Origin of the sequence: Lactobacillus equicursoris DSM 19284 = JCM 14600 = CIP 110162, from assembly GCF_001434815.1 — a bacterium.
Classification (GTDB): domain Bacteria; phylum Bacillota; class Bacilli; order Lactobacillales; family Lactobacillaceae; genus Lactobacillus; species Lactobacillus equicursoris.
In genome coordinates this window covers 57,672-115,342 of sequence record NZ_AZDU01000002.1, presented here as the reverse complement: position 1 = coordinate 115,342, position 57,671 = coordinate 57,672, and the positions used below count along the sequence as shown (strand labels likewise).

At 48.4% G+C, this 57,671-nt stretch carries 50 protein-coding genes (2 of these 50 cut by a window edge); 45 read left to right on the top strand and 5 right to left on the bottom strand.

Annotation, left to right across the window (positions count from 1 at the left end):
- The 8 genes from priA to FC20_RS01085 all read left to right on the top strand — a co-directional run.
- A protein-coding gene (gene priA, locus FC20_RS01120; RefSeq protein WP_008459809.1) for a primosomal protein N' crosses the window boundary here: on the top strand, window positions 1–1,294 show its 3' portion. Its footprint begins 1,091 nt before the window's first position; only the last 1,294 of its 2,385 coding nucleotides appear in the window; its start codon lies off the left edge, out of view; its stop codon occupies window positions 1,292–1,294.
- 24 nt (window positions 1,295–1,318) lie between these two features.
- Window positions 1,319–2,266, top strand: coding sequence for a methionyl-tRNA formyltransferase (fmt, locus tag FC20_RS01115; protein WP_008459810.1), 948 nt, complete (start codon window positions 1,319–1,321; stop codon window positions 2,264–2,266).
- Window positions 2,256–3,572 carry a 16S rRNA (cytosine(967)-C(5))-methyltransferase RsmB gene (gene rsmB, locus FC20_RS01110; RefSeq protein ID WP_008459811.1) on the top strand — a complete coding sequence of 439 codons (1,317 nt, stop codon included), beginning with the start codon at window positions 2,256–2,258 and terminating at the stop codon, window positions 3,570–3,572. Before fmt ends, rsmB begins: the two co-directional genes overlap by 11 nt.
- A gap of 5 nt (window positions 3,573–3,577) precedes the next feature.
- Complete coding sequence (locus FC20_RS01105) at window positions 3,578–4,333, top strand: Stp1/IreP family PP2C-type Ser/Thr phosphatase (RefSeq protein WP_008459812.1); 756 nt, start codon at window positions 3,578–3,580, stop codon at window positions 4,331–4,333.
- On the top strand, window positions 4,323–6,350 hold the full coding sequence (gene pknB / locus FC20_RS01100; protein WP_201779595.1) for a Stk1 family PASTA domain-containing Ser/Thr kinase: 2,028 nt from the start codon (window positions 4,323–4,325) through the stop codon (window positions 6,348–6,350). The genes FC20_RS01105 and pknB overlap by 11 nt, the downstream gene beginning before the upstream one ends.
- A complete protein-coding gene (rsgA, locus tag FC20_RS01095) occupies window positions 6,351–7,244 on the top strand; it encodes a ribosome small subunit-dependent GTPase A (protein WP_008459814.1) in 894 nt (297 codons plus the stop codon).
- Window positions 7,245–7,273: 29 nt separating this feature from the next.
- A complete protein-coding gene (locus FC20_RS01090; protein WP_008459815.1) occupies window positions 7,274–7,963 on the top strand; it encodes a thiamine diphosphokinase in 690 nt (229 codons plus the stop codon).
- A gap of 200 nt (window positions 7,964–8,163) precedes the next feature.
- On the top strand, window positions 8,164–11,403 hold the full coding sequence (locus FC20_RS01085) for an SEC10/PgrA surface exclusion domain-containing protein (protein ID WP_056945279.1): 3,240 nt from the start codon (window positions 8,164–8,166) through the stop codon (window positions 11,401–11,403).
- A gap of 145 nt (window positions 11,404–11,548) precedes the next feature.
- On the opposite strand, the gene rpmB is transcribed toward FC20_RS01085, so the two are convergent.
- Window positions 11,549–11,734: a 50S ribosomal protein L28 gene (gene rpmB, locus FC20_RS09925; protein ID WP_008459817.1), complete on the bottom strand. Its 186-nt coding sequence runs from the start codon at window positions 11,732–11,734 to the stop codon at window positions 11,549–11,551.
- A gap of 174 nt (window positions 11,735–11,908) precedes the next feature.
- Here rpmB and FC20_RS01080 point away from each other — a divergent pair, with 174 nt between their 5' ends.
- From FC20_RS01080 to FC20_RS00980, 21 genes are all read left to right on the top strand, one after another.
- The gene (locus FC20_RS01080) at window positions 11,909–12,271 is read left to right on the top strand and encodes an Asp23/Gls24 family envelope stress response protein (RefSeq protein WP_008459818.1); all 363 of its coding nucleotides are present in this window, start codon (window positions 11,909–11,911) and stop codon (window positions 12,269–12,271) included.
- A gap of 19 nt (window positions 12,272–12,290) precedes the next feature.
- On the top strand, window positions 12,291–13,955 hold the full coding sequence (locus FC20_RS01075) for a DAK2 domain-containing protein (RefSeq protein ID WP_008459819.1): 1,665 nt from the start codon (window positions 12,291–12,293) through the stop codon (window positions 13,953–13,955).
- Complete coding sequence (gene recG, locus FC20_RS01070; protein WP_008459820.1) at window positions 13,955–15,994, top strand: ATP-dependent DNA helicase RecG; 2,040 nt, start codon at window positions 13,955–13,957, stop codon at window positions 15,992–15,994. Before FC20_RS01075 ends, recG begins: the two co-directional genes overlap by 1 nt.
- Window positions 15,995–16,018: 24 nt before the next feature.
- On the top strand, window positions 16,019–17,011 hold the full coding sequence (gene plsX / locus FC20_RS01065) for a phosphate acyltransferase PlsX (protein ID WP_008459822.1): 993 nt from the start codon (window positions 16,019–16,021) through the stop codon (window positions 17,009–17,011).
- A 51-nt stretch (window positions 17,012–17,062) separates the two neighbouring features.
- Window positions 17,063–17,305, top strand: a complete 243-nt coding sequence (gene acpP, locus FC20_RS01060) for an acyl carrier protein (RefSeq protein ID WP_008459824.1) — start codon at window positions 17,063–17,065, stop codon at window positions 17,303–17,305.
- A gap of 139 nt (window positions 17,306–17,444) precedes the next feature.
- A complete protein-coding gene (locus FC20_RS01055; protein ID WP_008459826.1) occupies window positions 17,445–19,220 on the top strand; it encodes an oligopeptide ABC transporter substrate-binding protein in 1,776 nt (591 codons plus the stop codon).
- A 128-nt stretch (window positions 19,221–19,348) separates the two neighbouring features.
- Window positions 19,349–20,047: a ribonuclease III gene (gene rnc, locus FC20_RS01050; RefSeq protein WP_008459828.1), complete on the top strand. Its 699-nt coding sequence runs from the start codon at window positions 19,349–19,351 to the stop codon at window positions 20,045–20,047.
- Window positions 20,047–23,607: a chromosome segregation protein SMC gene (gene smc / locus FC20_RS01045; protein ID WP_008459830.1), complete on the top strand. Its 3,561-nt coding sequence runs from the start codon at window positions 20,047–20,049 to the stop codon at window positions 23,605–23,607. Before rnc ends, smc begins: the two co-directional genes overlap by 1 nt.
- Window positions 23,608–23,609: 2 nt before the next feature.
- Window positions 23,610–24,905, top strand: coding sequence for a signal recognition particle-docking protein FtsY (ftsY, locus tag FC20_RS01040; RefSeq protein ID WP_008459831.1), 1,296 nt, complete (start codon window positions 23,610–23,612; stop codon window positions 24,903–24,905).
- A 66-nt stretch (window positions 24,906–24,971) separates the two neighbouring features.
- Window positions 24,972–26,396, top strand: a complete 1,425-nt coding sequence (locus FC20_RS01035; RefSeq protein ID WP_008459833.1) for a C69 family dipeptidase — start codon at window positions 24,972–24,974, stop codon at window positions 26,394–26,396.
- A gap of 84 nt (window positions 26,397–26,480) precedes the next feature.
- Window positions 26,481–26,822 (top strand): YlxM family DNA-binding protein, encoded by a 342-nt coding sequence (ylxM, locus tag FC20_RS01030; protein ID WP_008459834.1) that lies wholly within the window; start codon window positions 26,481–26,483, stop codon window positions 26,820–26,822.
- Between the two features lie 5 nt (window positions 26,823–26,827).
- Window positions 26,828–28,258, top strand: a complete 1,431-nt coding sequence (ffh, locus tag FC20_RS01025; RefSeq protein WP_008459835.1) for a signal recognition particle protein — start codon at window positions 26,828–26,830, stop codon at window positions 28,256–28,258.
- An 85-nt stretch (window positions 28,259–28,343) separates the two neighbouring features.
- The gene (gene rpsP / locus FC20_RS01020) at window positions 28,344–28,616 is read left to right on the top strand and encodes a 30S ribosomal protein S16 (RefSeq protein ID WP_002879737.1); all 273 of its coding nucleotides are present in this window, start codon (window positions 28,344–28,346) and stop codon (window positions 28,614–28,616) included.
- Window positions 28,617–28,676: 60 nt separating this feature from the next.
- Window positions 28,677–29,180, top strand: a complete 504-nt coding sequence (gene rimM / locus FC20_RS01015) for a ribosome maturation factor RimM (protein WP_039943107.1) — start codon at window positions 28,677–28,679, stop codon at window positions 29,178–29,180.
- Window positions 29,180–29,911, top strand: coding sequence for a tRNA (guanosine(37)-N1)-methyltransferase TrmD (trmD, locus tag FC20_RS01010; protein WP_008459841.1), 732 nt, complete (start codon window positions 29,180–29,182; stop codon window positions 29,909–29,911). The genes rimM and trmD overlap by 1 nt, the downstream gene beginning before the upstream one ends.
- Window positions 29,912–30,033: 122 nt before the next feature.
- The gene (gene rplS, locus FC20_RS01005) at window positions 30,034–30,381 is read left to right on the top strand and encodes a 50S ribosomal protein L19 (protein ID WP_008459843.1); all 348 of its coding nucleotides are present in this window, start codon (window positions 30,034–30,036) and stop codon (window positions 30,379–30,381) included.
- A 191-nt stretch (window positions 30,382–30,572) separates the two neighbouring features.
- Window positions 30,573–32,486: a TerB N-terminal domain-containing protein gene (locus tag FC20_RS01000; protein WP_056945278.1), complete on the top strand. Its 1,914-nt coding sequence runs from the start codon at window positions 30,573–30,575 to the stop codon at window positions 32,484–32,486.
- Window positions 32,486–33,805, top strand: coding sequence for an ATP-binding protein (locus FC20_RS00995; protein WP_008459846.1), 1,320 nt, complete (start codon window positions 32,486–32,488; stop codon window positions 33,803–33,805). The genes FC20_RS01000 and FC20_RS00995 overlap by 1 nt, the downstream gene beginning before the upstream one ends.
- Before the next feature lie 11 nt (window positions 33,806–33,816).
- Window positions 33,817–36,042 (top strand): DEAD/DEAH box helicase, encoded by a 2,226-nt coding sequence (locus FC20_RS00990; protein WP_056945277.1) that lies wholly within the window; start codon window positions 33,817–33,819, stop codon window positions 36,040–36,042.
- A gap of 132 nt (window positions 36,043–36,174) precedes the next feature.
- Complete coding sequence (locus tag FC20_RS00985) at window positions 36,175–36,714, top strand: hypothetical protein (RefSeq protein ID WP_008459854.1); 540 nt, start codon at window positions 36,175–36,177, stop codon at window positions 36,712–36,714.
- 233 nt (window positions 36,715–36,947) lie between these two features.
- On the top strand, window positions 36,948–37,772 hold the full coding sequence (locus tag FC20_RS00980) for a transporter substrate-binding domain-containing protein (protein ID WP_420323797.1): 825 nt from the start codon (window positions 36,948–36,950) through the stop codon (window positions 37,770–37,772).
- Between the two features lie 86 nt (window positions 37,773–37,858).
- Here FC20_RS00980 and FC20_RS00975 read toward each other — a convergent pair whose 3' ends face one another.
- Entirely contained in the window at window positions 37,859–38,707 is an 849-nt protein-coding gene (locus FC20_RS00975) for a GRP family sugar transporter (RefSeq protein WP_008459858.1), read from the bottom strand.
- A 169-nt stretch (window positions 38,708–38,876) separates the two neighbouring features.
- The gene (gene lexA / locus FC20_RS00970; RefSeq protein ID WP_201779594.1) at window positions 38,877–39,500 is read right to left on the bottom strand and encodes a transcriptional repressor LexA; all 624 of its coding nucleotides are present in this window, start codon (window positions 39,498–39,500) and stop codon (window positions 38,877–38,879) included.
- Between the two features lie 155 nt (window positions 39,501–39,655).
- Between lexA and FC20_RS00965 the strand changes: the two genes are divergently transcribed.
- From FC20_RS00965 to FC20_RS00950, 4 genes are all read left to right on the top strand, one after another.
- Window positions 39,656–39,892: a DUF896 domain-containing protein gene (locus FC20_RS00965; protein WP_008459862.1), complete on the top strand. Its 237-nt coding sequence runs from the start codon at window positions 39,656–39,658 to the stop codon at window positions 39,890–39,892.
- Window positions 39,893–40,005: 113 nt separating this feature from the next.
- Window positions 40,006–40,230: a YneF family protein gene (locus tag FC20_RS00960; RefSeq protein WP_008459863.1), complete on the top strand. Its 225-nt coding sequence runs from the start codon at window positions 40,006–40,008 to the stop codon at window positions 40,228–40,230.
- A gap of 135 nt (window positions 40,231–40,365) precedes the next feature.
- Window positions 40,366–42,126, top strand: a complete 1,761-nt coding sequence (locus tag FC20_RS00955; RefSeq protein WP_008459864.1) for an ABC transporter ATP-binding protein — start codon at window positions 40,366–40,368, stop codon at window positions 42,124–42,126.
- Window positions 42,119–43,918, top strand: coding sequence for an ABC transporter ATP-binding protein (locus FC20_RS00950; RefSeq protein ID WP_039943118.1), 1,800 nt, complete (start codon window positions 42,119–42,121; stop codon window positions 43,916–43,918). Before FC20_RS00955 ends, FC20_RS00950 begins: the two co-directional genes overlap by 8 nt.
- Before the next feature lie 95 nt (window positions 43,919–44,013).
- Here the strand turns inward: FC20_RS00950 and FC20_RS00945 are convergent, their stop codons facing one another.
- Complete coding sequence (locus FC20_RS00945; protein ID WP_039943119.1) at window positions 44,014–44,448, bottom strand: ACT domain-containing protein; 435 nt, start codon at window positions 44,446–44,448, stop codon at window positions 44,014–44,016.
- Window positions 44,449–44,585: 137 nt separating this feature from the next.
- Here FC20_RS00945 and FC20_RS00940 point away from each other — a divergent pair, with 137 nt between their 5' ends.
- Genes FC20_RS00940 through FC20_RS00930 form a run of 3 tightly spaced genes read left to right on the top strand, consistent with a single transcriptional unit; the run spans window position 44,586 to window position 48,063 of the window.
- Window positions 44,586–45,731, top strand: a complete 1,146-nt coding sequence (locus tag FC20_RS00940) for a homoserine dehydrogenase (protein ID WP_008459867.1) — start codon at window positions 44,586–44,588, stop codon at window positions 45,729–45,731.
- The gene (locus FC20_RS00935) at window positions 45,724–47,064 is read left to right on the top strand and encodes an aspartate kinase (protein WP_008459868.1); all 1,341 of its coding nucleotides are present in this window, start codon (window positions 45,724–45,726) and stop codon (window positions 47,062–47,064) included. The genes FC20_RS00940 and FC20_RS00935 overlap by 8 nt, the downstream gene beginning before the upstream one ends.
- A gap of 9 nt (window positions 47,065–47,073) precedes the next feature.
- On the top strand, window positions 47,074–48,063 hold the full coding sequence (locus FC20_RS00930) for an aspartate-semialdehyde dehydrogenase (protein ID WP_008459869.1): 990 nt from the start codon (window positions 47,074–47,076) through the stop codon (window positions 48,061–48,063).
- Window positions 48,064–48,116: 53 nt separating this feature from the next.
- Here FC20_RS00930 and FC20_RS00925 read toward each other — a convergent pair whose 3' ends face one another.
- Window positions 48,117–48,731: a lysophospholipid acyltransferase family protein gene (locus tag FC20_RS00925; protein WP_008459870.1), complete on the bottom strand. Its 615-nt coding sequence runs from the start codon at window positions 48,729–48,731 to the stop codon at window positions 48,117–48,119.
- A gap of 101 nt (window positions 48,732–48,832) precedes the next feature.
- Between FC20_RS00925 and FC20_RS00920 the strand changes: the two genes are divergently transcribed.
- From FC20_RS00920 to FC20_RS00880, 9 genes are all read left to right on the top strand, one after another.
- Complete coding sequence (locus FC20_RS00920) at window positions 48,833–49,849, top strand: GIY-YIG nuclease family protein (protein WP_008459872.1); 1,017 nt, start codon at window positions 48,833–48,835, stop codon at window positions 49,847–49,849.
- Between the two features lie 168 nt (window positions 49,850–50,017).
- On the top strand, window positions 50,018–50,779 hold the full coding sequence (gene rpsB, locus FC20_RS00915; RefSeq protein WP_008459873.1) for a 30S ribosomal protein S2: 762 nt from the start codon (window positions 50,018–50,020) through the stop codon (window positions 50,777–50,779).
- A 62-nt stretch (window positions 50,780–50,841) separates the two neighbouring features.
- Entirely contained in the window at window positions 50,842–51,870 is a 1,029-nt protein-coding gene (tsf, locus tag FC20_RS00910) for a translation elongation factor Ts (RefSeq protein WP_008459875.1), read from the top strand.
- A gap of 161 nt (window positions 51,871–52,031) precedes the next feature.
- Complete coding sequence (pyrH, locus tag FC20_RS00905; protein ID WP_008459877.1) at window positions 52,032–52,757, top strand: UMP kinase; 726 nt, start codon at window positions 52,032–52,034, stop codon at window positions 52,755–52,757.
- Window positions 52,757–53,314, top strand: a complete 558-nt coding sequence (frr, locus tag FC20_RS00900; protein WP_008459878.1) for a ribosome recycling factor — start codon at window positions 52,757–52,759, stop codon at window positions 53,312–53,314. Before pyrH ends, frr begins: the two co-directional genes overlap by 1 nt.
- 3 nt (window positions 53,315–53,317) lie before the next feature.
- Entirely contained in the window at window positions 53,318–54,049 is a 732-nt protein-coding gene (locus tag FC20_RS00895) for an isoprenyl transferase (RefSeq protein ID WP_008459880.1), read from the top strand.
- A gap of 5 nt (window positions 54,050–54,054) precedes the next feature.
- Window positions 54,055–54,849 (top strand): phosphatidate cytidylyltransferase, encoded by a 795-nt coding sequence (locus FC20_RS00890; RefSeq protein ID WP_008459881.1) that lies wholly within the window; start codon window positions 54,055–54,057, stop codon window positions 54,847–54,849.
- Window positions 54,850–54,858: 9 nt separating this feature from the next.
- Window positions 54,859–56,106 carry an RIP metalloprotease RseP gene (gene rseP / locus FC20_RS00885; RefSeq protein WP_056945276.1) on the top strand — a complete coding sequence of 416 codons (1,248 nt, stop codon included), beginning with the start codon at window positions 54,859–54,861 and terminating at the stop codon, window positions 56,104–56,106.
- 44 nt (window positions 56,107–56,150) lie between these two features.
- A protein-coding gene (locus tag FC20_RS00880) for a proline--tRNA ligase (RefSeq protein ID WP_008459889.1) crosses the window boundary here: on the top strand, window positions 56,151–57,671 show its 5' portion. It continues 177 nt past the right edge of the window; the window shows 1,521 of its 1,698 coding nt (coding positions 1–1,521); the start codon lies at window positions 56,151–56,153; the stop codon falls past the right edge of the window.

The window sequence follows — 57,671 nt, the reverse complement described above, 5'->3', positions numbered from 1 at the left end:
TCGCAGTGCCGTTTTTGCCCCTTTAGACAACATTGGCCTAATCATTATCGATGAAGAGCATGAAGGTACATATAAGCAGGATAAAAATCCCCGCTACCATGCAAGAGACGTAGCTATTTGGCGAAGCCGCTACCATCACTGTCCCCTGATTTTGGGCAGCGCAACGCCGTCATTAGGCAGCCGGGCTCGGGCGCAAAAGGGACTGTTTAAGCTGATCACCTTGAAAAAGCGGGCCAAGAGTCAGGCCCTGCCGCGAGTTGACCTGATTGACTTAAAGCACGTCCAGTTTGCTGGCGGGCAGTTTGACATCTCTGTCAATCTGGCTGAGGCCATTCAAAAGCGGCTGGACCGCCGCGAACAGGTGATTTTGCTCTTGAACCGGCGGGGCTTTGCTAACTTCATGCTTTGCCGCAATTGCGGCTATGTCTTAAAGTGCCCTAACTGCGACTTGTCACTCACCATGCACAAGGATACGGGCGTCATGCAGTGCCACTACTGCGGCCACCAAGAAGCTATCCCTACTTTTTGCCCAAACTGCCATGATCGACAGATTCGCTTTTTAGGAACGGGCACCCAGAAGGTGGAAGAAGAATTAGGTGAGCTTTTCCCAGCTGCCAAGGTCCTGCGGATGGACGTGGACACGACCAGACGCAAGGGCAGCTATGAAAAAATCTTGACTGCCTTTGGCCAGGGCGAAGCCGATATTCTCCTAGGCACCCAGATGATTGCCAAGGGCTTGGACTTTCCAAACGTGACTTTGGTTGGCGTCATCAACGCTGATACCGGCTTGTGGTTGCCTGACTACAATGCTTCAGAGAAAACGTTTGAGCTCTTGACCCAGGTTGCAGGTCGGGCTGGCCGGGCCGACAAGGAGGGGCAGGTCATGATCCAGACTTATAATCCGGACCACTATGCCATTGCCCTTTCCCAAAAACAGGACTACGAGCTGTTTTACGCTAAAGAAATGCAGGTCCGGCGGGCCGGCAACTATCCGCCATACTTTTACACGGTCTTGGTGACGATTGCTTCTAAAAATGAGCAAAATGCCGCAAGAGAGGCTTTTAACATTAAAAGAGTCCTCATGGCCCAGCTTCACCAGCCGACCATTATTTTGGGGCCGGCGCCTGCCACAGTTTCTCGGCTAAAAAATCAGTATCTTTACCAAATCCTGGTAAAATATAAAAAAGAAGACAAGTTAAATGCCCTACTTCACCAGCTGCAAGACCAAGCACAGGAAATCAAGAAGTATGGCTTAACGGTTGAAATCGACACTGAACCAGAAAGAATCATGTAAATCAAGCAAAGGAAAAAGCACAAGATGAATTCAGTAATTTTTTTAGGGACGCCAGCCTTTGGCGCGACTGTTTTAGAAGGCTTGATCAAGGCCGGCTACGACATTAAAGCCGTAGTTACCCAGCCAGACAAAAAGGTGGGCCGCAAGCAAAAGATCGTTTATTCACCAGTCAAGGAACTGGCATTAAAATACGCTTTGCCGCTTTATCAGCCAGTCCGCTTGTCTAAGTCAGATGACCTGAACGCCTTGATGGCCATTCAGCCAGACTTTTTGATCACTGCCGCCTTTGGTCAATTTTTGCCAACACGCTTTTTGAAGACAGCTAAGATCGCAGCCGTCAACGTCCACGGATCCCTTTTGCCTAAGTACCGGGGCGGGGCACCAATCCAGTATGCGGTGAGAAACGGGGATGCCGAAACTGGCGTAACCATCATGGAAATGGTCAAGGAAATGGACGCCGGCGACATGTACGCCCAAGCTAAATTGCCAATCGGGCCAGATGAAACCAGCGGTGAAGTTTTTGAAAAGCTGGCACCTTTAGGCCGGGACCTACTCTTAGAAACCCTGCCAAAGATTGCTAGTGGCGAAATCGTCAAAAAGCCGCAAGACCCAAGTCAAGTGGTCTTTTCTCCAACCATTGAAAAGAGCGAAGAAAGAATTCCGCTGACCTTGACGGCACAAGAAGCCAAAAACTTGATCCGGGCCCTGAACCCTGATCCTGGTGCTTACTTAGTGGTCCAAGGCAAGCGGCTCAAGGTTTGGGCTGCTGAGGTTGCTGAAGACAATACTAGTTTGCTAGCCGGCTGCCTGGTTTCAAACCAAGGCCGTTTTGCCATCAGCTTTGCTGATTCCACCGTCTTAAACCTGACTGAAGTTCAGCCAGTTGGCAAAAAGGCCATGAAGGTGAAGGACTTTTTGAATGGCCAAGGTAAGAAGTTTAACGCAGGAGACCAAATCGTTGATGAAGACTAATGCCCGCAGCATCGCCCTTGAAACCTTGATCAAGGTCTTGGCTCAAGGCTCATACTCTAATATCAGTTTAAATCACGCACTAAAAGGGGCTAAGCTGCCTGCTGAAGAGTCGCGCCTGGCAACCAACCTGGTTTACGGGACCCTGCAAAACAAGCTGTATTTGGACTACCAGTTAAAGGGCCTGGTCAAGGCCAAGCTGAAAGAAGCTTACATTGAGCCGCTCTTATTAATGTCTATTTACCAGTTGCTCTTTTTAGACAAGGTGCCAGCTAGAGCGGTTTTGGATGAGGCCAATAAATTGGCCAAGGCTTTTGGCAAGCCCAAGTCCAGTGGCTATCGCCTGGTGAACGGTATTCTGCGCTCTTTTCAAAGACGTGGTACTATTTTGCCTAAAGAAGACGATCCCGATTATTTAAGCGTCAAGTATAGCGAGCCAAAATGGCTGGCCGACTACTTGGTAGCCAACTGGGGACCAAAGCGGGCCGAGAAGATCATGGCCAGCTTTAACACCCATGCCAAAAATGAGATCAGAATTTCTAACCTGGTCAAAGAAGGACAGGTTGTTTATGACCTGAAAAAGGCCCATTTTAACCCGGTCGAATCCGCTTTAGCTGACCGAAGCTACTCCTTGAGCCGCGGCGGGATTATCTTGACTGACTTTTTCAAAGAGGGGCAAGTTACCGTTCAAGACGAAGCAGCCAGTTTGGTGGCTGAAGCCTTTGACTTTACTGGCAATGAACGTGTGCTTGATTCCTGTGCGGCGCCCGGCGGCAAGACCATTCAGCTGGCAGAAAAAGTGTCAGAAGGTCAAGTCACTGCTTTAGACATCCATGAGAAAAAACTCCGCTTAGTTAGAGAAAATGCCCAAAGAATGCAGGTAGCAGACCGCGTTAAAACCAAAGCCTTAGATGCCCGCAAGGCGGGAGGGTATTTTTCAAAGGGAGAATTTGATAAAATACTAATAGATGCACCTTGTTCTGGATTAGGACTTTTGCGCCGCAAGCCGGAAATCCGCTATAGCAAGCAGCCAGCGGACATTACCAACTTAGCGCAAATTCAGCTCGACATCTTAAACGAAGTCGCGGGCCTATTAAAGTCAGGCGGGGAATTAGTTTACTCCACCTGCTCGATTTCGGTAGAAGAAAATGAGGAAAATGTCCAAAAGTTTCTCAAGGCCCACCCAGACTTTGTCCTGAAGCCGTTTAAAACGGCCAAGGTCAAAGCCGAGCAAGGGATGCTGAAGATCCTGCCAGACAGTTATAACAGTGATGGATTTTTCATTGCTAAATTTACGACAAGAGGTTAGTACCTGTGATTAAGACAGCATTTGCTTCAAGCATTGGTAGAGTAAGAAAGAGCAACCAAGATTTTGTCCAGGTTTTTAAGAATCAAGCAGGCGTAACCATGGCCATCGTTTGCGACGGCATGGGCGGCCACCAAGGCGGCGACGTTGCCTCCACTATGGCTGTGAGCCACTTAGGACACAATTTTATGACGACAGACTTGACCGACAAGCGCCTGGCCAAGAAGTGGCTGGACGTGCAGCTGCGGGCGGAAAACGAAACGATTTTGAAGGCCGCAGACCGCTTCCCAGACTTAAACGGGATGGGGACGACCATCGTCTTGGCAATCTTTTTTGAAAAAGATGTTTTGCTGGCTCACCTGGGCGACTCCCGGGCTTATGTTTACTCTGAAGGCAACTTTATCCAGCTGACTGAAGACCATTCCTTGGTCAATGAGCTGGTTAAGATGGGGCAAATCACCAAGGAACAGGCTAAGAACCACCCTCAGAAAAACATCATCACCCAAGCTTTAGGTGTATCGAGTACGATTGATCCAGAATATAATGAACTTGAAATGAAGAATCATGACGTATTCTTGCTTTGCACCGATGGCTTGACCAACTCCCTGTCTGACCCTCTAATTCAGCAGGTTTTAGCAACCAAAGGCTTGTCTTTGCAAGAATGCTGCAATAAATTGGTCAATGAGGCCAACCGTTTAGGCGGCGGAGACAACATCACCGTTTGCCTGGCGGTAAATGAGGAGGATGGCGCGAGTGATCAATAAAGGTTATTTGCTTGGAGATCGTTACCGGATTGTCGACACCTTGGGTGAAGGCGGCATGGCTAACGTGTACTTAGCTGATGACATCATTTTGAAGAGACAAGTCGCCGTTAAAATTATTCGTCTTGATTTGCAAAAGGATTCCAAGGTTTTAGCACGCTTCCAGCGAGAAGCCCTAGCCACCAGTGAATTAAGCCACCCAAACATCGTTTCTGTTTTTGACGTGGGGACCGATCACGGTTTGCCATACATGGTCATGGAATACGTTAAAGGGCCTGACTTAAAGGACTATATCCGCGAAAATTCGCCGATTCCCTTGCCCAAAGTCATCACCATCATGGACCAGATCCTGTCGGCCATGGCTTTAGCCCATGAGCACGGCGTAATTCACCGGGACTTAAAGCCGCAGAATATTTTGATGGATGAAAAGGGCAATATCAAAATCGCTGACTTTGGGATTGCCGTTGCCTTGAATCAAAGTGCCATCACCCAAACCAATTCAGTTTTGGGCTCGGTTCACTACATGTCGCCGGAGCAAACGCGCGGCGGGATGGTTACCAAGCAATCAGATATTTATTCTTTGGGGATTATTCTCTATGAGCTGCTAACAGGCGAAGTGCCTTTTAGCGGCGAAACGCCAGTGGTGATCGCCTTAAAGCATGCCGAAGACCAAATTCCGTCTTTACGCAAGCAAAATAAGGAAATTCCGCAAGCCTTGGAAAACGTGGTCTTAAAAGCGACCGCCAAGGATCCGCGGGACCGCTATGCTTCGGTAGAAGAAATGCAGGCTGACTTAGACAGCAGCTTGGATCCTAGCCGGGCTAGCGAGCCAGTTTTTCAGCCAAGCCACTCTCGCGACGATGAAACCAAGATCTTGCCGGCTTTAAACGGCAAGGTCATGAAGATGGAGAAAGAGGCTGAAGAGGCTCAAGAGAAGGAAAAGCCGAAGCGGTCGATTTGGAAGAATATTAAAAAGTACAAGTGGTGGTGGATTGGGTCCATTTTTCCAATCTTAGCCATCTTGGTCTTTATGGCCCTGGCCGTAGGACACAACAATGTCCGCGTGCCGAATGTGGTCAACATGTCAGAAAAGGCTGCTCGGGTGTCCTTAAAAGAATCTGGCTTAGCCATTGGCCAGGTTACGAGAGAATATTCCAGCAAGACCAAAAAAGGCAAGGTGGTCTCAACCACACCCGCAGCCGACAGCCCGGTTGCCAAGGGCCACAAGGTCAATTTAGTGGTCTCTAAAGGCCCGAACCTGACTAAGGTGCCGGATGTGGAAGGTACTAATGTCTCGGCAGCGAAAAAGAAGCTGACCAAGCTGGGCTTTAAGGTTAAGGTCAAATATGCGCCTTCTAACGAATACGTGCCTAACTTGGTTATCTCCCAGAATATTAAGGCTGGCCGCAAGGTCGACGCTGCAAGTACGACGATTGCCCTGACGGTGTCTGAGCCGCTAGATGACGAACCACGCGCAGCCAGCTCCAGCAGCAAGAATACTTTTGCCTTGGCAGACTTAAAGGGCAAGAACTTGGCAGCTGCACAGTCTTATGCCAAGAGCAAGAAGCTAACCCTGAAGGTGACCAAAGAGGCTTCTGACAGCGTGGATGAGGGGAAGATTATCTCCACTAGTCCAGCTGCTGGCAGCCAGGTCTCAGCCGGGGATACTTTAGAAGTGGTCGTTTCAACCGGTGCTGAAACCGAAGAAGTGAAGAAGACGTATACGGTGGAATACCAGGCTAGCGATGACGGCTCATCAGCAAGTTCTAGCGACGACTCTTCATCATCTTCTTCGTCTTCAGCTTCCTCTAGTTCTAAAGATAAGGGCAACCATGTCCAGATCTACATTCAAGATGACGACCACAGCATCGGCAATATTTACCGAGACCAATACATTACCAAGGATACTGACTTTACGATTACTTTTTCCATTAAGGACAACCCTGGCAAGATCAAGATTGTCAGAGATGGGGAAACGGTCGTGAATGAGACCGTGTCAAAAGACGAAAGCGGGGACTAAATGCCGGAATTAGTTGAAGGCGTCGTGGTATCGCTGATTGCAGGCTACTATGACGTAGAAACGCCAGCAGGGCTGGTGCGGACCCGGGCCAAGGGGGCCTTTCGCAAGACCAAGGAAAAGCCCCAGGTTGGCGACCGGGTGAAGGTGAAGCTAGACGAACAGGGACTGGCTTATTTGGTGAGCATCTTGCCAAGAAAAAATCGCATTGGCCGGCCAGCTGTCGCTAACGTCAGCCACGTTCTTTTGGTAATTTCGGCGGTTGAGCCAGACTTTTCCGTGCAGCTCTTAGACCGTTTTTTAACCTTCTTCTCTTGGCAGGGGGTGCAGGTGACAATTTACCTGTCAAAAAGCGACCTTTTAGGCGAAGAGAAGCTCAAAGAAGTTAAAGACCAGTTAGCCTATTACCAGCAAATCGGCTATCCGGTTTATTTGGACCGGGCGAAATTGGCTGAAGAGTTGCCGGGCAAGATTGGCCCAGAAGACATTTGGACCCTGGCAGGCCAATCTGGTGCCGGCAAGTCGACTTTGCTCAATTTTATCAAAGAGGACGCCCAGCAAGAAACTGGGGCGATTTCGACTAGTTTAAACCGAGGCAAGCACACGACCAGAAAGGTGACCCTGTTTAAGTTAGGCGAGGGTTTCTTGGCCGATACGCCAGGCTTTTCATCAATTGACCTGACACCGATCAAATTGACCGATTTAGCGAGTTATTTCAGAGAATTCAAGGCACTCAGCTCTGGCTGCAAGTTTCGGGGCTGCCAGCACCTGCACGAGCCTAAGTGCGCGGTCAAGGATGCCTTAAAAAAAGGCAAGATCGCCCAGTTCCGATATGATGACTATTTGGCCATGCGGACGGAAATTGAAGAAGGGCGAATTCCGGAATATTTGAAATAATGTGGTAAGGGATGCAGGAAAAAAGAAAAATGGATGCATATGTATTGTTAGGTGGACCAAAGGAAGATTGGCCCCAGGACATTAAAGAGCGGTTTGTTTCTGCGCAAAAAGCTGGCGACTTAATTATCGGGGTAGACCGGGGCGCCCTCTTTTTGCTAGAGCTGGGGATTAGACCCGATGTGGCGATCGGCGATTTTGACTCCCTCAAGGCCGAGGAACTTGGCTGGGTGGAAAACACGGTTGGGGATGTCCGCTATTCCGTTCCTAAAAAAGACTGGACAGACTCTGAGCTGATGCTGGCCATTGCCTTTAAAGACTACTTGGTAGATAAATTATTTGTTTATGGGGCTACAGGCGGGCGACTGGACCATGCCATGATCAACTTCTTTGGCATTCTCAATCCTGACCTTCGCCAATATGCCAACCAGCTTTACTTGGTGGACAAGCAGAACCTGCTTTTTTACCGGTCAGCTGGTCAATACCAGATTCAAAAGCAGGACTATGACTATTTTGGCGTGACCTGCCTGACTCCGGTCAAAAATTTAGCAATCACAGGGGCATTATATGAACTTGCGCCTTACAGCGGCGACTACATTCGCTCCTTTACCTCCAACGAATTTTTACCAGACCAGGATACTTTTACCTTGAAATTAGAGAGCGGAATCGTGGCGATTTTATACTCGAAAGACCTGGTAAGATTCGACAATGTGAATGATTAAGATTAAGCGTACCGTTTGGTGCGCTTTTTTCTTTGGTATGGGGTATAAGTAAGGCTATACATATTGTTTACAAAAGGAATTCTATATATAAAATACTGATTACTTATTGCGCCTAAACAATTAATTGATCAATTCAGTCTTTAAGAATACAATAAACTTAAAGGATAAATAACTGCTGTGTTTAAAAATAGGAGGAAATTATGGATCGTTGGAAAAAACTCAAGGATCTAGCAATTGTCGCCACTGCCGGGGTGGCAGCCGTTAGCTTTAGCCAGCAAAAGCCGGAAAAGGTGCAAGCAGCCACGACCACCAAGGCTAAGAAGCCAGCCAGTCAACTGACGACGGCGCAAAATAAGCAAAAAGCAGCGCAAAAGCAAGTAGCCAAGGCGGACAAAGCCAATAAAGCGGCCAATAAGGCTGTGAAGACGGCGCAAAATGCTGTCAACACCGCTGGCCAAAAGGTCGCAGATGCCCAAACTGCAGCAGATGCCAATCCAGTTGACGCTGCTCAAAACAAGGTCAATACCGCTAATAGCCAAGTAACGGCAGCACAAGATGCCGAAAACAGTGCACAAACGACTGCTGATCAAGCGGCTAAGGCAGCTAGCGACCAGCAAGGGCAAGTAACGACAGCTCAAACTAAGCAAAAGAGTGCGCAAGCAGAAGTCGACAAGACTGGCTTGACAGCTGCTGAGAGCAAGGCTAAAGCAGCTAGCGACAAGGCCAGCCAGGCAGCAAAGACTGCCAGCGATGCTAAGGCTAAGCAAGAGGCATCTCAAAAGGCAGCTAATAGTGCTAGCCAACAGGTTTCTGACACCAATGACCAATTAACGGCTAAAAACAAGGAAAAAGATAGTGCCCAAAGCGCCGTAAACAGTGCACAAGCGGCAAGCAATAATGCTAATAGCAAGAAGAGCGATCAGGAAAAGACGGTAGCTGATGCCAAGAATGCGCAAAGTGCCGCACAAAAGGCTTTGAATGACGTTAACCTATCTGGTGCGCAAAATGACAAGAACAATGCGGAAAAAGCGGCTAATAACGCTAATAACGCCGAAAAGGACGCAGAAAATGCCTTAAACCGGGCAACCGCTAAGGCAAGTCAAACCGCAGCTGCTCTTACTTCTGCCCAAAACGCCAAGAACGCGGCTGATAGTGAAGTCAATAGCGACCAGCAGAAGGCAAATTCTGCTCAAACTGCCTACAACTCAGCAAAGTCTGCTTATGACCAAGCCCAAAGCAAGCTGAACAATAGCCAAGCAGCTCAAAAGGCGGCTCAACAAGCCTATGATACTTACCCAACGATTAACGCTAATGCGGAAATCAAGGCGGCAACGCAAAAGTATGCTGAAGCTGAGAGAGCATACTACAAGAGCAGCACAAGTGCCAATTTGGAGGCGATGAATCAAGCAAAAACTGCGTGGGCAAAAGCTATTGCCAATGGTGCTAACTTGAGCCAATACCTTGGCAAGGATGCTGATCAGCAAGTAAAGGTTGATTTAAACAATTTGACTGCTGAACAACAAACTGAACTCAGTCAGTATGCAGCAGCCTTGATCAATTCCGCTCGAGAAAGCTTTGGCATGGTTCAATATGCGGGCAAGGCTTCCGTGTCAAAGGGTGCGATGGCAGCAGCTGGTGAAATTGCTAAGAAGTACGCCAATGATAAGTGGAATTCTTTTGAAAACGGTCATGATAATGATGCCGTAAACAGTGTAGCCAAGGATTATGGTCTAATAGTACCAGATTCGGGTCAAGGCATTGAAAATCTTTTTACTAGTGCTCCTGCGAAAAATGTAAGTAGTTTATATGCTGTTAAGGCAGATATTTTTAAAGCAGTAAACAGTATGCTTTATCAGGATGCGGACTCAGATTATGGTCATGCAGTTAGTTTGTTAGGTTTGGATGCACAAAGATATTCAAATGCAGGTTCAAACATGACGACATACTTTGGTTTAGGCACAAATACTGCAGAATTAGACGGCTACTTTGGTAATACAGAACAATTCCACTTAATAGTGGTTCCAAATGGGCAAGAAACCGAAGTCGGCCCTGATGCAGACGGCTATTACACCATTTACCCAAGTCCAGTAACCAATGCCTCCACTTGGCAAAGCAAGCAAGGTACGCAAAGTTTGGCAAGTACCTACAACTTGACAACTCTAAAAGCAAATCTGGATAATGCTAATACTGCCTTAGCCTCAGCTCAAGCAGACTACAACACTAAGGTAAATGCCTACAGTTCAGCTAAGAGCGTCTTGGACGCTGCTAATACTGCTTTAGCTAATGCTAAAAATAACCAATCCGCTAAGGCAACTGCTTTGACCAAGGCGCAAAGTGCAGCTTCAGCAGCGACCACTGCCAAGACTAATGCCGCTACTGCTTTGACTGCTGCTAAAAATAAGCAAGCTTCTGCTGCATCTGCCCTCAAATCAGCTGAAGCTAAATTGGCTGCGGCAACCGCTCAATACGCTGAAAAATCTAAGGCACTGAACAGTGCCAACGCCAACTTGTCAGCTCAAGAAAAGACTTTGGAGGCTCTGACCAAGGACGCAAGCAACTCTCAAGCAGCCTTGAAGTCAGCTCAGGACCATTTGAGCAAGGTGACGAGTGAAGCTAACGCCTTGTCTGCTAAGTTGACTGAACTTAAGAACCGAGCTGCTTCAGCTCAAGCCGAATTGTCTAAGGCAAATTCCGCTTTAAGCAGTGCCGAACAAGCGCAAAAGACTGCTGACAGTGAAAAGGCTTCTGCCGATTCTGCTTTGGCTGCTGTAGAAAAGACTGCCGCTCCTAAGAAAGCAGCGCTAGCTGCCGTTAACAAGGAATTGTCCGCCGCTCAAGCCAAGTTGGCTGAACTCCAAAAGACGGCCGATAGTGCTAAGGCTGACTTAGCTTCTAAGCAAGAAACTTTGGCAAATGCCCAAGCTGACCAAAAGACGGCAAACGCCAACCTGACTGCTGCTCAAGCAGCTCAAGCCGCTTTGACTAGTGCTCAAACTGCTTTGGCCAAGGCAGAAGCTACTCTTAAGTCTGCTAAGTCTAAGGCTGCTAAGACTGCGAAGGCCTTGAAAACGGCGAAAGCAGCTAAGGCCAAGGCTGACAAGGCCGTTGCTACCGCTAAGAAGCGGGCCAAGGTTGCTGGCATCGTCAACAAGACTGCCAAGCAAATCAAGACCAAGTCAGCCAAGTCCAAGAAGACTACTAAGACTAAGTCTAAAAAGAAAACGACTAAGAAAAAGTCGACTAAAAAGACCAGCAAAAAGAAGGTCACTAAGAAGCCAGTAAAGAAAGTTGCTAAGAAGTCGACTAAAAAGACTAGCAAAAAGAAGGTCACTAAAAAGCCAGTAAAGAAAGTTGCCAAGAAGTCGACTAAAAAGACCAAGAAAGCAGTTAAGAAGAGTACGAAAAAGACAGTTAAAAAGTCTAAAAGTAAAAAGAAATAGTTTGTAGCAAAAAAAGTCCTCGTTCCATTCTGGAACAAGGACTTTTATATCTTGATGCACAAACTGATGCACAAAATCGTTTTACTTAAATTTTTTCCAAAAAGAAAACTCGCCAGATCAAAGATCTAACGAGCTTTTTTAGTCACTAGACACGGGTAACTTTACCAGACTTCAAAGTCTTAGTTGAAACCCAAACGCGCTTAGGCTTGCCGTTTACAAGAATGCGAACTTTTTGAAGGTTTGGCTTCCAAGAACGACGTGATGAGTTCAATGAGTGTGAACGCGTGTTACCAAAAGTGGTCTTCTTACCGGTTACGAAATCTTTTGCCATGCTGCTAAACCCCCTTTACATGTTTTGTCATACTATTAGACTTTACCATAAACTCGAGTACTTTTCAATCTAAAATTTCAAAACTATTTTACGAAAATAAATCTGAAAGTGTTAGCTTTCAAGTTCGTTATGTTAAAATAAAGATGTATATTGGAAATAAGACGGAGGATGAACATGGCTGTTAAAATCAAAACAAAGTATGGTTTGATTGATATTTCAAACGGTGTAATTGCAACTGTTGTTGGTGGTGCAGCTACGTCTAACTATGGCGTTGTCGGTATGGCATCCAAGAATGCCCTTAGAGACGGTGTAGACAGCATTTTAAGCCGGGCAAACTACAAGCGTGGCGTTGTAGTTAAATCCGAAGACAATCAAGTGACTGTTGATGTCTATATTATTGTGGGTTATGGCTTGAAAATTTCTGAAGTTAGTCGTAATGTACAAGACAGTGTCAAATATAACTTAAGAAGTCAATTGGGCATTGATACCAAGGCGGTTAACGTAATCGTTCAAGGCGTCAAGGTGCTCGACGACTAATCAAGCGGAGGATTCAATATTGGTTTTAAGTGAAATTAGCAGTAAAGAATTTAGAGACATGGTGCGAATTGCTTCTCACAGAATGAGCAAGAATGTGCAATTCGTTAATGATCTAAATGTTTTCCCAGTTCCTGACGGTGACACTGGTACGAATATGAATCTGACCATGGAAAGCGGCGCTAAGGCTGTTTCCGAAAATCTCAGCAGCAGTGTCGGCGACTTGACTGAGAGCTTGGCTAAGGGGATGCTGATGGGCGCGCGCGGCAACAGCGGCGTGATTACCTCTCAGCTCTTCCGCGGCTTTTACAAGGCTACTCAAGGCAAGACTACCCTTAACGCTCAAGAACTGGCTAACGCCTTTAGCAATGGTGTAGCTACTGCCTACAAGGCTGTGATGAAGCCGGTCGAAGGGACTATTTTGACTGTAGCCCGCGTCGGGGCCCAAGCAGGTGCTAACAAGGCTAACGAAACTAGTGACGTAGAAGAAGTAATGCAAGCCATCGTTGAAGGGGCTAAGGAAGCCTTGAAGACGACCCCAGACCTGCTTCCTGTTTTGAAGCAAGTCGGCGTTGTTGACTCTGGTGGTCAAGGCTTGGTCTTCATTTATGAAGGCTTCTTGGAAGGTCTGTTGGGTGAAAACTTTGACGACAAGTACGTTCCTGACTCAGATGACATGAACGCCTTGATCAATGCCACCCATCACCAAGCAGTGCAAGGGCAACTCGCAACCAGCGATATCGCCAACGGTTACTGCACGGAAATCATGGTGGACTTAAAGGCTGACGTTCCTGGCAAGAAGCCATTTGACCTGGAAGAATTCAGAAATTACTTGTCAGAACTTGGAGACTCCCTGTTGGCCGTTTCTGATGGGGAAATTGCAAAGGTGCACGTTCACACCGAATTCCCTGGCAAGGTCTTCTTATACGGCTCCCAATTTGGTCAAATCGGCAAGATCAAGATTGACAACATGCGGATTCAACACGAAACGATCGTTGAAAACGAGCAAGAACAACAAGAAAGCGTTGATTTTGCCGTAATCGCTGTTGCGTCTGGTAACGGTGTCCGCAAGCTCTTTGAAAGCGAAGGGGTCAACCGGATCATCTCTGGTGGGCAAACCATGAACCCATCAACCCAAGACATCATGGATGCCATCAGCAAGTCTGGTGCAAAGCAAGCCATCATCTTGCCAAACAACGGCAACATTATCATGTCTGCTAAGCAAGCAGCTGAAGTTGCTGAAATTCCAGTCGGGATCGTGCCATCCAAGACCATTCAACAAGGTCTGACAGCAATGTTGGCCTTCAACCCAGACGCTAGCGTCGACGAAAACGTGGAAGCTATGACTGATGAATTGGATTCAGTTAAGTCTGGTGAAGTAACCCGCGCAACCCGTGACACGGAAATCAATGGCATCGAAATCCATAAGGGTCACTTTATTGGGATCGTGGACGGGACTATCGTCGTTGATAACGCAGACCCAATCGCTGCTACTGTCCAAATGACCGAAAAGATGGTTGACGAAGACTCTGAAATCATCACGGTGATGTACGGCAGCGACGCTACTAAGGATGAAGCTCAAGCCGTTGTTGACCAATTAGAAGGCAGCCATGAAGATGACGACTTCGAATTTGAAATCCACGATGGTGGTCAACCAGTTTACAACTTCTTGGTATCGGTAGAATAATGACTTTAGATGACGCGGTTTTGATGCCTGTGACTTCCCTGAAAGGCGTCGGTGCCAAGACAGGCGAAGCCCTGCAAAGTTTAGGAATCTATAGCATTTATGATCTGCTGTTTTACTTTCCCTACCGGTATGACGAGCTGGAGACTTTGCCTTTAGATCAACTCAATGATGGTCAGAAGGTGATGCTGAAAGGCATCGTGGCTACCACTCCATACCAGAACTACTTTGGCTACCGCAAAAGCCGGGTCAGCTTTAAGCTGCGAATTGACCATGATATTATCATGGTCAATTTTTTTAACCAGCCATGGCTGTCTAAGCAGCTGGAAGTAGGGCAGGAGGTGGCCATCTATGGCAAGTATGACCTGCGCAAGCAAAGCCTGTCAGCCTATAAGCTAGTGGCGGCTAAAAATGCCGATAACGGCATGGCCCCGATTTATTCGGTCAACCGCCACATTAAGCAAAAAAAGCTGCAAGGCTTGATTGACCAAGCTATTGCCGAATGTCTGCCAGGCGTTGGCAATGCGGTGCCAGATGAGATCCGGCAAAAGTACCGCCTGCTTACTGATTGCGATCTAGTCATGGCCATGCACCATCCCAAAAATCCGGATGAAGCCAGAGCCGGCAGACGCAGCGCGGTTTTCCGGGAATTTTTCCTCTTTCAAATGCAGATGGCGCAATTGTCCTCTAGCAACAAAAAGCAAATTGGTCATGCTAAAAAGTATGATTTAGGCGAAGTTGCTGCTTTGACCAAGTCCCTGCCTTTTGAGCTGTCAGCTGACCAGAAAAAGGTGATCAATGAGATCTTTGCGGACATGTTCATCGACAAGCAGATGCAGAGATTGCTGCAAGGGGACGTTGGGTCTGGGAAAACCGTGGTAGCGGTCTTTGCCATCTACGGCGCAATTACGGCCGGCTATCAGGCGGCTTTGATGGTGCCAACGGAAATCCTGGCCAACCAGCACTTTCGCAAGATCTCAGAGATGCTGGAGCCTTTTGGCGTCCGCTGTGCTCTTTTAACCGGGTCCACCAAGGCCATGGAGCGGCGGGAGATCTATAAGGAACTAGCTGATGGCATGATCAATGTCGTGATCGGGACTCACGCCCTGATTCAAGATAAGGTGATTTTTAAAAAGCTGGGTTTGGTCATCATCGACGAGCAGCACCGCTTTGGGGTGGCGCAGCGCCTAGCCTTGATCAACAAGGGCGACCACCCAGACATCCTGGCGATGACGGCGACCCCAATTCCGCGGTCTCTGGCCTTGACGGTTTACGGGGAAACGGATTTATCAGAAATCCGCCACCTGCCGGCTGGGCGAAAGCCGATTATTTCAGCTTGGAAGACCAGCGACCAGATGGATGACGTTTACCGCTTGATGAGAGAGCAGCTCGCCCAGGGCTTCCAGATTTATGCGGTGACGCCGTTAATTACGGAATCAGAAAGCATGGATCTGGAGAACGCCGAAGCCTTGTGCCAGCGGCTGACCCATGATTTTCCTGACCAAAGGGTGGTCTTGCTCCACGGTAAGATGGCCAGCGCCGACAAAGACGAGATCATGACCCGCTTTAGCGAGGGCGAGATCGATATCTTGGTCACAACGAGCGTGATTGAAGTTGGGGTCGACGTGGCCAATGCCAACTTGATGATCATCTTTGATGCTGATCGCTTTGGTTTAAGTCAGCTCCACCAGCTCCGCGGCCGGATTGGCCGGGGGCAGACGCAGAGCTACTGTCTTTTTGTCGCTGACCCCAAGACCGAAGCCGGCAAAAAGCGGATGCAGATCGTAGCCGAAACCCGCGATGGTTTTAAATTAGCTGAAGAAGACCTGAAGATGCGGGGCGAAGGGGACCTTTTTGGCAAGGCTCAGTCCGGTTTGCCGGAATTTAAGATGGGCAGCGTAGTAAGCGACTACCCAGTCATGGTGGCCGCTAGAGAAGTTGCCCAGGAGATCGTGGCTAAGGATCCAGAGCTCAAGGCAGATCAGTTGGCAGATTTAAAGCATGTGTTAGAATATAATAAACTTGTACAAGCAAGGTCATAATCTAGAAAGAAATTGAGACAAGAAATGAAAAGAATTGCGATTGATGCCATGGGCGGGGAAAACGCGCCAAAGGCAATCGTTGATGCCGTCTTAAAGGCAAAAGCAGAGTTGCCAGAAGATCAATTTATCCTTTTTGGCGATGAAGCTCAGTTAAAGGAACTTTTGCCTCAAGACGATCCGCAAATTGAAATCGTGGCTACAACGGAAGTGATCCTGGACGAAGATGAGCCAGTTAAGGCCATGCGGTCCAAGAAAAATTCTTCCATGGTGGTTGCGGCTAACTGGGTCAAGGAAGGCAAGGCAGATGCATTGCTTTCATTAGGCAACACGGGGGCGCTGCTTTCTTGCGGCATCTTTATCATTGGCCGGATCAAGGGCGTGGCGCGGCCAGGCTTAATGCCAACCATGCCGGTTCAATCTTCCGATGATGGCTTCAACATCATCGATGTTGGGGCTAACGCCACCAGTAAGCCAGAATACCTAGTGCAATGGGCAGAAATGGCAGCTTACTATGCCGAAAAGGTTCGTAACGTGAGGAACCCGCGCGTGGCTTTACTCAACAACGGTGCTGAATATGACAAGGGTGATGACCTCCATAAGGCGGTCTACCAGTTGCTCAAAGACAGCAAGCTGAACTTTACCGGCAACATCGAAGGACACGAGCTTTTAACTGGCAAGGCAGATGTCGTGGTGACTGACGGCTTTACCGGTAATGCCGTCTTAAAGAGTATCGAAGGCACGGCTAGCGTCATCATCCACCTCTTAAAGGATGGCCTCCTGAACAACGGCGTGAAGGCCAAGCTTGGGGCGCTTTTAGCCAAGGATGCCTTAAAGACTGTTGCTAGCCGCTTTGACACGGCCAAATACGGCGGGGCTGTTTTACTCGGAGTTAACTCACCTGTTGTCAAGCAGCATGGCCGCTCTGATGCCCGGGCGGTTTACTATGCCGTTAAGCAGATTGACAAGATTTTGACTGAAGACTTGATTTCGGCATTTAAGGCTGAATTTAGCAAGTAGATTTTCGTAAGTAGATAAAAAGACAAGAAAAAGTTTAAGGAGAACATCGCGATGACTGAACAAGAAATTTTTGACAAGATTGCCAAGCTGATTGCGGACAACTTCCAATTGGACCAAAGCAAGATCACCATGGACACCAACTTCACCCAAGACCTGGATGCAGACTCAATCGACTTGGTAGAATTTGTCATGCAGCTGGAAGACGAATTCGGTGCAGAAATTCCTGACGAAGAAGCCGAAAAGCTGGCTACTGTGGGCGACGCTGTAGCCTACATCAAAAGCCACCAAGGGTAATTCTTTACCAAGCTAAGTGAAAATTAATTTGGAAGCATTCATCATCGTTAATTGATGAGTGCTTTTTTGCTTTAAGAATTCTTTTTCACATTATGCTAAACTATACAACTAGAAGAGTAATTAACAGAGGGGATTTTTAATGAGGAAAATTCGCTTCCTGACGGTTTGCCTGTTAGCGGCATTCTTGCTAACAGCCTGCGGTCAACAAAAAACTAGCAAAAAGAACACCAATAGCGGTGCCGAAGATGCCATGCAGTTCCCAATTGCGACCAGCTTTGGCACGACCAAAAAGTCCGGCACCATCAAGGTCGCTCTTGAGACGGATACGCCTTTTTCTGGGATCTTTTCAGACGAACTGGCTGATTCTACGACTGAAGCCAAGCTGGCCCAGTTTGGCTCTGAGTCCTTGTTTGATACGGATAACAGCTATAACATCACCAACAGTGGCCCTGCCAAGTTTTCCTTAGACCGGCAGGCTAAAACAATCACGATTACCATCAAGAAGGGCGTAAAGTGGTCTGACGGCAAGCAGGTCGTAGCTAAGGACGTTGAGTATGCTTATGAGGTCATCGCCAACCGGGCCACCAATTCTGCCCACTATACTTCATCCTTGCAAGATGTTGTTGGCTTAAAGGCCTACCACGATGGCCAGGCCAAGACGATTTCGGGGATCGAGATGCCTGATGGGGAAAATGGCCGCAAAGTTGTCATCCACTTTTTAGCCATGCACCCGGGGATGCTGAAGACGGGGAATGGCTACTTCTGCGAATCAGCAGTGCCTTATCACTATTTAAAGAGCGTCCCTTTTAAAAAGCTCAAGACCAGCTACCAGATTCGGCAAAAGCCTCTTTACTTTGGTCCTTACCGGGTTAAGAGCATGGTGACTGGTCAATCAGTTACTTGGGTACCCAACAAGTACTACTGGCGGGGTACGCCAAGTCTATCAAAGATCGTGATCTCCATCATCTCGCCTAAGTCAGTGGCAACCGCCATCAAGCAAAAGACTTATGATGTCATCGAAGTGGTCAATTCCCAGTGGAGCCAGATTAAAAAGCAAAAAGGCTACAACTTTGTGGCGAATATTCCACTGAGCTACACTTACTTAGGCTTTAAGCTGGGGACTTGGGATGCTAAGACTAGCCAGGTCAAGATGAACAAAAAGGCCAAGATGGCCAACAAGTCCCTGCGGCAGGCCATTGGCTATGCCATGAACGTTACTGAGATTGAGCGCAAATATACGTCTGGCTTGACCTTTAGAATCAAGACCTTGATTCCTGCTGAATATGGCGACTACTACAATGACAGCCTTGAAGGCTACCCATATTCCCCGAAAAAAGCCGAAGAGCTTTTGGACAAGGCAGGCTACAAGCGCAAGAAGGGTGAAAAATACCGCCGCGACCCGCAAGGGCACAAGCTAACCATCCACCTGGCTGCCATGACTAGGGATTCTAGCCAAGTCAAGATCATCAACAACTATATTAAGATGTGGCGCAAGATCGGCCTTCACGTGACCTTAACGTCCGGCAGCTTGATGGAATTCAACAGCTTTTACAGTCTCTTGTTCAGCGATGATTCCCAAGTAGACATGTTCATTGCTGGCTGGAGCCTAAACGATGAGCCATCCCAAAATGGGATCTATGGTTCCGGGACCCAGTATAATCTTGGCCGCTTTGCGACAGATAAGAACACCAAGCTGATCAATGAGATGGACTCAGAAAAATCCTTTAATCTGAACTACCGGATCAAGGTCTTTAAGGAATGGCAAGAGTACATGCAAGACCAGGCATATGTCATTCCTTTGACCAGCTCTTACCGGATCATGGCCATCAACAAGAACTTGCTTAATTACTCTCTTGAATCTTCTCAAGAAAACAACAACCACCCGCTCTGGTACAAGGTGGGCTTTAAGAAGTAGACAAATTTTTGACAAGTATTAAGGAACTCTGTTTTTTAACAGAGTTTTTTATATGGATTGCTAAAAATTCGGCAAGGCTGGCGGCCTTTTTGGTATAATTTCAATGATACGAAAGGACTGAAACAAGCATGGTTTCGACTAAATTTATTAAAAAGCTATCTGATGACTATGGAGTCAAGTTTAAGGATGAACGGCTGCTCGAAGAAGCCTTCACCCACTCATCTTACGTAAACGAAAATCCTCGTAAAAATTATGGCAATTACGAAAAGCTGGAATTCTTGGGCGATGCGGTCTTGGAATTTACGGTTTCTGACTACCTCTACCGCCATTTTCAAAAGCTAAATGAAGGCGAATTGACCCGCCTGAGATCCAATATTGTGAGAACGGAAGGTTTTTCTAAAGTCGCCTTAGAATGCGGCTTTAAAGAAGAAATCCAGCTGGGCGTCGGCGAAGAAAAGGCCGGTGGCCGGGAACGCAAGGCGCTCCTGGAAGACGTGTTTGAAGCCTTTAACGGTGCCTTGTTCTTAGACCAGGGCATCGGTGCTGTTGAAAACTTTTTAAAGCAGACGGTTTATCCTTTGATTGATGCCGGCTACTTTACCCCGTCTCGAGACTTTAAGACTGACCTGCAGGAATTCTTGCAGCAAAATGGGACGGTCAAGATTGAGTACCGGGTATTAAAGGAAAGCCAGCAGCCGCCTCACTTTGAGGTCGAAGTCAGTGTGGACGGCCAGGTCTTGGCTCAAGGCGAGGGCCGCAATAAGAAAAAGGCTGAACAAGATGCGGCTAAGCATGCTTTAAGCCGGTTGAATGAAAGGGAAAAATAGTGCCCCTCACAAGTTTAATTATTGATGGATTTAAATCTTTTGCCGATAAGACCATAATCGATTTTACCAAGGGGATCACCGGTATCGTGGGCCCCAACGGCTCTGGCAAAAGCAATATTACCGAAGCCATTCGCTGGGTGATGGGGGAAGGCAGCGCCAAGTCCTTGCGTGGGCGGAACATGAAAGACATCATCTTTGCTGGTTCTGCCACCCGCAAGCCCCTAAACCGGGCGCAGGTGACCATGATTTTTGACAATAAAAATCGGGAGCTGGACTTCCCAGCCGACCAGGTGGTGGTCAGCCGGCGGATTTTAGCCTCTGGCGACAATGATTACCAGATCAACAACCAATCAGTGCGCCTGCGGGATGTCCGGGCGCTCTTTATGGACTCCGGGATTTCACAAAATTCCTTAGCCATCATCTCCCAGGGCCGGGTGGACCAGATCTTAAACTCCCAGGCAAAAGAGCGGCGGGGGATTTTTGAAGAAGCCGCCGGCGTTTTGCACTTTAAGCAGCAAAAGCAGCAGGCCCAAGGGCAGCTGGCGGCGACCAACGACAACTTGATCCGGATCAACGACCTGGTCAAGGAACTGGAAAAGCGGATTGAGCCCCTGCATGAGCAGAGTTCTTTGGCGCAAGAATACAAGTTCCAAAAAACGGCCCTGGACAATGACTTAAAGACCCTGCTAGCCTTTGAAATTTCTAATTTGAGCGAAGAAGAGCAGGAAATCAAGGGTAAGCTAGCGGAAAGCAAACAGCTCTTAAGCCGGCTGGATGCTGAAGTCAAGCAGTCCCAAGCCAAGCTGGCCGCTAAAAGGGAAGAATATCAGCTGGAAAGCGAAAAGCGGGACAAGCTGCAGGCAGAAGTCGTTAAGCTAGGCAGTCAGCTGTCTGAGATCAATACTTCCTTGCAGGTGTCCCAGCAATCCAGCCAATATGACCAGGCAACCAAGCAAGAATACGAAAAGCAGCTGGAAGCTTTAAAAGCGGCAGTGGTTCAGGCTGACCAAGAACTGGCTGAACTGAACAAGGCTGCTAGTGAACTAGAAGCTAAAAAGAATGCTCTTGAAAACCAGAGAGAAAAGCTGGCTGCTGATCTAACAGAAGACCCTGAGCAGCTGCGCCAGCGCCTGGAAGATACCAGAAACAACTATATCCAAACTCTGCAGGACCAAACAACGGCTAAAAACCGGCAGCTCTTTTTGGAAAGCGAGATTAAGCGAAGTGAAGAATCTCGTGACCAGCGCTATGATGACGTGTCTAGTCAGCTGGAAGGCAGCCGGCAGGAGCTGGAAAAACTGCGGTCCAAGGGGAAAAAGCTGACCCAGGATCGGCAGGCCAAGCAGGCTGACTACCAGCAGCTGCAAGACGCTGCTGGCAAGGCGGGGATTAACAAGCAGACGGCTGAAAAGCAGCTGCAAATGGCCCAGGTTAACCTGCAAAGGTTGACCGCTAGACGGGATGCCTTAGAAAACATCCAAAAGCGGCACGAAGGCTACTATGCCGGGGTCAGACAGATCCTGAACCATCTGGACCACTACCCTGGCATTATCGGGGCTGTCGGTGAGCTCTTGACCTTCCCCAGTGACCTTGAAGCCGCAATGACGACGGCTTTAGGCGGGGGCGTGCAGAACCTGGTTGCCCAAAACCGTGTGGCAGCTCGGGATGCTATTGACCAACTCAAGCGCCAGCACCTGGGCCGGGCAACTTTTTTGCCACTAGACGGCTTGCGCTACCGGGCGATTCCGGAATCAACCAAGCGGGCTTTAGAGCAGTATCCGGGCTTTTGCGGCGTTGCGAGCGACCTGGTAACAGCTAAGGGCGGGATCAACATTGAGCCAGCCATCCAGTACCTGTTAGGCAACATCATCATTGTGGACCAGATGAATACTGCCATGCAGGTTTCCCGGCAGATTGGCCGCTACCGGGTCGTCACCTTGGACGGGGACGTGATCAGCCCAGGCGGGGCCATGACCGGTGGTGCTAGAAACCAGCGGAATAACTCGCCTCTGCAAACGACAGCGGAAATTGCCAAGGCTCAAGAAACCATCGAATCCTTGGCTGCCAATGTTCAAGACCTAGAGCGCAGTCTCAAGCAAAAGTCTGAAGAATTAGCTGAAATTGAGCAAAAACTTGCGGTATTAGGTCAAGAGCTGCAAGAACAAGACCAGGAAATCAATACAGTCGCCTTGACCTTCAAGAGCCAGGAAAAAGAAGTTGGCCGCTTAGAAAGCGCCAGCCAGCTCTACCAAAGGCAGCAGGCTGAACAAAAGGCGGCTTTGGCAAAGCAGCAAGCTGAGCTTGCTAAGGTGACCGCTGAAAGAGCTGCCTTAGAGAAGCAGGCTGAGAAGCAAAAGCAGGAAATGGCGGACTTGCAAGAAGCCATCCAAAACTACACGGACCACAACCAAGGCGTACAAAGTGAGCTTGCTCAGCTGGATCCGCAGATCGCGGTTTTGGCAAACAAGCTGGAAAACCTGAATAACCGGATTAAGGAAAAGCAGGGACAAAAACGGGCAAGCCAAAAGCAGATTCGGCAGCTCCAAGACAAGGTGCAGGCACTAGCAGCTTCTAGCAACCTATCAGCCAGCAAGAAAGAAGAATTATTGCTGGATCTGGGCAAGCAGGAAAAAATCAAGGCTGAAAAAGAAGGCGAGCTAAACCGGGCCAGCCAGCTTTTGGGCCAGTTAAATGGTCAGATCAACCAGCTAGAAGCCGTGGCCACCCGCAACTATGACCTGCGGAAAAATGCGGCTAGTGAGCAAGAAGAGCGGTCAGTTAACCTGGCAACGGTGCAAGGGAAACTCAACCAGCGCCTGACCCAGTTAAGTGAAGATTATTCTTTGACTTACGAAGCGGCTCTCAAGCAGGCCCAGGTTGAAAATACGCCAGAGCACTGCCATGCCCTAAGAAGAAGTGTCAAGCTCCACCAGCTGTCCTTAGATGATATCGGACCGGTCAACCTGGCAGCTATTGATGAATACCAGGAAGTAAAAGAGCGCTATGACTTTTTGAATGGGCAGCAAAACGACTTGCTGGAGGCCCGGGAAAACCTGCAAAAGTCGATGGATGAACTGGACCAAGAGGTCAAGGACCGCTTCAGCGAAAGCTTTAACCAAATCGCCGAGTCCTTTAGCCGCCTCTTCCCGCAGGTCTTTGGCGGGGGCAATGCCAAACTGGCTTTGACCGATCCAGATGACCTCTTAGAGAGCGGGATTGAGATTATCGCCCAGCCGCCTGGCAAGAAGCTGCAGCGGCTCAGCCTCTTGTCTGGGGGCGAGCGGTCACTAACTGCGATTACCCTGCTTTTTGCCATGCTGGAAGTCAACCCAGTGCCGTTCTGCGTTTTAGATGAAGTAGAAGCAGCGCTGGACGATGCCAACGTTGTGCGCTTTGCTCACTTTTTAAAGCAATATGATACCAAGACCCAGTTCATCGTGATCACCCACCGGCGGGGGACCATGGAAATGGCCGACCAGCTGTACGGGGTCGTGATGCAGGAATCTGGGGTATCGCAAGTTTTGTCAGTATCACTGAAAGATTATCAAGATGAGGTGTAGTCGTGGGATTATTCGATCGCATTAAGAAGAGCCTTTTTGGTCAAAAGGAAACCGAAGAGGAAAAAGAGGAAAAAGCTCAAGAACAACAAGAGCAAGCAGAAGAAAAGGAAGAAGCAGCTGAAGAAGCTCCTGAAAGTACAGAAACACCTGAAACTACAAAAGAAGAAACAGTAAAGACGGAAGAATCTGTTGAAAGTGAATCTGTTGAGAGTACTGAAGCAGAAGAAACTGAGACTGAGGAAGTTAAGGAAGAAACTGAAGCAGAAATTCCTGTTGCTGAAGAAAATGTAGAAAGCAAGGAAGAAGCAGTCGAAGAAAAGACTGAAGAAGCAGAGCCTGAACCAGAAGCAGAAACCACCGAAGACCAGAATGTTGAACTGTACGAAAAAGGCTTGTCCAAGACCAACAAGGGTTTTGGCGCACGTTTGAATGCCTTCTTGGCCAAATTCAGAACGGTTGACGAAGACTTCTTCGACGACCTGGAAGAACTCCTGATTGAGTCAGACGTTGGCTATGAAACCAGCGAAGACTTGACTGACCAGCTCCGAGAAGAAGCCAAGCTGCAAAAGGCCAAGAGCAGAGACGACTTGAAGAAGGTCATCGTGCAAAAGCTGGTTGAAGTCTACGACGACAACGGCGACCCAGAACAGGAAAAACTGGCTTACGACCCTAGTGCCAAGCCAAATGTCTACCTCTTTGTCGGCGTCAACGGCGCGGGCAAGACCACGACGGTCGGCAAACTGGCCAAGCGCCTGCATGATCAAGGCAAAAAGGTCATCCTGGTTGCCGCCGATACCTTTAGAGCCGGGGCGGTCGAGCAGCTGGTTGAATGGGGCAAGCGGGTTGACGTGCCAGTGGTTCGCGGTAAGGACCAGGCTGACCCAGCTGCCGTTGTCTACGATAGCTTGACCAAGGCGATCGATGAACAAGCTGACTACCTTTTAGTCGACACGGCGGGGCGGCTCCAAAACAAGGTCAACTTGATGAATGAACTGGAAAAGATCCAAAGAACCATCAAAAAGCAGCTGCCGGACCAGCCAGCTGAAACTTTGCTGGTTTTGGACGGTTCAACTGGGCAAAATGCCCTGATGCAGGCTAAGGAATTTGACAAGACGACCAAGCTGACCGGTCTGGTTTTAACCAAGCTAGATGGGTCTTCAAAGGGCGGCGTGGTCTTGGCCATCCGCCACGAAATGAAGCTGCCGGTTAAGTTGGTCGGTTTAGGCGAAAAGCCAGAAGATTTGGCCGACTTTGATGCGGCTAATTTTGCCGTTGGTCTCTTCCACGACTTGCTGTAAGAATTAGTCAAAAAGTTACCTGAATTAGTTTTTGCAAAAATAAAAGAAAGAAGATTTTCAATTTCTATGAAAGATGATGCATGTACCAGCATCCTGGTTGGCAAAAAGGCCGCCATGGATGGCAACAACTTGATCGCCAGAAATGACGATACCTTTTCTCCATTAAACCAGCAAAAGTTCGTCGTGAATCCTGCCGTTCACGGGCAAAAGGGCCGCAAGATCAAATCTTGGCTGAACAAGTTTGAAATGGACCTGCCAGAAGATGCCTACCGCTACCCAGCCGTGCCAAACGTTGACTACAAGAAGTACGGCTACTATGAAGAAAGCGGGATTAACGAAAAGAACGTGGCCATGTCAGCCACCGAATCAACTTACGGCAACGAGCGGACCTTGGCCTTTGATCCATTAGTGGTGGACGGTCTTGACGAAGACTGCATCGTTAACGTCGTTTTGCCTTATATTGATTCAGCTCGGGACGGCGTACAGTATCTGGGCAAGCTGATTGCCAAGTATGGGTCACCAGCCGGCAACTCCGTGCTCTTTTCTGATAAGGACGAAATCTGGTACATGGAAATCGTAACCGGTCACCACTGGGTGGCCCAAAGAATTCCAGACGATGCCTACGCAATTGCTGCTAACCGGGTTTCCATTGAAGAAGTTGACTTTGACAAGCCGGACGACTTCATGTGGAGCGAAGGCATCCGGGAATTTGTGGCTGACCACAATTTAAATCCAGACATCTACGCCTGGAACTTCCGCCACATTTTTGGCACCTATACTGAGCAAGACCGCCACTACAACACTTCCCGGGTCTGGTATGGGCAAAAGATCCTGAACCCAAGCATTGAGCAAGACCCTGAAGACCCAGACTTGCCATTTATCCGCAAGGCCGAAAAGAAGATCAGCAAAGAAGACATCGAATACATCCTGGGCTCACACTACCAAGACACGGTCTTTGATCCCTTTGGCACCCGCGGGACGGATGAAGAACACCACCGCTACCGGCCAATCGGCCTAAACCGGACCCAAAACGCCCACATCCTGGAAATCCGCCGGGACGTGCCAGAAGAGATGGCCGGCATCATGTGGCTTTGTATCGGCGGTCCAACCTTTACGCCATTTGTTCCGTTCTTTACCAACATGAATGATACGGATCCGTCATATAGTAACACTAGTCTTGACTACAACATGAATGATGCCTGGTGGTACTACAAGTCCTTTGCAGCTCTGGTTGAAAGCCACTACCCACAATTTGTCCAAGTGGACGTGAAGTACTTGACGGAATTAAACCGCTACTTCAGAAGCCGGGTGGCAGAAGTGATTGAAGCTGGTCAAAAGTATGCTGGCGAAGAGCTGACTGCATACTTAACCAAGGCTAACCAAGAAACGGTTGCTCATACCCGCCAGGAAACCGAAAAGGTATGGGGCGAGCTCTTTAAAGAAGCCATCAAGATGTCCAAATTAACTTTTAACATGGATAAAAATCTATAAATTAGCTATTAAAGCACTGCATCTTGCGGTGCTTTTCTTTATGGACCGGCAACTTTTTGATATACTAATATCCAGGTGAAAAAGATGGATGAACTAAGCAAAAACGAAGCCCTGGGCGATTTATACGCCCTCTATGGCAGCTTGCTAACCAGTGGGCAGCAAGAATATTTTGAAGATTATTATTATGACGATCTTTCACTAGGTGAAATAGCCGACAATCATCAGGTTTCAAGAGCCGCGGTCTATGACAACTTGAAGAGAAGCACTAAGGCGCTGGAAAAATATGAAGCCAAGCTGCAGCTCTTGACCACTTTTGGCCAAATTGAAGCTGGACTAGAAAATGCAGAGGCTTGTCTAGACGATGATGATGTAGCCGGTACGAAACAACAGCTGCAAACCCTCTTGCGGCTGGTCAGAGGAGAATAAAGTAAATGGCATTTGAAAATTTAAGCGAACGATTGCAAAAAGCCCTGCGCAACCTGACTGGCAAGGGCAAGATTTCTGAAGATGACATTAACGCCGCTTCTAGAGAAATCCGTCTGGCCCTCTTAGAAGCAGACGTTAATTTTAAAGTCGTTAAGGACTTTATCAAGACTATCAAAAAGCGGGCCCTGGGCCAAGAAGTTCAAGAATCACTGACTCCAGGTCAGCAAGTCATCAAGATCGTTAACGAAGAACTGACCAAGATGATGGGGGAAGAAGCCGTTGCCCTAAACAAGGCACCGCACATCCCAACCATCATCATGATGGTCGGTCTGCAGGGTACTGGTAAGACCACCACGGTTGGTAAGCTGGCCTACCGCCTGATGAAGGAAGAAAAGGCTCGGCCATTCCTGATTGCCGGTGACATCTACCGGCCAGCCGCCATTGACCAGCTCAAGCAGATTGGGGAAAAGCTGGAAGTTCCCGTTTACAGCGACTTAAACGAAAAGAACGTTGCTAAGATCGTGGAAGCTGGTTTGGCCGAAGCCGAAAAGCACCATAACGACTACGTCATCATCGACACGGCTGGGCGTCTTGAAATCGACGAACCTTTGATGAAGGAACTAGAAGAAGTCAAGGCGGTGGCCCACCCAGACAACATCCTTTTGGTCGTTGATGCCATGACGGGTCAAGCTGCAACCGGCGTGGCTCAAGGCTTTAACGACCGCCTGGACATCACCGGCATCATCTTGACCAAGCTGGACGGGGACACCCGTGGCGGGGCCGCCTTGTCCATTAGAGCCGTAACTGGCAAGCCAATCCTCTTTACTGGTCAAGGGGAAAAATTGACCGATCTTGAAGTCTTCCACCCTGACCGGATGGCTTCCAGAATCCTCGGCATGGGGGACATGCTGACTCTGATTGAAAAGGCTCAGCAAGACTACGACGCTAAGCAAGCCGAAAAGGTTGCCCAAAAGATGCGGGAAAACACCTTTGACTTTAACGACTTCATTGACCAGTTAGAGCAGGTACAAAAGATGGGGCCACTGGATGAAATCATGAAGATGATTCCAGGCATGGCCAACAACCCGCAATTAAAGAACATGTCCATTGACGAAAAGCAGATCGCCCACACCAAGGCCATCGTCTACTCCATGACTCCAGCAGAAAGAGAAGACGAAAACCTGCTAAACCCAAGCCGCCGGCGCCGGATCGCTGCCGGGAGCGGGGTGCCAATCGTGGAAGTCAACCGGATGATCAAGGAATTCAAGGTAGCCAAGGACATGATGTCCAAGGTTACCAAGGGCAACTTCAAGGATCTGGAAAAATTGCCAGGGATGAACTCTCCAATGGCTAAGATGGCCATGCGGAAGATGGGCAAGAGCTTTAAGAAGAAGAAGGCTAAGCGGCTGAAGAAGGTTAAACGGTTCCACTCCTAATTTTTTGAAACTGTTAAGGGAAAATACTTTACAGGGCCTTTTTTCCGTGCTATAGTATAACTATTGAAATTTAGGAGGACACATAATGTCAGTTAAGATTCGTATGCGCCGCATGGGTGCCAAGAGAAAGCCATTTTACCGTATCGTTGTTGCAGATTCACGTGCTCCACGTGATGGCCGCTTCATCGAAGAAGTTGGTTACTACAACCCAGTTTCACAACCAAAGGAATTGAAGCTGGACGAAGACAAGATCTTTGAATGGCTGAAGAAGGGTGCACAACCTTCAGACACTGTTCGTTCACTTCTGTCAGGCGCTGGCTTGATGGCTAAGTTGCACGACGAAAAGTACAACAAGTAATTGGAGAAAGTTTGAGGCACGCGCTTCAAACTTTTTTTATTGAAAAGGAACGAAATGACGATGAACTACTACAACGTGGGCAAGATCGTGGCAACGCACGGCTTGAAGGGCGAAGTGAAAGTGGCGATCACGACTGATTTCCCTGAAGACCGGTTCGCTGAAGGCTCAAGACTGTACCTTGGACCAAACCGCCAAGAAGTGACGGTCAAGGCTGGCCGGCCCTTCAAGCAGTTTTGGCTGGTAACCTTTAACGAAATTCCCGGGATTGATGAAGCCGAAAAGGTCAAGGGGCAAGAATTAGTTGTCAGCGAAGAAGACCAAGGCGAATTGCCAGATGGGGTATATTACTACCGGGACCTCTTAGGCTGCACGGTCGTTGACGATGAAAAGGGTGAAAAGATTGGTGAACTGACTGACATTGAAGCCCCAGGTGCCAACGATATTTGGGAAATTACGGAAGAAAATGGAAAGAAGTTCTGGATCCCTTATATTCCGGATGTAGTCAAGAGCGTTGATATTGAGCAAAAAGTAGTCCGGGTACAATTGATGGAGGGCTTAAGATAGTGAAGATCAATGTTTTGACCCTGTTTCCAGAAATGTTTACCCCCTTGCAGGTCTCTTTGCTTGGGCGCGGACAAGAAGATGGCAAGTGGAAACTAAACCTGGTCAACTTCCGCGATTTTTCAACTAGACCCCACGCTTCTGTTGACGACACGCCGTATGGGGGCGGGGCCGGGATGGTCCTCCAAATCATGCCCATCAAGGCGGCTCTAGAATCTTTAGAAAATAAGGGCAAGGTCATCATCACTGCACCTCAGGGCAAGACTTTTAACGAGCAGATGGCTCAGGAATGGTCAAAAGAAGAGAATCTGACCTTTATTTGCGGCCACTTCGAGGGCTTTGATCAGCGGGTTTATGACTTGGCAGACGAAACGGTGTCGATCGGCGACTACGTATTAACTGGGGGTGAACTGCCAACCATGTCCATGATCGACGCTACGGTGCGGCTTTTGCCAGGGATCTTGGGCAATGCCATGTCGGCTGTGGAAGAATCTTTTTCAGATGGCTTACTGGAATATCCGCAATATACCCGTCCAGCTGACTTTGAAGGGCAGAAGGTACCTGACATCCTTTTATCCGGTAACCACGGCAATATTGCCGAATGGCGGCACTACCAAGCCTTAAAGGCGACCTACCTGCACCGTCCAGACATGCTGGAGGGCCGGGACTTGACCAAAGAAGAAAAGCATATGTTAGCTGATATCAAGGCAGAAATTGCTGACTCAGAAAATTAAGAAAAAATCTTGCGCTGACTTTTTAAATCTGCTACTATATAGAAGTTGGTATTTCAACAAAAGATTAGGGGTGTTCCGCTGGCCGCGAAAAGGTTGATGAATGCCGTAGAAGGAGAAACATAATGGATCCATTAATTCAAGAATTGACTAAAGAACAACTTCGTGACGATATGCCTGACTTCCGTGCTGGGGACACTGTTCGTGTTCACGTACGTGTTGTTGAAGGTACTCACGAACGTATCCAGATCTTCGAAGGTGTTGTAATCAAGAAGAAGGGCACTGGCATCGGTGCTACTTACACTGTTCGTAAGATCGCTTCAGGCGTTGGCGTTGAACGGACTTTCCCAGTTAACACTCCACGTGTTGCTAAGGTTGAAGTTACTCGCCACGGCCGCGTACGCCGCGCTAAGCTTTACTACCTGCGGACTCGTAGCGGTAAGGCTGCTCGTATCGCAGAACGTCGTCGTTAATAGACGCCAGAAAGCCTGCTTCCATGCGGAAGCAGGCTTTTTATTTTGCTTTTTCTTCTTTTTTCTTTCTCTTTTTTTATTTATGTAAAAGTTGCTAGCAAGTTCTTGAACAAGCGTTCGAAAAAATGCTAGAAGATGTGTTATAATGTTTGTTGCTAAGATTGAGCAATAGGCAAAAATGGGGTGAACGGATGAAGCTGGCGGATCTGACTGACTACTTAATAAGAAAATATGGGATCGAGATTGAATTTATCAGCAACCAGTCTCGCTCACTAGCCGCGTTGATTGCACCGGGAGCTTCTGAGAGTTTTGGTCTCCTTTTTAAAGAAAAAGGGGACGAGGCAGAAGAAGCCATGGAGCTTAAGCTGGGTTCACTAGCCCGCTTTTTTGCCAGCCGGCCGGCCTTTAGCCAGAGCCAGTTCATGCAAGACCCGGGCTGGGTCCGGGTGGATTTGACCAGTCCTGACCTGGACGAAGCTTTTTTGTATAAAACGATCGATTCTGCCTTTCAGGCGGGGCGGCCAGTAAACAGGGCACCAAGATCAGAAAAGGTCCATGAACAAGAAAATATTGTCTTGTTGCCGGAAACTGGTGAAAAAAGTCAGCTTGAAGAAAAAGAGTACCAAGCTGAAAAAATTCCGGCGAGAGCTGACTTTATTCAGGCCAGCGACCATAACCGCCTGCAAGAGAAAAATGAGATTCCAGCCCGGATCAAGCAGATGCAGGAAGCCTATGACTATCAGGCTCCAGCTGCCAAAAGGCGAGAGATCAACTTTTACCACCAGGGTCAGCTGATGGCGGACTATGAAGATGATGAAGCATATCATGGCACCGTCGTCAAGACTCGGCCAGTCTATCATGACCTGACGCCCAAGCAGCTTCGGGGCTATTTTACCTGGCGGACGCAGTTCCGAAAAGGTGAAGCTGGCGGCGGTCAAGAAGCTTATTATTACCTCCTGGAAAGCGAACTGGTCTGCCAGATTGGGGTCAAGAATAAAGAAGAGGGTCTAGAGCAATTAAACCGCCTCTTTGAGCAAATGGCCAAAAAGAGCAACCTGATTACCTCCTGGCAGCAAAAGCATCTTTTACAAAATTACATGGTATATTACGCCTTTCCCCAAGCAGAAATTGAAAAACTGTTCACCAGTGAAATCAAGCGCGGGGAAAACTACCAGGCCCTTTTGCAAAAAGACACGCCAGGCTTAGAGATGTATCAGGGGCTCTGCAGCTTGTCGCCCTATCAGCCAAAGGCCAACCCCTTGCTGAAAAAAGAGCCTGAGAAGTTTTACCGGGCGCTGGAACTGGTTTGGCAGGCCTTAAGAGAGGGACCATATGATCTGCTTGAGACCATGGTTGGGCAAAAGCTCACTGTTCCCTTGACTTTATTTAACGAGGTAACTTTTTACAGTCCCAATCCAGTTCAAGAAGCCGAAATTGCCTTACCAGGCGGGATTAGCTATCTTTGTCAAGGTGGCCAGTGGCAGGTGAGCCAGTATTGGCCCAGCCAGCAGCAAAGACGGTTGCTGCCTGCCTTTGTCCATGAATTTGACCGCTTGTTAAGGGATGCACTTCATTTTGGTCGCAAGCTCAAGGAAAAGAAGGTGCCGCCGGCTTATCTAGAAGCCCTGAAAAAGGGAATAAATGCCTTTTTGGCTGAACAAAAAGAAGCAAGTCGGCCCAAGATTGACCTGGATTTGTCGAAATTGGGCCAGATCCGGGCCGATGCCTCGGTGACCCGGGACAACCTGCTGACTGAAGAAGAGAAAGCATTAGAGGCTGAAGAAGCTAAAAAAATAGCAGAAAAGGAAAATCCAGTTCAAAAAACTGAAGAAGAGGATAAAGAAATGGCTAGTCCCCAAGCCGAAAATGACTATGGCTTAAGTCCACTTGAAGTCAGCTTTTTGCTGGACCTAGTCAAGGGAGAGGACTATCAGACTTTGCTCAAGCAGAACCACCTCTTTTTGTCGGTCCTGGTCGACGGCATTAACGACAAGCTTTTTGATGAAATCGGCGATACGGTCATCGACAGCAACGGGGACAGTGCCGAAATCATCGAGGACTACCGGCCAGACTTGTTAGAAATTTTAGGAATCGAGGAAGCATAGTGGAGAAGAAAAGACGCGTGCCAAAAAGAATCGCGCAAACCGTAATCAACTCTTTAAAAGGTGGGGTCGTGCCCCGCATTGGTCTGCCCTACATTACCGTGGGCCGCAAGGCTGAAATTGACGCGCTCTTGCAAGACGTGGACTTGGTCACTGATGGCGGTGCCTCTTTTCGCTTTATCGTCGGCCAGTATGGGTCAGGGAAGAGTTTTTTGCTCCAGACGATCAGAAACTATGTGATGGACAAAAACTTCATTGTGGCTGATGGGGACTTGTCGCCTGAAAGGCGCCTGCATGGGTCAAAGGGGCAGGGGCTAGCCACTTACCGTGAGCTGATCCAAAACCTGGCCACCAAGACTCGGCCAGAAGGCGGGGCCTTGACCTTGATTTTGGACCGCTGGATTAACCAGGTCCAAACGGAAGTGGCGCAAGAGCTGCCATACGACTCGCCTAACTTTAACCAAACCGTTGCCAAGAAGATCCAAGAACAGGTCTTAAGCTTAAACGAAATGGTGCACGGCTTTGACTTTGCCAAGCTCTTGATTCGCTACTATGACGCTTATGTGAGTGGCGATGAAGACAGCAAGGGCAAGGTCGTGAAGTGGTTTAGAGGCGAATACCGGCTAAAGAGCGAAGCGCGTGCCGATTTGGGCGTCAACATTATCATTTCAGACGATGACTGGTATGACTATTTGAAATTATTTGCCGTCTTCTTTAGACAAGCCGGCTATAGCGGCCTTTTTGTCATGATCGACGAGCTGGTCAACCTCTATAAGATTCCAAATGCGATCTCCCGCCAGTACAACTATGAAAAGCTCTTGACCATGTATAACGACGCCATGCAGGGCAAGGCCAAGTACCTGGGCATCTTGATGGGGGCGACCCCGCAAGCGGTTGAAGACCGGCGCCGGGGCGTTTACTCTTATGAGGCCTTGAGATCGCGCCTCGCTGAAGGCAAGTTTTCTAAAGAAGGCAACCGGGACTTGAATGCGCCGGTCATTCACCTAGAGCCCTTAACGCCGGAAGAGATGCTGATTCTGGTGGAAAAATTAGCTGACATGCATGCAGGGCTATACGGCTATGACAAAAAGATCACTGAAGCTGACCTAGCTGCCTTTATCAAGCTGGAATATGGCCGAGTGGGGGCTGAGCGCAAGCTTACGCCAAGAGAAATTATCCGGGACTTTATCGAGCTTTTGGATCTTTCGATGCAAAATCCTGACCAAAAGATTACGGATTTAATGGGGTCAGACCAGTATTTGATTGAGGATCAAGCTGACTCAGATGACGGCGAAAGCAATTTTGCCGAATTTACCATTTAGGGGATACAGGGATGGATGTCTTTAGCCAGTACGCCCCCTTTATCCAGGACTATATCTATAGCCGGGGCTGGGGCGAATTGCGGCCGATTCAAACGGCAGCCGCAGACTTGATTTTTAATACTGATAATAACGTACTCTTGTCGGCAGCAACCGCCTCAGGCAAGACGGAGGCGGCCTTTTTTCCGATTTTAAGCGTCTTGGAAAAAGATCCGCCCCAGTCAGTTGGCTGCCTCTATATTGCACCGTTAAAAGCCTTAATCAATGACCAGTACGAACGATTGACGGAACTCTGCGAAGGGACTGAGATCAATATTTGGCGCTACCACGGCGACGTTTCTTCCAGTCAAAAGCGGAAACTGATGAAGCACCCTAGTGGAGTCCTGCAGATCACGCCGGAATCCCTGGAGTCCCTGCTCTTAAACAAGCATGCCGATATTCCAGCTTTATTTGGCGACCTCCGCTTTGTCGTCATCGATGAGCTCCACTCCTTTTTAAGAAGCGATCGAGGCGGGCAGACCTTTTGCCTGTTAGAGCGACTAAATCGTTTGGCCGGCGTTTCGCCTAGAAGAGTTGGCTTGTCAGCGACTATCGGTGACCCGAAGAAGACGGGGCAATTTTTGGGACAAGGGTCGGGCCACCGAACCACCATTCCGCAAGTGGCTAGTGCTCCGCAGAAATGGCGCCTGTCCATGGAACAGTTTTATAAAAGCGGTCCCCAGGCTTCTGAAGGCACCGAGCCAGCTGCGCAGGCCCCACTTGCTCCTAAAAGTGACCAGGCTCCCGAAATGGCGGATCCTGCCATGGCCTATATCTTTGAGCATACCCGGGGGAAAAAGTGCCTGGTCTTTACCAACAGCCGGGAAGAGTGTGAAGCAGTCTGCCAGATTTTGCGCCAGTACTGCGAAGTGCGGGGTGAGCCCGACCGCTTCATGATCCACCATGGCAACTTGTCGTCAGCTGTCCGGCAAAGCGCTGAAGAAGAGATGAAGGATGACTCGGTCAACTTGACCACCTGTGCTACCGCCACCTTGGAACTGGGCATTGACGTCGGGCAATTGGAGCGGGCCTTTCAGATCGAAGCGCCCTTTACCGTATCAGGCTTTTTGCAAAGAATGGGGCGAACGGGTAGACGGAACAATCCAGCCGAGATGTGGTTCGTTATGCGGGAAGACTACCCAGAAAGCCGGGCTGTCTTTCCTAGCCTAATCCCCTGGTCGCTATTGCAAGGCATTGCATTAGTTCAGCTATATTTAGAAGAGCGCTGGGTGGAGCCGCCTAAGGACCACTATTTGCCTTACAGCCTCCTTTACCACCAGACCATGAGCATCTTGGCTTCTGGCGGAGAGATGGCGCCGTCAGAATTGGCTAAAAAGGTTTTGACCTTGACCTACTTTAAGTGGGTCAGCCAAGACGACTATAAAATCTTGCTCCGGCACCTGATCAAGATTGACCACATCCAGCTCTTAGACAATGGCCACTTGATCGTGGGGCTTGCCGGTGAGCGGGTGGTCAACAATTTCAAGTTCTACGCCGTTTTCCAGGAAAATGAAGAATTTAGCGTTCATGCTGAAAACGTCGAACTCGGAACGGTTGTTAAGCCACCCCCTGTTGGAGAAAAAGTGGCCATTGCCGGCCACGTCTGGGTGGTCGAAGAAATTGACCGCAAGCGCCACCAGGTCTACGTTCACCAGGTCAAGGGCCGGATTCCAGCTTATTTTGGCGACGTGGCAGGGGAGATTCACCCGAAAATCTTGCAGCGAATGCGGCGGATTTTGGCTGAAGACAAGCAATACCCATACCTGATGAAAAATGCCCATGTCCGTTTAGATGAGACCAGACAAATGGCTCAGCATGCGGGATTACCGGAGCGGCAATTGATATCTTTAGGCAGAAAAAGCTACTGTTTCTTCCCTTGGACGGGCTCATACGCCTTTTTAGCCCTAGAGCGCTTTATCCGGCTCAAATGTGCCAGCCGCTTAGGGATCAACAAGTTTGACTCCGTGCGGCCCTACTACATGCAATTTACCATGGATGCCAGCGAAGAAGACTTTTACCGGGTCTTAAAAGAAGAAGCAGCGAAAAACTTTGATCCCCTGGACCTTCTTTACCCCAAAGAAGTGCCGTATTTTGACAAATACGATGACTTCTTGCCAGAAGAATTAGTGAAAAAAGAATTCGCCGAAAGCGTGCTGGACCTCGCCAGCATGCGGGAGTGCATCGAGAGTTTACCGGAATGACATTTTTGTCATTCCTTTTTACTTTCCAAATGTTGTATAATTAACCATAAAAAATCAGACTAATATCTTGATCAATTTTTGTTTTGATTAAATATTAATTTTTAACATCAGAAAGGACCTTGTATCGTTTATATGTCAGTAACCAAACATCCAATTTCCAGTTTTCAGGAATTAGAAAGTGCTGCTGATGACAGTGATGAAATACATTTTAAGCTGGGTGGCCACCAGTGGCTCTTAGTCGATGATGGTAATCCAGCTACGCCAGAAAGCAAGACGCTGATTGACTGCGATGATCCCGATCGCAGCCAGGATTTTGCCAATACGGAGGAATTTATCAGCTGCCAGATTGATGGGCAAGACTTAGCCGACTGCTGGGAGCAGATGAGCGAAGTGGCAGCTTGGAACGTGCAGTTTGAAAGCCTGGAAGAATTTGTGCAGGCCATTGAAGATGGCTGCGAGATTCAATTTTCCTTAGGAAATACTGCCTTTAACCTGGGGGACAACAGCGACCAAAGGGTTTACCGGCAGCTGACCTACCGGGTTCAAGAAGAGGGGCAAGAGCGTCTAGAAATCAAAAAGTTTAAGGATCTTGACCAGCTGCTCAGCTTTGAAATCGCAGGGAAGCCGCTTTCCAAGCTCTGGCAAAAGATGCGGAACGTCGATTATGGTTAATTTTTATTAAGCTTTAATCAGGTAAAATTGGTCTAAATTTTCTTAATGTGGGAGAAAAGCTTATTTTTTTAAGAGAAACCTTTTTTAAAGTTAACAAAGTAAGGAATATGACTTTTTAACTTAAATAAAACAATTTCTGCTTGATTTCAGGTATAATATTAAGAGTATTCGAAATGATAGAAAGATGAAAAGTCATGAATAAACATCGCTACTCCATTAAAAAGTACCTGAAAATGATTGCGGCCAGCTTGATGATTTTTCTCAGCTTAGGCGCATTAACAGCTTGCTCTAGCCAAACAGCCAATAATCTGGCCAGGGCCAAGAAGGATAATCAGATCATCTGGGGCGTGCGACCAGATACCAAATTGTTCGGTTTGACCAATATCAAGACTGGGAAAATCGAAGGTTTTGAAATCGACCTGGCAACGGCCATTACCAAGCAGGTCTTGGGGAAGAAGGGCAAGGCAGTTTTTAGACCAATTACGGAAAAAACCAGAATTACCCTGCTCCACAATGGCTCCCTGGACGCTGTGATCTCCACGATGACGATTACCAAAGAGCGGATGAAGGTTGTTGACTTTTCCGATGTCTACTTTGCGGCTAATGAGTCGATGATCGTCAAGAAGACCAGCAAGATCAGAACCGTTGCCGACTTAAACCACAAGGGCGTGGTCGTGATTGCCATTAAGGGGACGGACGTACCTAACCAGGTGGCCAAGCTAGCGCCAAAGGCCTCAGTCAAGCAGTTTGATGACTATGGCTCTGCTTTTAACGCCTTGAAGGCGGGTCAAGGTGACGTCATGATCGACGACGACGGGATCTTAGCCGGCTTGATCGCCGATGGTCCGCAGTTTACCTTAACCAAGGCATCTTTAGCCCAAGAACCTTACGGGATTGGGGTCGAAAAAGGCCAAGACGACTTGCGCCAGGCTATCAACAAGGCCTTAAAGAGCTTGAGAGCCAACGGCACCTACGACAAGCTGATTCGAAAGTGGTTTGGCAAGGTTTCCGGCTTTGACGTGAAGGAAGCTGAAAGTCAAAAGGTTAAAATTCAATAGCAAAGTAAAAAGCTTTAGGAAATTTCCTAAAGCTTTTTTGCTAGCACGTAAAATTAATAAATTTGTTTCTCGGTTTATTTGGCTTTTTACAATACGGCCCCAACCACGATCAAGGCTAAACCGGCCAAGGTGGTCAAGAGTTCCTTGCCTTCTTGCTTTTCGCCCAGCAGGGTCATCCCGCCAAGAGTGGAGATGATCACGCTCAATTGGCCGTAGATGAAGGCGTTGGTAACCCCGTTTAATTGGGCAGAGATGATGTAAGTGTAAGCAGCAATCCCGAAGGCGATCCCGGCAAAGATGTCTAAGTAGCTGGCCTTTTGCTTGAAGGCAACTTGCTGCTTGCTAAAGAGCAAGTAGATGATGGCACCTAAGAGGATACCCAGGGTTTGCGGCAAGAACATGGATTCAGCGTTGGCTGAGATAGTCTTAGGGAAGGCTGAGTAAACCAGGTAGCCAACCGTCGTCAAGATCAAGAAGAGGAAGTCCTTCTTAGTTGCCTTCTTGCTTTCGTCCGCATCCTTTTCCGTGTAGGCAGTCAAGATTACGCCGACAATGATAATCAAGAGGGCGATTGAGCCAAACAAGAAGTCGTTTTGGCTGTGCCATTCGCTAAAGATCAAAGCCCCGATAAGGGTGTTGCCCACTAATTGCAGACCGGTTGAGATTGGCATGGTCTTGCTGACACCGATTTTGGTGAAGGAAATGAACTGACCGATTTGGCCGATGGTCCAAAAGGCACCAGAGAGCAAAGAGATCAAGAAGACTGGCAAGGATGTGGCTGGCTGCTTGGCGATGGTGACGATGATGCCGACCAGGGTCGCCCCCAGCCCGACGCCTAGGATTTGGTTAGCTGGCTTGCTGGCTGGAACTTTATTAACGATCCAAGGCATGATGCCCCAGCCGATCGCTGGCAATAAGGCAATGATAATATTCATTAATTGAAATACTCCTTTTACTATTAACTTGTCAAGTATTTAATAGGGTACCCGATTAAATGAAAAAGATCAATAGAAAACGCTATGAAAATGATAACCGTTTTCAGAAAGCGATTAAAAAGAAAGAGACAACTTGCAGAAACAAGTTGCCTCTTTCAGTAAATATTCACTAATTGATGTTAGTTCTGTATAAACCAACAACTTTACCCAAAATCTGCACATGGTCTAAAATAATTGGATCCATGCTATCATTTTCGGGTTGCAGGCGGTAGTGCAGGTCTTCTTTGAAGAAGCGCTTGACCGTTGCTTCCCCGTCCATGGTCATGGCAACGACAATTTCGCCATTTTGAGCCGTGTTTTGTTTGCGGACAATGACATAGTCGCCGTTCAAGATGCCGACATTGATCATGGACGTGCCGTGAACTTCCAGCATGAAGAGGTCGCCGGCATCGCTTTCCAAGTCAGGTGGCAGCGGGAAATAGCCTTCAACGTCTTGGACCGCCAGGATTGGTTCACCAGCCGTCACCACGCCGATCACTGGAATGTCCTTTGGGGCGATGCCCAAGGCGTCAAGCCCTTCATGGGTGATTTCCAAGGCTCTTGGCTTGGTAGCATCCTTGATCAAGTAGCCCTTTCTTTCAAGCCGGGTCAGGTGACCGTGGACCGTTGAGGTCGAAGAAAGACCGACTGCTGAACAAATTTCTCTAACAGTTGGTGGAAAGCCGCGGCTTTCTACCGTATCATAAATGTAACGTAAAATTTCGTATTGTTTGGATTCGTGGTTCATGAGCATTTTCCTATCTAAAACTTCCCTTTTGGCTTATTATTTATTTTAGCAAATATTTTGGAGATTTACAAACAGGCGTTCTAAATTTGGCATTTTTTTAGAATTAGCCAGATAATCGCTGAAAAAGCTGCTCATCACGCAATGGAAAGGACTTTGACTAAATGTCACACGAAGAAAAAGTAAGAAACAGAATTAACGAATTATACCAAAAGAAGCAAAACGAAGGCTTGACTGCTGAAGAAGAAGCCGAACGAAAAGACCTACACAAGGAATTTATCGCCAACTTCCGGGCTGGCTTTCGTCAACAACTGGATGGCCTGAAAATTGTTGACAAGGATGGCAACGACGTAACTCCTGAAAAAGCCAAGCGGATTCAAAAGGAAAAGGGCCTTAGATAGAATTTATCCTTTCAAAATGATCTAAAATTTTGTAAGATAGTATTTGTGTAATTAACGAATACATCTTTTCCTTCCAGGAAAACAAACACTAAAACCAACGGAGGTTTGGAATAATGAATTTAGGTTTAGCAATCTTTTTGATCATTTTGGCAGCCTTGCTCGGGGCAGCAGCTGGTTTTTACGGCGCTAGAGCTTACATGAAGAACTACTTCCAAAAGAACCCGCCAATTACCCGGGAAATGGTGGAAATGATGATGTCACAAATGGGGCAAAAGCCGTCTGCAAAGAAGGTTAACCAAGTGATGACCATGATCAAGCACCAATCAGCCAAGAACTAAGCTGAAATTTTAGCGGCAGGAAGACCTGCTGCTATTTTTTTGCCAAAAATGGAGAATATTAGGCTATAATGAAAGCGAAATTAATAAGCCTTGATAAAATAGAGTGTAAGAAAAGATGGGAGGTAAAAGAGAAAAATGGGAACTTTTAGCAAATTATCCTGGTTCTTCAAAGAGCACCGGAAAAGATACCTGCTGGGGATTATCGCCCTGGTGATCACGGCGGCAGCCAACCTGGTGCCGCCACGGGTTTTGGGCATCATGGCTGACCAGCTGGACACGGGGAAGATCGGCTGGGGACAGTTTTTCACCTATCTTATCGCCATTATTATTGCGGCAGCCTTTTTGTACTTCTTCCGCTTTTACTGGCGTAAAGAAATCTATGGCGGGGCCGCCATTTTGGAAAAAGAACTCCGGGGCAAGCTCTACTGGCACTTTTTGCAGATGGACCGGACCTTCTTCCAGCGCTACCGGACCGGGGACCTGATGGCCCGGGCCACCAACGACGTCCAGGCCGTCCAAAATGTGGCAGGCGACGGGATCTTGACCCTGGTTGATGCCATCGTTACCGGGGGCAGCACCTTGATTGCCATGATTTTCTTGGTCGATTGGCGCTTGACCCTGGCCGCCATGCTGCCCTTGCCGCTCTTAACCATTATTGCCCAGTACCTGGGCCGGCGCCTGCACGATGCCTACCTGGATTCACAGGCAGCCTTTTCCCGCTTGAACAACAAGACGCAAGAGTCCTTGTCTGGGATCAAGGTCTTGAAGACTTTTGGCCAAAGTGAACAAGACGCAGAAGCCTTTAACCAGATGACCTATGAGACGATCGGCATCAATAAGAAAGTCTTCCGAATCGACTCCCTCTATGACCCGCTAATTACCCTGGTCATCGGTGTGACCTACGTGATCACCATTATCTATGGCGGGAGCCTGGTGACCAGCCGCGCCATCAGCCTGGGCCAGCTGATCACTTTTGTGGCCTATATCGGGACCATGGTCTGGCCAATGTTTGCTATTGGCTATCTCTTTAACATCTTGGAAAGAGGGAGCGCCAGCTACGACCGGATTGACAACTTGTTAAAGGAAAAGTCCTTGATCGTTGACTCCAGTGACGGCAAAGAAAGCGAGCGGCGCCTTGAAGGGCAGCTGCGCTACCACATCACTAGCTTTGCCTATCCTGATGAACCTGACCAAGCAGTCTTAAAAAATGTGGATTTTGACTTAAAACCGGGCCAAACGGTGGGTCTAGTGGGCCGGGTCGGGTCTGGCAAGACCACCATTATTCAGCTTTTAATGCGGGAATTTGACAACTACAAGGGTCGCATTACCTTTGCCGGTCACGATATCCGTCAGGTGCCCTTGGACGTTTATCTAAAAGAAATTTCCTACGTTCCGCAAAACAACTTCCTTTTCTCCATGTCGGTTAGAGACAATATTGCCTTTGCCAAGCCTGATGCCAGCAAGGAGGAAGTCGAAGCAGCTGCTAAAAAGGCTGCCCTTCATGACGATATCTTGGCCTTTCCAAAAGGCTACCAAACCATGATTGGGGAAAACGGGGTTTCCCTGTCTGGTGGGCAAAAGCAGCGAATGTCGATTGCCCGGGCACTTTTAAACAACAGCGAAATCCTGATCTTGGACGATGCCTTGTCGGCGGTTGATGCCAAAACGGAGAAGGCGATTTTGGCTAATTTGAGAAAAGAGCGGGAGCAAAAGATCACCGTCATTGCGGCCCACCGCCTGAGCAGCGTGATGGATGCCGACTTGATCTTGGTCATGAAAGATGGCCGCGTCGCTGAAGCTGGGACTCATGACCAGCTGCTGGGCTTGGGCGGTTGGTATAAGCGGATGTGGGACCGGCAAGAATTAGCCAAGAAGGTGGGTGAAAGCGATGAATAACGACAGTCAAGAAGAATACCAATCAGTCTGGAATCAAACGATCACTGTTAAAGAACAGTGGCGGATCCTAAAGCGGCTTTGGAAATTCATCTGGCTTTTTAAGGCAGAGCTGTTAACGGCCTTAGCCGGGATGATCATCGTTTCTGCCATCAACATGATGCTGCCAACCTGGCTGCAGTACTATATGGACCACTATCTAAAAGGCGACCACGTTAGCTTCCAGATCATGGTCTATGTAGCCTTGATTTACGCCTTAGGTATCTTATTTAAGGCGGTTTTCCAGTTTACTTATGAGTATCTTTACGCTTTGACGGGGGAGAAGGCCCTGGAAAAAATCCGCCGGGTACTTTACCATAAGATCCATACCTTGGGGATGCGGTACTTTGACCAAACTCCAGCCGGTTCGATTTTGTCTAGAGTGACCAATGACACCATGACTCTTAGCACCTTTATGCAGGTCTTTTCGGCCTTCATGCTGGGGATTGTGTCCATAATCACGGCCTTGATTGCCATGTACATGGCGGATCCAGTTGCGGCAACGATTGTTTTCTTTTTTGTACCGGTCATCATTTTTGCTATTTGGCTGTATAACCGGATCAACTCTAAGACCTACCACGAATACCGGGCACGCAACTCCTTGATCAACACCAAGCTGGAGGAAAGCATTGCCGGGATTTCGGTCATCCAGCAGTTCCGTCAGGAAAAGCGGATCAACCAAGAATTTGAAAAAATTAACAACCAGCAGATGCAGACCCGCTTTAAGCTGATTACGACCAATGGTCTCTTGCTATCACCTTTTACCGGGCTATTGTACTCGCTGGCCTTGGTAGCCGTGTTAGTCTGGTTTGGCTACCCGCTCCGGCAAACCTTTGTGCCAGCCGGGGTTATCTATGCCTTCTCCAATTATATCCAGAACTTCTTTAATCCCTTGTCAGACATGATGAACTCGCTGACATTTTTTACCGATGGGATTGTCGCCGGCAAGCGGATTTTTAAGATTCTGGACCAAGAAGAATATGAGCCAGAGCAAAGGGGCAAAGAGGACGCCAAGATTACCGAAGGGAAGATCGAATTTAAGCACGTATCTTTCTCTTATGATGGCAAGCACGACGTCCTGCACGACGTTTCCTTCACCCTTTTGCCAGGGCAAACCCTAGGCATCGTTGGTCACACGGGCTCAGGCAAAAGCTCCATTATCAACGTCATGATGCGCTTTTACGAGTTCCATGACGGCGAGATCCTGCTGGATGGACACGACATTCGGGACTTTAGCAAAGAAGAGCTCCGGAAAAAGCTCGGTCTGGTCTTGCAGGAACCCTTCATGTTCTACGGGGATGTTGCTTCTAACATCCGCCTTTATAATGACCAGATTTCAGATGCAGCCATTAAAAGGGCGGCGGAAACGGTCCAAGCTGACCGCTTTATCGAAAAACTGCCTGGCAAGTACCATGCTAAGGTGATTGAAGGCGGCAGCGAATTCTCCAGCGGGGAAAAGCAGCTGATTTCTTTTGCCAGAACTTTGGTTACTGACCCCAAGATCCTGATCCTGGATGAAGCGACGGCTAATGTTGACACGGAAACCGAAAGCCTGATTCAAGAAGGGCTGAAAAAGTTGCGCAAAGGCCGGACGACCTTGGCCATTGCTCACCGCCTGTCAACGATTGCCGATGCTGACCAGATCATTGTCTTAGACAAGGGGCGGATCGTTGAACACGGGACTCACGAAGAATTGCTGGCGCAAAAGGGCTACTACTACGACCTATACACCTTGCAGCAAAACCGTGACCTGTAATAAAATAGATACAAAAAATGTCTTGGATTGATTCCAAGACATTTCTTTTTTCTTTTAACTTTTGGATTGTTTGATGTTTTGTGCTTTGTGCTTTTCTACTCAATCCCTGCTAATTGCAGGTTTTTGACTACCTTGAGCCTTTTCAAATCAGCGGTTAATTTTTCTAGACTAGCTTCCATTTGGCTGAGGTCTAAAGACATTAAGACGCTGGCCTGGTGCTGGAGGGGGATGGCTTGGGAAATGGTCAAAATTGAAGCCCCTTGATTGGTGATGCAGGTGATGACCGAGGCAAGTGCTCCTGGCTCATCCGACAGCAGAATGGAAAAAACTGCCTGGTGGCTTGTCGTCATCTCTTTGGGCCGGAAGACATAGTCTTTGTAGCGGTAATAAGTGTTGCGGGAGATGCCGACTCTTTCAGCAGCTTCTGTAACCGTGGCTGCTTCCTTGCCCTCCAGCAGCTCGCGAGCTCGGATGACCTTTTCCAGGTAGTCTGGAAGAATTTTTTTATGAACGTATAAGTAATCTGCCACCACTTTTTCCTCGACATTTCTCTTTAATTTTTGTTTAATAAAAACAGGCAATTGCCCTTGTCAGATCCTGTTAAGAATGATACTATGTTTTTATCTTGAAAACAAGTGTCCCTGATAGAGAAACACAGGAGGCGGAAATGGAAATTGCGGTATTAGGCTGGGGTGTTGTTGGCGGCGGCATGATCAAGCTGATTGATGAGGCGAAGACGCCCCTTTTAAAGCAGCTGCATGTGAAGCGCGTTTTGATTCACCGGCCAGAAAAAGCGGTAGATGACCGCTGCACGACTGATATTAATGAAATTTTAAATGACCCTGAAATTTCAATTGTCTGTGAGTGCATTGGGGGGCTGGAACCTGCTCATGAATATGCCAAAAAGGCTCTGGAAAAGGGCAAGCATGTGGTAACGGCCAATAAGAAGATGCTAGCGACTTTTGCCAGTGAACTGTTTGACCTGGCCAGGCAAAAAGACCTGACCATTGGCTATGAAGCCTGCGTGGGCGGGGGCATCCCTTGGATTGCCAATTTAGAGCGGATCAAGCGCCTTGAGCCAGTAGAAGCCTTCCAAGGCATCTTGAACGGCACCAGCAACTACATCTTGTCCCAAATGGAGCAAAAGGGTGCCGGCTTTGCTGAATGCCTGAAAAAGGCGCAAGAACTCGGCTATGCCGAAAGCGACCCAAGCGATGACATTGACGGCCATGACGTCTGCTACAAGGTAGTCTTGTCAGCCTTGACTGCCTTTGACCAGGCGGTTGACCCAAAAGAGGTGCCAACTTTTGGCATCCGCCACTTGACCAAGGAGGATTTTGCCTTTGCCAAAGGGCAGGGCCGGACGATCAAGTTAATCGGTCAAGGCAGAAAAACAGCTGAGGGCGTCAGTCTCCAAGTTCTGCCAGTCATGGTCAAAGCAGACAGCCTGCTGGGCAGCGTCAGCTTAAATTTCAATGCGGGCAAGACCTGGTCTAAGAGCCTTGGTCCAGCAGCCTTTGTTGGGCAAGGCGCGGGTTCTTTCCCAACGGCTCATGCGGCTGTGCAGGATTTGCTTGATATCTTAGAGGCTAATTCGCCAGTTGCGGCCTTTGAGCCAGCAGAAAATCAAGCAGGAGATAAGCAGACTTTTTACGTTCGCAGTCAGAAAATTTCGGTTTTTGCTAGTGTTACACAGGAAAAAGTCAGCGACGATGCGATTGTTACCAAGCCTTTAACGATTGACGAGATTGGTCAATTGCTTAAGGCAGCAAAAGATGAGGACCTTTTCTTAGCAGGGATTGAAGATGATTAAAGTTGTAAAATTTGGCGGCTCTTCAGTTGCCAACAGTGAACAGTTTCAAAAAGTCAAAAAGATCGTGACCAGCGACCCCAGCCGCAAGTTTGTCGTCACCAGTGCCTGCGGCAAGAGCGGCAAAGACGACCACAAGGTGACAGACCTGCTCTACTTGTGCGCGGCTCACATCAATTACGGGGTATCATACGAGTCAATTTTTGCCTTGATTAATGAAAAATATACGGAAATCAAGGACAGTCTGGGCCTGTCCATTGATCTCGCCAGTGAATTTGCCCAAATCAAGCGCAATATTGACCAAGACCTCAACGTCGACTACCTGGTTTCGCGGGGCGAATATTTGACTGCCCTGTGCCTAGCTGAATACCTTGGCGCTGACTTCGTCGACGCCAGCCAGGTGATCCGCTTTAACTATGATGGCACAATCAACCTGGACAAGACCCGCGAGCTTTTAACCGCCAAGGTGACGCCGGGGCGCTTGACGGTGATTCCTGGCTTTTACGGGGCCCTGCCAAATGGCGTGATCAAGGTCATGAGCCGGGGCGGGTCCGACATTACCGGGTCGGTGGTTGCCAACGCCTTTGACGCCGACGTCTATGAAAACTGGACCGATATCTCTGGCTTTTACGTAGCGGATCCCCGCTTGGTGAAAAATCCCGTCCAAATTCCCCGCATTACCTACAGTGAGCTCCGGCAGATGAGCTACATGGGGGCCAATGTCTTACACGACGATGCGGTTTTCCCGGTTAGGGAAAAGAACATCCCCATTAATGTGAGAAACACCAACCACCCGGAGAAACCGGGCACGATGATCATGAATGACTGCAGCGACTTAGACCAAGAAGACCCGCCGCACATCATTACCGGGATCACGGGCAAGCGGGACTTTACGGTGATCACCTTGGTTCAGTCACATGCCTCTGCTGAGGCCGGCTTTTTAAGAAAGGCCCTGTCCATTTTTGAAAAATACCAGGTGTCAATTGAAAGCGTGCCGGTGACCGTTGATACTTTTTCTATCGTGGTTCAAAGCAAGACCATTGAGAAAAAGCTCTACGAGATCATTTCTGAGCTGAAAAAAGAGCTCCACTTTGACGACGTGCAAGTCGAAAGCCACTTAGCCATGCTGGCGGTGGTCGGCCGGGCCATGCGGCGGGTGCCGGGGATGTCCGGCAAGCTCTTGTCGGTTCTAGGTGACCAGCAGATCAACATCCGGACCCTTAGCCAGGCCTGCGACGAGCAAAGCATCGTGATTGGGGTCGAAAACAAGGACTTTGGCAAGGCGATTCAAGCCATTTATCAACAATTTATTAGTGAAGAAAATAGAAAGCGTTAATTAATCGAAATGAAGATTGGTATTTTAGGTGCAACTGGTGCCGTTGGCCGGCAAATGCTGGAATGTATTGCAGAAAGACAGATTCCTGCTGATGAAATTAGAGTTTTTGCTTCAAAGCGCTCTGAAGGCAAGAAGATTCCTTTTAAAGACCAAGAATTGACGGTAGAAGTGGTCAGCCAAGAGCGCTTGAACGGCTTAGACTTTGTCCTGGGTGCCGTTTCTAACAGCCTGTCTAAGACCTACCGGCCAATGGTGGAAAAAAGCGGTGCCGTTTACATCGACAACAGCTCAGCTTTCCGCCAAGAAGAAGGCGTGCCGCTGGTTGTGCCTGAAATCAACGGTGAAGATGCCTTGGCCCACCACGGTGTGATTGTCAACCCGAACTGCTCAACTGCCATTACCTTGATGGCCCTGGCCCCAATCGCCAAGCTGTCCAAGATCGTGGCCATTAATGCCTGCACCTACCAAGCCGTGTCCGGTGCCGGCATGAACGGGATCAAGGAACTGGAAGAAGAAGTTGACGCCTTGGCCAAGGGCGAGGCAGTCACTCCTAATGTTTTCCCAGCTCAGATTGCCTTTAACGTGATTGCGGATATCGGCAGCGAACTGGAAAATGGCTACACGACTGAAGAAATGAAGATGCAAAACGAGGGCCGTAAGATCCTGCACCTGCCAGACTTGAAGGTCACTTGTACCTGCGTTAGAGTGCCAGTTTACCGGTCCCACTCGATCAGTGCTACGGTGGTAACTGAAGACCACGTGAGCGTAGAGGACGCCAAGAAGGCAATCGCTGCCTTTGCAGGGGACCACTTGGTAGTGGACCATACGCCAATGCCGCTTGAAAATTCCGACCACGACTTTGTCCAAGTAGGCCGCATTCGCCAGGACCTGATCAACGAAAACGGCTTGACCCTCTGGTGCACCGGGGACCAAATCCGCAAGGGTGCTGCTACTAACGCTGTCCAGATCATGGAATACCTGCTGGATCACGCTGAGTAAGAAAAAATAGATAGAAAAAAGGATTGAAGGCTAACTTCAATCCTTTTTGATTTTTATTTGGCTTCGTAGTGGAAGCTTGGGTCTAGCTCGTTGTCCAGTTTTTGCCAAGCATCTTCTAGTTCTTGGTTATACTTGGCTTCTATTTCCGGCGTCAATTTGGTCTTGCGGTCGATGTAGATGGGGTCGCCGAAGTTGACTTCTAGACCCTTTCTCAAGAGGACACCCTTAAAGGTGATGGGGCCTTGGTAAACGACTGGCAAAAGGGGTCTGCCGGACATTCTGGCGATGACTAAAGAGCCGGACTTTAAGGAAGCTGAGTGTCTGGTTCCGGATGGAAACATGATTAAGGACAAGCCTTCTGACTTCAGCCCTTTGACTGGGATTTTGATTACAGATGGACCGGGGTGTTCCCGGTTAACTGGAAAAGCGTGGGCGTTATTTAAGATCCAGCGCAGGATCGGATTTTTAAAAAGTTCCTGCTTGGCCATAAACATGAATTCATCTGGGCTAGCCGCCAGGGCAAACAAGATTGGCTCCCACCAGGTCCGGTGCGGGGCGACCATGATGTAGGTGCCGTCCGGGATGCGGTCTTTATGGTGGACATGCAGGTGGCCATTTAAGACCCAGACGATGAAGCGGGCAATTGGCCGAAAAATACGATAAAGCATAAAGTGACCTCCGAATGTAGTAAAATTATTATATCACACTTGAAATCAGAGCTAAGAATATTGAAGGTACTAGCAGAAAATTAGAAGAAAGACGAGTGAATATGGTAGAACTGAAAGACGGAGAGCGAATTGACTACATGCTGGGGGACCAGCTGAAAATCATCCAAGATGAGCATTCTTTTGCTTTTTCTTTAGACACCCTGCTCATGGCTTATTGGGCTAAACAGGCGATCAAGGACCGCTCCAAAGTGGTCGAGCTCTGCAGCGGCAACGGAGCAGCTAGCCTATACATGGCTGCCTTTAACCGGGCCCACTATGATGACGTTGAATTGCAGCCAGAGATTGTCTCAAAGGCTGAGCGGTCAATTGAGCTGAACCATTTTGAAAACCGGATCAAGGTCTACCAGGGCAATGTCAAGGAAGCGGGTAAATTTTTAAAAAAAGACAGCTATGACGTCGTGGTTGTTAACCCGCCATACTTTAAGGCACCAGAAGGCCACCTGCTGAACCCTGACCGCTCTAAAGCCATTGCCCGCCATGAGCTGGAGATTAACTTAGAAGAGATCATCGAGGTTGCGTCAGGCCTGCTAAAAATGAAAGGGAAGATGTTCATGGTCCACCGGCCAGAGCGACTGGGAGAAATCATTGCCTACGGCATGAAGCATGATTTGCCAGTTAAAAGCGTCCAGCCCTTTGTGTCAAGACGAGGACAAGAGGCCAACTTGGTGATCGTTGAAGCAGTCAGAAGCGGTAAGGCCGACGGCCTAGTCTTGCACGACGCCATTGAAGTCCATGAAGCAAATGGCGAAAATACCCCACAAATTAGGGAAATCTTGGAAGCGCGGATCCCAAGTAAAGAGGAAAAGCACTACTTTTATGTCCTCCTTTGCGCTGATGGGACCTTTTACGGCGGCTACACTAACGATTTAAAGCACCGCCTGGAGATGCATAATTCCGGAAAAGGAGCTAAGTACACCAAGAGTAGACGCCCCGTCAAGATGATTTACCACGAGGAATTTGCCGACAAGAAGCTGGCCATGAAGCGGGAGTACTGGTTTAAGCACCACGACCGAGCCTGGAAGGAAAAGTTTTTAAAAGAGCACCAGGTGGACTTTTAGATAGTTAAAAATCTTATTGCATTTTTAACAAAAATTTGATAAGCTAAAAAAGCGTGCAATTCACGCTAGAAAAAACACATCAAGAGCGATCGGTCGTCAGGTGCCTTAACATCAGGTTGACGACTGAAATGAACGCTTGAGAGGAAATAACCTAGGAGGAATTTATTTATGTCAGTTGTATCTATGAAGCAATTGCTTGAAGCCGGCGTACACTTCGGCCACCAAACTAGAAGATGGGATCCTAAGATGAAGCCATACATCTTCACTCAAAGAAACGGGATCTACATCATCGACTTGCAAAAGACCATCAAGATGCTTGACGACGCCTACAACTACGTTAAGGCTGTTGCTCAAGACGACGGTGTTTTCTTGTTTGTTGGTACTAAGAAGCAAGCTCAAGAAGCAATCGCTGAAGAAGCTACTCGTGCAGGCCAATACTACGTTAACCAACGTTGGCTTGGTGGTACTTTGACTAACTGGACTACCATCCAAAGCCGGGTTAAGCGTTTGAAGGACCTCAAGAAGATGGCTGAAGACGGCACTTTTGATGTCTTGCCAAAGAAGGAAGTTGCCTTGCTCACTAAGGAAATGGACAAGCTGCAAAAGTTCTTGGGCGGTATCGAAGACATGCCTCGGATCCCAGACGTGATGTTCGTTGTTGACCCTAAGAAGGAAAAGATTGCCGTTCACGAAGCTAACAAGCTTGGCATTCCTGTTGTTGCCATGGTTGACACTAACACTGACCCAACTCCAATCGACGTTATCATCCCATCAAACGACGACGCTATCCGCGCTATCCGTTTGATCGCTGGTGCTATGGCTGATGCTGTTATCGAAGGCAAGCAAGGCGCTGACAACGAAGACGTTGAAAAGGAATTGTCTGAAAGTGCTGAAGAAGTTTCTAGCGAAGAAGTAGACGACGCTGAATAATTTGTCGTAAAATATCTTTGTAGAAAATAATTAATTTAGTGTGACCTGGAGGACATTTTATAATGGCTAACATTACTGCTAAGCAGGTTAAGGAATTACGTGAAACTACTGGCGCCGGTGTTATGGATGCCAAGAAGGCCCTTGTTGCCGCTGACGGTGACATGGAAAAGGCTATCCAAATCATCCACGAAAAGGGTATGGCTAAGGTAGCCAAGAAGGCTGACCGCGTTGCTGCGGAAGGTTTGACTGGTATCTACGTTGACGGCAACGTTGCTGCTGTTGTTGAAGTCAACTCAGAAACTGACTTCGTTGCTCAAAACGCTCAATTCCAAAGCTTGGTAAAGGAAGCTGCTGAAACTGTTGCCAAGGGCAAGCCAGCTACTAAGGAAGAAGCACTTGCTTTGACCACTCCATCTGGCGAAACTTTGGAAGCTGCTTTCGTTAACGCTACTGCAACTATCGGTGAAAAGATTTCATTCCGTCGTTTTGCTGTTCTTGAAAAGACCGACAGCCAACACTTTGGCGCTTACCAACACAACGGTGGCCGCATCGGTGTTGTAACTGTTTTGGACGGCGGCGATGAAACGATCGCTAAGCACATTGCCATGCACATTGCGGCAATGAAGCCTTCTGTTTTGTCATACAAGGAACTTGACCCAGCCCTCGTTCACGAAGAACTGGCTCAATTGAACCACAAGATCGACCAAGACAACGAATCACGTGCATTGGTTAACAAGCCAGCTTTGCCACACTTGAAGTATGGTTCAAAGGCGCAATTGACTGATGAAGTTATTGCCCAAGCTGAAGAAGACATCAAGGCAGAACTGAAGGCAGAAGGCAAGCCAGAAAAGATCTGGGACAAGATTATCCCAGGTAAGATGGCTCGTTTCATGCTTGACAACACTAAGGTTGACCAAGACAAGACTTTGCTTGCTCAAGTTTACATCATGGACGACAGCAAGACTGTTGAACAATACCTTGATTCAATCAACGCTTCAGTTGTAGAATTCGTTCGTTTCGAAGTCGGCGAAGGCATCGAAAAGAAGCAAGAAGACTTTGCTGCTGAAGTTGCTGCACAAATGAAGAACTAATTTCTTCTAGCTAGAAAAAGGATGGGAAATCCCATCCTTTTTTTGTGCGACTTTTTTCTTAGGCTAGCAAGAAAGATGACAATTTTTACTTAAGCACTTAAAATAAAGAAGACAGCGTCTGTATTTATGGTAAAATAGTTAGAGCAAATTAGGAGGGCATTATGAGTCAAGTAAAATATCATCGTATCATTTTGAAAATTTCTGGTGAAGCCTTAGCAGGTGATAAGGGCACTGGCATTGATCCAGTTGTGATCAAGAAGCTGTCCCAAGAAATCAAGCTGGTTCACGACATGGGCGTGCAAATCGGCGTTGTCTGCGGCGGCGGCAACATGTGGCGCGGGGAAACTGGCGCTAAGCTGGGCATGGAAAGAGCTCAAGCTGACTACATGGGGATGCTGGCAACGATCATGAACGGCCTGGCCTTGCAAGATGGCCTGGAAACTGCCGGCGTACCAACGAGATTGCAAACTTCAATCTCCATGCGGCAAGTTGCTGAACCATACATCAGACGCGTTGCCATCAGCCACTTGGAAAAGAACCGCGTTGTGATCTTCGGTGGTGGTACGGGTAACCCTTACTTCTCAACCGACACGACCGCTGCCTTGAGAGCTGCTGAAATCGGCGCTGACGTGATCTTGATGGCCAAAAACGGCGTTGACGGCGTCTACACGGCTGATCCAAACCTTGATCCAGAAGCCAAGAAGTTTGCCGAATTGACCCAACTGGACATGATCTCCAAGGGCCTGCAGGTAATGGACAGAACTGCCAGCTCCCTGTCAATGGACACCCACATTCCATTGATCGTCTTCAACATCAACACTCCAGGCAACATCAAGCGGGTTGTGGAAGGCGAAAACATCGGGACGATTATTAGAGGTGATAAATAATGAACAACGAAATTATTGAAAAAGCCAAGAGCAACATGGCCAAGTCAATTGACGTCTACCAAAGCAACTTGGCTACGGTGCGGGCCGGCGTTGCCAACGCTTCCTTGCTTGACCGCGTCATGGTTGAATACTACGGCGTGCCAACTCCTTTGACCCAAATGGCTGGGGTAACCATCCCAGAACCACGCGTTTTGATGATCACTCCTTATGACAAGAGCTCCCTGAACAACATCGAACACGCTATCTTGGCTTCAGACCTGGGCTTGACCCCAGCTAATGATGGTAACGTAATTCGCTTGGTAATTCCGCAATTGACCGGTGAACGCCGACAAGAAATTGCCAAGGAAGTCGGCAAGCTGGCTGAAGAAGCCAAGATTGCGGTCCGCAACGTTCGCCAAGAAGCCATGAAGGCCTTGAAGAAGTCTGAAAAAGACGGCGACTTGACTGAAGACGAAGAAAGACGCTTGGAAAAGGACGTGCAAAAGGTTACTGACGACGCCACTAAGAAGATCGATCAAATGGCAGACAATAAGCGCAAGGAAATTACGCAAGGTTAACCGATGAGCGAAGTAAAAGAATTAAACCATCTGGCCATCATCATGGATGGCAATGGCCGCTGGGCCAAGAAGCGGCATATGCCCCGCTTTATGGGCCACAAGGCCGGGATGGACAATGTCGAAAAAATTGCTTTAGCAGCTGATGAGTTGGGAATTAAAGTCCTGACTCTTTATGCTTTTTCAACCGAAAACTGGGCCCGGCCCAAAGACGAGGTTAACTACCTGATGAACCTGCCAGTCAAGTTCTTTGACAAGTTCATGCCACGTCTGCAGGCGCACAATGTCAAGGTCAACATCATGGGCTACCTGGATGAATTGCCAGAATCAACTAGAAATGTGGTTGAGCGGGCCATGAAGGAAACGGCCAATAACACCGGCCTCATCTTAAACTTTGCCTTCAACTATGGCTCAAGAAAAGAGATTGTTTCAGCGGTTAAGAAGATTGCAGAAAAAACTGCTGCTGGTGAGCTTGACCCAAGTGCCATTGACGAAGACCTGGTCAGTGAGAACCTGATGACGGCCCAGTTTGCTCCATATAGCGATCCTGACCTCCTCATTCGGACCTCTGGCGAGCAGCGGATCAGCAACTTCTTGCTCTGGCAATTGGCTTATTCAGAACTGGCCTTTACCGACAAGGCTTGGCCAGATTTCGATGAAAAAGATTTAGCAGATATGGTAAAGATTTACCAAGGCCGCCACCGCCGCTTTGGCAAATTAGATGAAACAGATAGTTAGGTTTTATGAAACAAAGAGTTATTACGGCAATTATTGCTTTATTGATTTTTATTCCGGTCCTCTTGGCAGGCGGTATGTGGATTGACTGGTTGGCTGTGATTCTGGCAGCGATCGGGATCAGCGAAGTCTTTTTGATGAAAAAGCAAATCCTGGTATCGGTCGACTTCACCTTAGCCTGCTTGGCCACCTTGACCTGGACGGTGCCAAGTGCCTTCTTTAGCTTCTTGCCTCCGCACTGGAGCAAGTGGGGCATCTTCTACGCCTTGGTCATGCTCTTATTGACCTGGACCGTCTTGTCCAAGAACAAGACCACTTTTGACGACATTGGCGTTTATGTCTTATCCAGCCTGTACATCGGGACGGGCTTTCACTACTTAGCAGCCCTGCGTAATAGCGGGACTTATGGCTTGTGGCGGATCCTCTTTGCCTTTGTCATCGTCTGGACGACGGACACGGCCGCGTACATGGTCGGCCGCAAGCTGGGCAAGCACAAGCTTTGGCCAGTGATCAGCCCTAACAAGACTTGGGAAGGTTCCATCGGGGCCGTCATTATCGCGGTTATTGTTTCCGCTATTTATGTCAACTTCGTGCCAATGGGGGCCGACAAGACCACTTTGATCATTGCTTCCTTCTTCTTGTCCATCGTGGGCCAGATGGGGGACTTGGTCGAATCTGCCTACAAGCGTTTCTACGGCGTCAAGGACTCAGGCAAGATCTTGCCAGGGCACGGCGGGATCTTAGACCGCTTTGACAGTACGCTGTTTGTCTTGCCAATCGTGGCTTTAATCTTCGGGATTTAGGAGGACCTTGTGAAAAGTATTCTGGCTTTTATCATCATTTTTGGCTTGGTAGTCTTCGTCCATGAATTTGGACACTTCTTTGTGGCGAAAAAGGCCGGAATTTTGGTTCGGGAATTTTCGATTGGCATGGGGCCAAAACTGGTTCAGTGGCGGCGGACCCAAACCACTTACACTATTCGCTGGCTGCCCTTAGGCGGTTATGTCCGCTTAGCTGGTCGCGACGAGCAAAGTGAAATTGACCCAGGGACCGCCATTGTCGTCCAATTTGGGGACGGCGGCAAGGTTAACCGGATTGATGCTTCTGAAGCCGACCTGCCCATTGAAGGGACGCCGGTCAGAGTGATCAAGGCCGACTTGGTCGATGCTTTAACCATTACTGGCTATGAAAATGGCGACGAGGAAAAAGAGGTAACCTACCAGGTTGACCATGATGCCACGATCATTGACGATTCCGGCACGGAATTGCAAATTGCCCCTCGCGACACCCAGCTCCAAGAAGCCAAGCCTTGGAAGAAGATCGCAGTCAGCTTCGCTGGGCCTTTGATGAACGTGGTCTTGGGCTTTGTCGTCTTGTTCATCTACAGCTTTGCGGCTACTGGCCCCGCCACCACCACCATTGGTCAGGTAACGGCCAATTCGCCGGCTCAAACTGTCTTAAAGAAAAACGACCAGATCTTGGCCGTTAACGGGCAAAAAACTGCTACTTTTGAAGCGGTAAGCGAAGAAATCTCTGCCTCCAAGGGCAAGACCATCACTTTTAAGGTTAAGAGAAGTGGTGCGGTCAAGACCGTGAAGGTCAAGCCGAAATATTCTAAGACGACCAAGTCTTATATTGTGGGGATCGTGGCCAAGCCTGATAATTCCTTTGGGGCCAAGGCCAAGCGTGGCTGGCAGCTGAGCTGGCAGGTAACCGGGATGATCTTCCAGGCCCTGGGCAACCTCTTTAAGCACTTCAGCCTAAATAAATTGTCTGGCCCAGTTGGGATTTACTCTGAAACCTCTAAGGCCACCAGCATGGGGCTGACCTATATGCTGGCCTTTGTCGGGATGCTGTCGATCAACCTGGGGATTGTCAACTTGATTCCAATTCCGGGCCTAGACGGCGGCAAGCTTTTGCTGGAAATTATTGAACTAATCCTGGGACACCCAATCTCAGAAGAACATGAAACCCTTGTCGACTTAATCGGGGTGGTCTTCTTATTGCTCCTGATCATCGCGGTTACTGGCAACGATATTTATCGCTACTTTATCAAGTAATTCCTAAAAGAAGCATACAAACTAAATTAGGAGAAATTTTACTCATGCGTCAAACTATTTTTTTCATGCCAACTCTTAAGGAAACCCCAGCTGATGCGGTTGCTAAAAGCCACCAAGTCATGCTGCGCGGGGGCTACATCCGCCAGGTTACGGCCGGTGTTTATGCCTACTTGCCACTTGGCTACAAGGTCTTAAGAAAGACTGAAAAGATCATCGAAGAAGAAATGGCTAATGCCGGCGTTGTGGAAATGATCATGCCGCACATGCTGCCAGCCTCCATGTGGGAAGAATCAGGCCGTTTGCCTAAGTATGGTCCAGAAATGTTCCGCTTGAAGGACCGCCACGGCCGGGAAATGCTTTTGGGGCCAACTCACGAAGAAACCTTTACTGAAGTGGTTGCCAAGTCTATCAAGTCCTACAAGCAAATGCCGCTTCACCTTTACCAAATCCAAACCAAGTTTAGAGACGAAAACCGTCCTCGCTTTGGTTTGCTTCGTGGCCGGGAATTCGTGATGCTGGATGGCTACAGCTTTGCGGCTACCCGGGAACAATTGGACAAGCAGTTTGAAGATGAAAAGGCCGCATACCTGCGTATCTTCAAGCGGACTGGCGTTGAAGTGCGTCCAGTTATCGCCGACTCCGGCACTATGGGCGGGAAGAACTCTACTGAATTCCAAGCACCAGCTGCCGTTGGTGAAGACACCATTGCCACTAACGCTTCAGGCACTTACGCTGCCAACCTGGAAATGGCAGTCAGCGTTGATACCTTTAAGCAAGAGCCAGAAGACTTAAAGGCCATGGAAAAGGTTGCTACGCCAGACTGCGACAGCATCGAAAAATTGACTGCCTTCTTGAAGGTGCCAGCAACCAGAATCGTTAAGAGCATTCTTTACATTGTTGATGAAAAGAAGAAAGTTCTGGTTTTGATCCGGGCTGACAAGGAAATCAACGAAGTTAAGTTGACTCACCTTTTGGACTGCGACAGCCTCCGCATCGCTGAAAATGCTGAATTGGCTGAGTTGACTGGTGCTGAAAAGGGCGGCGTTGGTCCAGTTAATGCTGACTGGGCAGACGAAATCGTGGCTGATGAAACGGTTAAGGGCCTTTACAACGTGGTTGTGGGTGCCGGCGAAACCGACTACCAATTCGTCAACGCTAACCTTGACCGGGACTTCAAGGTTGACCAATTTGCTGATTTGCGCATTGCCAACGAAGGCGAACCAGACCCAGTTAACGGTGAACCACTGCAATTCACCACTTCCATTGAAGTTGGTCACATCTTCAAGCTTGGGACCTACTACACGGAAACCATGGGAGCCAACTTCTTGGACCAAAATGGCAAGACCCAGCCAGTCATCATGGGCTCATACGGGATTGGGGTTACTCGCCTTTTGTCAGCCGTTGTTGAACAACACGCCACTGAAAACGGCGTGGCTTGGCCAAAGGAAATCGCACCATTTGGCATCCACATCATTCAAATGAAGATGAAGGATGAAATCCAAACCAAGCTGGCTGAAGACCTGGAAGCCAAGTACGCTAAGTACGACGTCCTTTACGATGACCGT

Coding starts and splice junctions, on each gene's coding strand:
- fmt (WP_008459810.1), top strand. CDS start 1,319: ATGAATTCAGTAATTTTTTTAGGGACGCCAGCCTTTGGCGCGACTGTT.
- rsmB (WP_008459811.1), top strand. CDS start 2,256: ATGAAGACTAATGCCCGCAGCATCGCCCTTGAAACCTTGATCAAGGTC.
- rsgA (WP_008459814.1), top strand. CDS start 6,351: ATGCCGGAATTAGTTGAAGGCGTCGTGGTATCGCTGATTGCAGGCTAC.
- FC20_RS01090 (WP_008459815.1), top strand. CDS start 7,274: ATGGATGCATATGTATTGTTAGGTGGACCAAAGGAAGATTGGCCCCAG.
- FC20_RS01085 (WP_056945279.1), top strand. CDS start 8,164: ATGGATCGTTGGAAAAAACTCAAGGATCTAGCAATTGTCGCCACTGCC.
- rpmB (WP_008459817.1), bottom strand. CDS start 11,734: ATGGCAAAAGATTTCGTAACCGGTAAGAAGACCACTTTTGGTAACACG.
- FC20_RS01080 (WP_008459818.1), top strand. CDS start 11,909: ATGGCTGTTAAAATCAAAACAAAGTATGGTTTGATTGATATTTCAAAC.
- recG (WP_008459820.1), top strand. CDS start 13,955: ATGACTTTAGATGACGCGGTTTTGATGCCTGTGACTTCCCTGAAAGGC.
- plsX (WP_008459822.1), top strand. CDS start 16,019: ATGAAAAGAATTGCGATTGATGCCATGGGCGGGGAAAACGCGCCAAAG.
- acpP (WP_008459824.1), top strand. CDS start 17,063: ATGACTGAACAAGAAATTTTTGACAAGATTGCCAAGCTGATTGCGGAC.
- FC20_RS01055 (WP_008459826.1), top strand. CDS start 17,445: ATGAGGAAAATTCGCTTCCTGACGGTTTGCCTGTTAGCGGCATTCTTG.
- rnc (WP_008459828.1), top strand. CDS start 19,349: ATGGTTTCGACTAAATTTATTAAAAAGCTATCTGATGACTATGGAGTC.
- FC20_RS01035 (WP_008459833.1), top strand. CDS start 24,972: ATGAAAGATGATGCATGTACCAGCATCCTGGTTGGCAAAAAGGCCGCC.
- ylxM (WP_008459834.1), top strand. CDS start 26,481: ATGGATGAACTAAGCAAAAACGAAGCCCTGGGCGATTTATACGCCCTC.
- ffh (WP_008459835.1), top strand. CDS start 26,828: ATGGCATTTGAAAATTTAAGCGAACGATTGCAAAAAGCCCTGCGCAAC.
- rpsP (WP_002879737.1), top strand. CDS start 28,344: ATGTCAGTTAAGATTCGTATGCGCCGCATGGGTGCCAAGAGAAAGCCA.
- rimM (WP_039943107.1), top strand. CDS start 28,677: ATGAACTACTACAACGTGGGCAAGATCGTGGCAACGCACGGCTTGAAG.
- rplS (WP_008459843.1), top strand. CDS start 30,034: ATGGATCCATTAATTCAAGAATTGACTAAAGAACAACTTCGTGACGAT.
- FC20_RS01000 (WP_056945278.1), top strand. CDS start 30,573: ATGAAGCTGGCGGATCTGACTGACTACTTAATAAGAAAATATGGGATC.
- FC20_RS00990 (WP_056945277.1), top strand. CDS start 33,817: ATGGATGTCTTTAGCCAGTACGCCCCCTTTATCCAGGACTATATCTAT.
- FC20_RS00985 (WP_008459854.1), top strand. CDS start 36,175: ATGTCAGTAACCAAACATCCAATTTCCAGTTTTCAGGAATTAGAAAGT.
- FC20_RS00980 (WP_420323797.1), top strand. CDS start 36,948: ATGATTGCGGCCAGCTTGATGATTTTTCTCAGCTTAGGCGCATTAACA.
- FC20_RS00975 (WP_008459858.1), bottom strand. CDS start 38,707: ATGAATATTATCATTGCCTTATTGCCAGCGATCGGCTGGGGCATCATG.
- lexA (WP_201779594.1), bottom strand. CDS start 39,500: ATGCTCATGAACCACGAATCCAAACAATACGAAATTTTACGTTACATT.
- FC20_RS00965 (WP_008459862.1), top strand. CDS start 39,656: ATGTCACACGAAGAAAAAGTAAGAAACAGAATTAACGAATTATACCAA.
- FC20_RS00960 (WP_008459863.1), top strand. CDS start 40,006: ATGAATTTAGGTTTAGCAATCTTTTTGATCATTTTGGCAGCCTTGCTC.
- FC20_RS00955 (WP_008459864.1), top strand. CDS start 40,366: ATGGGAACTTTTAGCAAATTATCCTGGTTCTTCAAAGAGCACCGGAAA.
- FC20_RS00950 (WP_039943118.1), top strand. CDS start 42,119: ATGAATAACGACAGTCAAGAAGAATACCAATCAGTCTGGAATCAAACG.
- FC20_RS00940 (WP_008459867.1), top strand. CDS start 44,586: ATGGAAATTGCGGTATTAGGCTGGGGTGTTGTTGGCGGCGGCATGATC.
- FC20_RS00935 (WP_008459868.1), top strand. CDS start 45,724: ATGATTAAAGTTGTAAAATTTGGCGGCTCTTCAGTTGCCAACAGTGAA.
- FC20_RS00930 (WP_008459869.1), top strand. CDS start 47,074: ATGAAGATTGGTATTTTAGGTGCAACTGGTGCCGTTGGCCGGCAAATG.
- FC20_RS00925 (WP_008459870.1), bottom strand. CDS start 48,731: ATGCTTTATCGTATTTTTCGGCCAATTGCCCGCTTCATCGTCTGGGTC.
- FC20_RS00920 (WP_008459872.1), top strand. CDS start 48,833: ATGGTAGAACTGAAAGACGGAGAGCGAATTGACTACATGCTGGGGGAC.
- rpsB (WP_008459873.1), top strand. CDS start 50,018: ATGTCAGTTGTATCTATGAAGCAATTGCTTGAAGCCGGCGTACACTTC.
- tsf (WP_008459875.1), top strand. CDS start 50,842: ATGGCTAACATTACTGCTAAGCAGGTTAAGGAATTACGTGAAACTACT.
- pyrH (WP_008459877.1), top strand. CDS start 52,032: ATGAGTCAAGTAAAATATCATCGTATCATTTTGAAAATTTCTGGTGAA.
- frr (WP_008459878.1), top strand. CDS start 52,757: ATGAACAACGAAATTATTGAAAAAGCCAAGAGCAACATGGCCAAGTCA.
- FC20_RS00895 (WP_008459880.1), top strand. CDS start 53,318: ATGAGCGAAGTAAAAGAATTAAACCATCTGGCCATCATCATGGATGGC.
- FC20_RS00890 (WP_008459881.1), top strand. CDS start 54,055: ATGAAACAAAGAGTTATTACGGCAATTATTGCTTTATTGATTTTTATT.